46 protein-coding genes and 1 pseudogene are annotated in these 55,438 nt (G+C 68.5%); 32 read left to right on the top strand and 15 right to left on the bottom strand.

What is annotated here, in order from left to right; all coding sequences use genetic code 11:
- Positions 1–225 precede the first annotated feature (225 nt).
- The 7 genes from E3O44_RS00320 (at position 226) to E3O44_RS00290 (ending at position 9,797) form a co-directional block, all read left to right on the top strand.
- Entirely contained in the window at positions 226–2,400 is a 2,175-nt protein-coding gene (locus tag E3O44_RS00320; protein ID WP_134531693.1) for a hypothetical protein, read from the top strand.
- Positions 2,397–3,527, top strand: a complete 1,131-nt coding sequence (locus tag E3O44_RS00315; protein ID WP_198415852.1) for a DegT/DnrJ/EryC1/StrS family aminotransferase — start codon at positions 2,397–2,399, stop codon at positions 3,525–3,527. Before E3O44_RS00320 ends, E3O44_RS00315 begins: the two co-directional genes overlap by 4 nt.
- Before the next feature lie 2 nt (positions 3,528–3,529).
- Positions 3,530–4,516, top strand: a complete 987-nt coding sequence (locus E3O44_RS00310; RefSeq protein ID WP_241975928.1) for a glycosyltransferase family 2 protein — start codon at positions 3,530–3,532, stop codon at positions 4,514–4,516.
- Positions 4,513–4,920 (top strand): GtrA family protein, encoded by a 408-nt coding sequence (locus tag E3O44_RS00305; protein ID WP_134531692.1) that lies wholly within the window; start codon positions 4,513–4,515, stop codon positions 4,918–4,920. Before E3O44_RS00310 ends, E3O44_RS00305 begins: the two co-directional genes overlap by 4 nt.
- Positions 4,921–4,926: 6 nt before the next feature.
- Entirely contained in the window at positions 4,927–5,874 is a 948-nt protein-coding gene (locus E3O44_RS19830; protein ID WP_134531691.1) for a WxcM-like domain-containing protein, read from the top strand.
- Positions 5,875–5,989: 115 nt separating this feature from the next.
- The gene (locus E3O44_RS00295) at positions 5,990–7,246 is read left to right on the top strand and encodes a hypothetical protein (RefSeq protein WP_134531690.1); all 1,257 of its coding nucleotides are present in this window, start codon (positions 5,990–5,992) and stop codon (positions 7,244–7,246) included.
- A 61-nt stretch (positions 7,247–7,307) separates the two neighbouring features.
- Positions 7,308–9,797, top strand: a complete 2,490-nt coding sequence (locus tag E3O44_RS00290) for a glycosyltransferase (RefSeq protein ID WP_134531689.1) — start codon at positions 7,308–7,310, stop codon at positions 9,795–9,797.
- Positions 9,798–9,834: 37 nt separating this feature from the next.
- Here the strand turns inward: E3O44_RS00290 and E3O44_RS00285 are convergent, their stop codons facing one another.
- Positions 9,835–11,349, bottom strand: coding sequence for a DUF2142 domain-containing protein (locus tag E3O44_RS00285; protein WP_134531688.1), 1,515 nt, complete (start codon positions 11,347–11,349; stop codon positions 9,835–9,837).
- 461 nt (positions 11,350–11,810) lie between these two features.
- Positions 11,811–12,581: pseudogene (locus tag E3O44_RS19920) on the bottom strand (oligosaccharide flippase family protein); the annotation flags it as partial.
- A 98-nt stretch (positions 12,582–12,679) separates the two neighbouring features.
- Between E3O44_RS19920 and E3O44_RS00275 the strand changes: the two are divergent.
- The 5 genes from E3O44_RS00275 (at position 12,680) to E3O44_RS00255 (ending at position 17,972) form a co-directional block, all read left to right on the top strand.
- Positions 12,680–13,840 carry a glycosyltransferase family 4 protein gene (locus tag E3O44_RS00275; protein ID WP_134531686.1) on the top strand — a complete coding sequence of 387 codons (1,161 nt, stop codon included), beginning with the start codon at positions 12,680–12,682 and terminating at the stop codon, positions 13,838–13,840.
- Positions 13,841–13,895: 55 nt separating this feature from the next.
- On the top strand, positions 13,896–14,600 hold the full coding sequence (locus tag E3O44_RS00270) for a glycosyltransferase family 2 protein (protein ID WP_174775011.1): 705 nt from the start codon (positions 13,896–13,898) through the stop codon (positions 14,598–14,600).
- On the top strand, positions 14,597–14,989 hold the full coding sequence (locus E3O44_RS00265; RefSeq protein ID WP_134531684.1) for a DUF2304 domain-containing protein: 393 nt from the start codon (positions 14,597–14,599) through the stop codon (positions 14,987–14,989). Before E3O44_RS00270 ends, E3O44_RS00265 begins: the two co-directional genes overlap by 4 nt.
- Positions 14,990–15,205: 216 nt before the next feature.
- A complete protein-coding gene (locus E3O44_RS00260) occupies positions 15,206–16,798 on the top strand; it encodes a DUF2142 domain-containing protein (RefSeq protein ID WP_166792500.1) in 1,593 nt (530 codons plus the stop codon).
- Entirely contained in the window at positions 16,791–17,972 is a 1,182-nt protein-coding gene (locus E3O44_RS00255; RefSeq protein ID WP_166792499.1) for a glycosyltransferase family 4 protein, read from the top strand. Before E3O44_RS00260 ends, E3O44_RS00255 begins: the two co-directional genes overlap by 8 nt.
- On the opposite strand, the gene E3O44_RS00250 is transcribed toward E3O44_RS00255, so the two are convergent.
- Genes E3O44_RS00250 through E3O44_RS00240 form a run of 3 tightly spaced genes read right to left on the bottom strand, consistent with a single transcriptional unit; the run spans position 17,948 to position 21,047 of the window.
- Positions 17,948–19,099, bottom strand: coding sequence for a glycosyltransferase family 4 protein (locus E3O44_RS00250; RefSeq protein WP_134531681.1), 1,152 nt, complete (start codon positions 19,097–19,099; stop codon positions 17,948–17,950). The two genes, E3O44_RS00255 and E3O44_RS00250, sit on opposite strands and share 25 nt — an antisense overlap.
- A complete protein-coding gene (locus tag E3O44_RS00245; protein ID WP_134531680.1) occupies positions 19,096–20,253 on the bottom strand; it encodes a hypothetical protein in 1,158 nt (385 codons plus the stop codon). The genes E3O44_RS00250 and E3O44_RS00245 overlap by 4 nt, the downstream gene beginning before the upstream one ends.
- Positions 20,250–21,047, bottom strand: coding sequence for a glycosyltransferase family 2 protein (locus tag E3O44_RS00240; protein WP_134531679.1), 798 nt, complete (start codon positions 21,045–21,047; stop codon positions 20,250–20,252). The genes E3O44_RS00245 and E3O44_RS00240 overlap by 4 nt, the downstream gene beginning before the upstream one ends.
- A gap of 136 nt (positions 21,048–21,183) precedes the next feature.
- Between E3O44_RS00240 and E3O44_RS00235 the strand changes: the two genes are divergently transcribed.
- Both E3O44_RS00235 and E3O44_RS00230 read left to right on the top strand, forming a co-directional pair.
- The gene (locus E3O44_RS00235; RefSeq protein ID WP_241975927.1) at positions 21,184–22,353 is read left to right on the top strand and encodes a glycosyltransferase family 2 protein; all 1,170 of its coding nucleotides are present in this window, start codon (positions 21,184–21,186) and stop codon (positions 22,351–22,353) included.
- 2 nt (positions 22,354–22,355) lie between these two features.
- Positions 22,356–23,348, top strand: coding sequence for a glycosyltransferase family 2 protein (locus tag E3O44_RS00230; protein ID WP_134531677.1), 993 nt, complete (start codon positions 22,356–22,358; stop codon positions 23,346–23,348).
- 15 nt (positions 23,349–23,363) lie between these two features.
- Here E3O44_RS00230 and E3O44_RS00225 read toward each other — a convergent pair whose 3' ends face one another.
- Together E3O44_RS00225 and E3O44_RS00220 are read right to left on the bottom strand one after the other, a co-directional pair.
- Entirely contained in the window at positions 23,364–24,689 is a 1,326-nt protein-coding gene (locus E3O44_RS00225; protein WP_134531676.1) for an O-antigen ligase family protein, read from the bottom strand.
- Positions 24,690–24,759: 70 nt separating this feature from the next.
- Positions 24,760–26,064: an O-antigen ligase family protein gene (locus tag E3O44_RS00220; protein WP_134531675.1), complete on the bottom strand. Its 1,305-nt coding sequence runs from the start codon at positions 26,062–26,064 to the stop codon at positions 24,760–24,762.
- 92 nt (positions 26,065–26,156) lie between these two features.
- Here E3O44_RS00220 and E3O44_RS00215 point away from each other — a divergent pair, with 92 nt between their 5' ends.
- From E3O44_RS00215 to E3O44_RS00205, 3 genes are read left to right on the top strand one after another with little or no spacing between them, the layout of a single operon-like run.
- Positions 26,157–27,941 carry an FAD-dependent oxidoreductase gene (locus E3O44_RS00215; protein WP_134531674.1) on the top strand — a complete coding sequence of 595 codons (1,785 nt, stop codon included), beginning with the start codon at positions 26,157–26,159 and terminating at the stop codon, positions 27,939–27,941.
- The gene (locus tag E3O44_RS00210; RefSeq protein ID WP_134531673.1) at positions 27,938–28,240 is read left to right on the top strand and encodes a rhodanese-like domain-containing protein; all 303 of its coding nucleotides are present in this window, start codon (positions 27,938–27,940) and stop codon (positions 28,238–28,240) included. Before E3O44_RS00215 ends, E3O44_RS00210 begins: the two co-directional genes overlap by 4 nt.
- A gap of 1 nt (position 28,241) precedes the next feature.
- The gene (locus tag E3O44_RS00205) at positions 28,242–28,562 is read left to right on the top strand and encodes a metal-sensitive transcriptional regulator (protein WP_134531672.1); all 321 of its coding nucleotides are present in this window, start codon (positions 28,242–28,244) and stop codon (positions 28,560–28,562) included.
- A 46-nt stretch (positions 28,563–28,608) separates the two neighbouring features.
- Here E3O44_RS00205 and E3O44_RS00200 read toward each other — a convergent pair whose 3' ends face one another.
- Positions 28,609–30,765: a hypothetical protein gene (locus E3O44_RS00200; RefSeq protein ID WP_134531671.1), complete on the bottom strand. Its 2,157-nt coding sequence runs from the start codon at positions 30,763–30,765 to the stop codon at positions 28,609–28,611.
- Between the two features lie 150 nt (positions 30,766–30,915).
- Between E3O44_RS00200 and manA the strand changes: the two genes are divergently transcribed.
- Positions 30,916–32,247: a mannose-6-phosphate isomerase, class I gene (gene manA, locus E3O44_RS00195; RefSeq protein WP_134531670.1), complete on the top strand. Its 1,332-nt coding sequence runs from the start codon at positions 30,916–30,918 to the stop codon at positions 32,245–32,247.
- Positions 32,248–32,301: 54 nt separating this feature from the next.
- Here the strand turns inward: manA and E3O44_RS00190 are convergent, their stop codons facing one another.
- Positions 32,302–33,339 carry a GlxA family transcriptional regulator gene (locus tag E3O44_RS00190; protein ID WP_255454307.1) on the bottom strand — a complete coding sequence of 346 codons (1,038 nt, stop codon included), beginning with the start codon at positions 33,337–33,339 and terminating at the stop codon, positions 32,302–32,304.
- 36 nt (positions 33,340–33,375) lie between these two features.
- On the opposite strand from E3O44_RS00190, the gene E3O44_RS19090 reads away from it, so the two are divergent.
- The 8 genes from E3O44_RS19090 to E3O44_RS00155 all read left to right on the top strand — a co-directional run bounded on the left by E3O44_RS19090 (position 33,376) and on the right by E3O44_RS00155 (position 43,297).
- Positions 33,376–33,516, top strand: coding sequence for a hypothetical protein (locus tag E3O44_RS19090; RefSeq protein ID WP_166792498.1), 141 nt, complete (start codon positions 33,376–33,378; stop codon positions 33,514–33,516).
- 142 nt (positions 33,517–33,658) lie between these two features.
- Positions 33,659–34,627, top strand: a complete 969-nt coding sequence (galE, locus tag E3O44_RS00185) for a UDP-glucose 4-epimerase GalE (RefSeq protein WP_134531669.1) — start codon at positions 33,659–33,661, stop codon at positions 34,625–34,627.
- Positions 34,628–34,807: 180 nt separating this feature from the next.
- Entirely contained in the window at positions 34,808–35,146 is a 339-nt protein-coding gene (locus E3O44_RS00180; RefSeq protein WP_134531668.1) for a WhiB family transcriptional regulator, read from the top strand.
- A 105-nt stretch (positions 35,147–35,251) separates the two neighbouring features.
- On the top strand, positions 35,252–38,560 hold the full coding sequence (locus E3O44_RS00175; RefSeq protein WP_134531667.1) for a glycosyltransferase: 3,309 nt from the start codon (positions 35,252–35,254) through the stop codon (positions 38,558–38,560).
- Entirely contained in the window at positions 38,550–40,031 is a 1,482-nt protein-coding gene (locus tag E3O44_RS00170; RefSeq protein ID WP_134531666.1) for a DUF5719 family protein, read from the top strand. The genes E3O44_RS00175 and E3O44_RS00170 overlap by 11 nt, the downstream gene beginning before the upstream one ends.
- 199 nt (positions 40,032–40,230) lie before the next feature.
- A complete protein-coding gene (locus E3O44_RS00165; protein ID WP_241975926.1) occupies positions 40,231–41,307 on the top strand; it encodes an MTAP family purine nucleoside phosphorylase in 1,077 nt (358 codons plus the stop codon).
- Complete coding sequence (locus E3O44_RS00160; protein ID WP_134531664.1) at positions 41,304–42,368, top strand: NAD-dependent epimerase/dehydratase family protein; 1,065 nt, start codon at positions 41,304–41,306, stop codon at positions 42,366–42,368. The genes E3O44_RS00165 and E3O44_RS00160 overlap by 4 nt, the downstream gene beginning before the upstream one ends.
- Before the next feature lie 89 nt (positions 42,369–42,457).
- Positions 42,458–43,297 (top strand): class I SAM-dependent methyltransferase, encoded by an 840-nt coding sequence (locus E3O44_RS00155; protein ID WP_134531663.1) that lies wholly within the window; start codon positions 42,458–42,460, stop codon positions 43,295–43,297.
- A 55-nt stretch (positions 43,298–43,352) separates the two neighbouring features.
- On the opposite strand, the gene E3O44_RS00150 is transcribed toward E3O44_RS00155, so the two are convergent.
- Both E3O44_RS00150 and E3O44_RS00145 read right to left on the bottom strand, forming a co-directional pair.
- Positions 43,353–44,492: a sensor histidine kinase gene (locus tag E3O44_RS00150; protein ID WP_134531662.1), complete on the bottom strand. Its 1,140-nt coding sequence runs from the start codon at positions 44,490–44,492 to the stop codon at positions 43,353–43,355.
- The gene (locus tag E3O44_RS00145) at positions 44,489–45,337 is read right to left on the bottom strand and encodes a response regulator transcription factor (protein ID WP_134531695.1); all 849 of its coding nucleotides are present in this window, start codon (positions 45,335–45,337) and stop codon (positions 44,489–44,491) included. The genes E3O44_RS00150 and E3O44_RS00145 overlap by 4 nt, the downstream gene beginning before the upstream one ends.
- Before the next feature lie 168 nt (positions 45,338–45,505).
- Here E3O44_RS00145 and E3O44_RS00140 point away from each other — a divergent pair, with 168 nt between their 5' ends.
- Genes E3O44_RS00140 through E3O44_RS00130 form a run of 3 tightly spaced genes read left to right on the top strand, consistent with a single transcriptional unit; the run spans position 45,506 to position 47,639 of the window.
- Positions 45,506–46,174, top strand: a complete 669-nt coding sequence (locus E3O44_RS00140) for a glycosyltransferase family 2 protein (protein WP_134531661.1) — start codon at positions 45,506–45,508, stop codon at positions 46,172–46,174.
- Complete coding sequence (locus tag E3O44_RS00135) at positions 46,171–46,884, top strand: TIGR04282 family arsenosugar biosynthesis glycosyltransferase (RefSeq protein WP_134531660.1); 714 nt, start codon at positions 46,171–46,173, stop codon at positions 46,882–46,884. Before E3O44_RS00140 ends, E3O44_RS00135 begins: the two co-directional genes overlap by 4 nt.
- Positions 46,881–47,639, top strand: coding sequence for a class I SAM-dependent methyltransferase (locus tag E3O44_RS00130; RefSeq protein ID WP_134531659.1), 759 nt, complete (start codon positions 46,881–46,883; stop codon positions 47,637–47,639). Before E3O44_RS00135 ends, E3O44_RS00130 begins: the two co-directional genes overlap by 4 nt.
- 353 nt (positions 47,640–47,992) lie before the next feature.
- Here E3O44_RS00130 and E3O44_RS00125 read toward each other — a convergent pair whose 3' ends face one another.
- Positions 47,993–48,514 carry a hypothetical protein gene (locus E3O44_RS00125; protein ID WP_134531658.1) on the bottom strand — a complete coding sequence of 174 codons (522 nt, stop codon included), beginning with the start codon at positions 48,512–48,514 and terminating at the stop codon, positions 47,993–47,995.
- Positions 48,511–49,917: a molybdopterin-dependent oxidoreductase gene (locus E3O44_RS00120; RefSeq protein WP_241975929.1), complete on the bottom strand. Its 1,407-nt coding sequence runs from the start codon at positions 49,915–49,917 to the stop codon at positions 48,511–48,513. The genes E3O44_RS00125 and E3O44_RS00120 overlap by 4 nt, the downstream gene beginning before the upstream one ends.
- Before the next feature lie 144 nt (positions 49,918–50,061).
- On the opposite strand from E3O44_RS00120, the gene E3O44_RS00115 reads away from it, so the two are divergent.
- Positions 50,062–51,462 (top strand): glycosyltransferase family 87 protein, encoded by a 1,401-nt coding sequence (locus E3O44_RS00115; protein ID WP_134531657.1) that lies wholly within the window; start codon positions 50,062–50,064, stop codon positions 51,460–51,462.
- Between the two features lie 153 nt (positions 51,463–51,615).
- Here E3O44_RS00115 and E3O44_RS00110 read toward each other — a convergent pair whose 3' ends face one another.
- Positions 51,616–52,290 (bottom strand): hypothetical protein, encoded by a 675-nt coding sequence (locus tag E3O44_RS00110; RefSeq protein WP_134531656.1) that lies wholly within the window; start codon positions 52,288–52,290, stop codon positions 51,616–51,618.
- 148 nt (positions 52,291–52,438) lie between these two features.
- The gene (locus E3O44_RS00105) at positions 52,439–52,891 is read right to left on the bottom strand and encodes a metallopeptidase family protein (RefSeq protein WP_134531655.1); all 453 of its coding nucleotides are present in this window, start codon (positions 52,889–52,891) and stop codon (positions 52,439–52,441) included.
- A 45-nt stretch (positions 52,892–52,936) separates the two neighbouring features.
- Here E3O44_RS00105 and E3O44_RS00100 point away from each other — a divergent pair, with 45 nt between their 5' ends.
- The gene (locus tag E3O44_RS00100) at positions 52,937–53,188 is read left to right on the top strand and encodes a DUF3499 family protein (protein ID WP_134531654.1); all 252 of its coding nucleotides are present in this window, start codon (positions 52,937–52,939) and stop codon (positions 53,186–53,188) included.
- Between the two features lie 79 nt (positions 53,189–53,267).
- A complete protein-coding gene (gene ahcY, locus E3O44_RS00095) occupies positions 53,268–54,767 on the top strand; it encodes an adenosylhomocysteinase (RefSeq protein ID WP_134531653.1) in 1,500 nt (499 codons plus the stop codon).
- Positions 54,768–55,438: the final 671 nt, after the last annotated feature.

Genomic DNA, 55,438 nt, shown 5'->3' with positions numbered 1-55,438 from the left:
GGGTGGTCGGCCGTTGTCCCTGCTGCGCCGGGTAGCCATCGGATCTGTTTCTATGCGGTGAACCTGAACCAGGGTGCCGATGTCGGTTTGATGTGCCAGGACGTGACTGTGCCGTGATCGGTGGGCCACGGTGACGCCGGGGGTGGAATAACCCTCGTGTCATGGGGCCATCTGCGGGCTCGTGAGCCCGGGAGTAGACCAGCACATCAATACTGAGGAACCATAGTGAACACGATGACTGAGCCGGAGATAGCTGGCGCCCCGAAGACACCCGGTGTCGAGTCAGGGCCACGGCCGCGTAGTGCCCTCGGCCGGACTCGAGTCCTGCACGCGTTCATGCTGGTCGGAATCCTGATCGCGCTGGAAGCGCTCGTATTCCGACCGTATTTCGACGGGGAGAGCATTCCTCCGTGGGACTTCCTGGGCAGCTACAACACCGACGCGTATTCCTGGTGGACTCAGGGATCGTTCTTCTCTCCACCCGAATGGATTTCGAGTGTGTGGGGTGGCTACCCCGCGGCACTTGTTCTGCAGAACAGCGGCTGGTACCTCCCGGTCGGAATGGTGTCCTTCTTCGTCCCGTTCAGCCTTCACGCTTCGGCCGCCTTGTCCGCGCTCCACGTCGCCTTCGGGTTCCTGGGGGCCTATGCGCTCGCGCGAGGCTTGAAACTCCGGTTCCTTCCGGCGACACTCGTTGCTGTCGCGTGGTTCTTCGCGGTCGGGTACTACAGCAATGCCGAGCATGTGGACATTGTGCGGGGGTATTCATGGATTCCGTGGGTGCTCCTGGTCCTATCACCGAAGTGGCCCTGGAGGCGATGGTGGTCCATCCCGATCGCTGTCCTGGTGCTCTGGCAGGCGATCACAGGGACATACCCCGGTATGGTCATCGCGATGGCCTATGTGGGCATTGTGTGCGTGGTGGCATGGCAGCTATCTTCACGGGTGCACTGGCGCGAGTACCTTCTTCCCCTGGCCGTTTCAATCGCGAGTGCGGCGCTCTTGTGCGCGCCACGCTTGCTGCCGTATCTGTCGTTTCCAGCGGATGCGGCTTCGGGACTTGCCGAGTCGTCGGTCTTCAGTCCCGACCTGATAGGCACCCTCCTCTTCGGGTACGGAGCGCCTTCCCTGCCCAACGACATTTCGATGCGGTCCTTCTTCGTGCCGGCTGCCGCATTGGCGCTGGCGTTCTTCGCGAGATGGCGTGACCCGGCAACGAAGCTCGCCGCCGCAATCGGTGTCCCCGCTCTCGTCCTGGGGATGCCGTTCTTCCCGTGGGCGACGCTGGCGCAATCGCTTCCCGGGCTGGGTCTGAGTCGATTTGGAATGAGCGATTTCAAGCCCTTTCTCATTCTCTCTGTGGTGTTGCTGGCTGCGAGCGGCTTGTCGATGCTCACTTCCCGGACGCGGGACCGATTCTGGTCGGCGCGAATCCTCTGGCCGCTTGCAGCTGCGTTGGTTTTTCTCATCCTGATGGTTCTCATCGCGAGGAGCGGTCCGTACGTCCGGGCTGACTATGTGCCCCAGCTCATCATGTTGACCGTAGGACTTGGCTTGGTTTCGGTCCTGCTGGTGGTGCCACGTGTCAAGCTTGTCGCAGCCGCGATCGCCGTCGGACTGATAGCGCTGACGGCTGTGTCGGGAGTGGCGTGGGCAAATGACAACTCCGCGACGTGGAGGGCTCCCCGGCTCCCAACGGAACAGGCCACTTACGGGTCGACCGTCCATGCGCTCATCGACTCGCGCGTCGTGCAGAAAGAACACGTTCAACGCCCGGCCAGGATGCCGCTGAGGCAGGGATTCACTGTCGACGATCTCTTCACCGTGTCCTGGAACCGCGTGTACTACACCGGGGAACTCGCCATCGGGGGCTATATCAACCTCAAGGGCTCTCGCACCCAGCACCTGCTGACAGATGCACTTCTCGACAAGTCCACCGGTACTGACTTCGCCTCCTTCCTGACCATGCCGGGGACCATCCTGACGGTGCCGCGCACAGAGGACCCGACGGCGGAAGACCTCCATGCTTGTGTCTCAGGGGAAACGTGCGGGGCAGGAAACATCCACCCGATCTCGTATCAGTCGGGTGAATTGGTATACCGGGTCGAGACGGCCGTCGATGTCCGTGCTGAATTCAATGAGGCATTCTTCACCGGGTGGCAGGCGTCAGTGTGTTTGGAGGATGGATCCTGCAGGTCTATCGAAACGAGATCCAGCAACACGGGGCTCGTGGAAGCCGACCTTCCAAGCGGCAGCTACACTGTGAAGTTGGCCTACCACTCACCTCAAGGCACCACTGCATGGGGAGCCTTCTGGCTCGGATGTGCATTGTGCGTGGGCGGTATGACCTGGGTTCTCTTCCGACGGAAACCAGAAATGGGAAAGGTATCAAAAGAGTGACTACGCCACACACTGAGAAGCCACACACTGAGCATGAGATTCCATTCAACGATCTCGGCCGGGGGACCAGGGCCCTCAGGCCACTGATCGACGATGCTATCGCCCGAGTGCTGGACAGTGGTTGGTTCGTGCTCGGCCCTGAGCACAATTCGCTTGAATCAGAAATCGCCGAGTATCTCGGGGTGGGCGACGCTGTTCTCGTCGGCAACGGCACCGACGCCTTGCAACTCGCTCTCATCGCGATCGGCGTTCGTGCTGACGATACCGTCCTGACGGTGGCGAACGCAGGCGGGTACACCTCAACGGCCGTTCGTTCGCTCGGGGCGACCCCGGTGTTCGCCGACGTCGACCCGAGCACCCTTCTCGTGAGCGTGAGCACTCTCAGTGAAGCTCTGGATCGGCTCGAGACGCTCCCGAGCGCACTCGTGGTGACTCATTTGTTCGGCGCGTCAGCCGACATGACGAGTATCATGCGCTGGGCTGACGCTGTCGGCATACCCGTGATCGAGGATTGCGCTCAGTCGATGGGCGCCGTCCATGCCGGGAAGAAAGCTGGCTCGTTCGGTCGATTGGCGACGACGAGCTTCTACCCCACCAAGAACCTGGGCGCACTGGGCGACGGTGGGTGCGTATTCACGTCTGACCCTGCTCTCGCCACTCGACTCCGGCAGTTGCGCCAATACGGCTGGACATCCAAGTACGTCACCGCATTGTCCGGCGGGCGCAATTCTCGGATGGATGAACTCCAGGCCGCGATCGTTCGGGTCAAGTTGCCGTTCCTGGATGCCTGGAACGACCGTCGACGCGAAATCCACCAGAGATACGAGGCAGCGGTGCCTGCCGGGGTGCGAATGGTCAATCACGCCCAGGACGGCTATGTCGGTCATCTGGCTGTCATCGAGACGGCCGACCGAGAGAAGACCAGGACACTGCTCACGGAAGCCGGCATTCATACCGACGTGCACTACCCCATCCCGGATCACAAGCAACCGATCCTGGCCGGGACGATCCAGCCTTCGCTGCCGGTGACCGAGGCCGCAGCAGAGCGGATCCTTTCCCTGCCGCTCTTCCCTGAGCTTGAAGACTCCGAGGTCGATCGGATCACTGACGTCTTGAAGCGAATCTAGTCGTGACTGGAGAAGACGCCGGCGCAGTTCTTCCACTGGGAGATCCGGGCACACCGATGCTGTACTCCGTCGTGGTCCCGGTTTACAAGAACGCGGCGAGCATCCCCGACGTTCTCAAGGCTCTCGAATGGCTGCAAGACAACCTCAGCGGTGACGTCGAAGCCGTGTTCGTCGTCGATGGATCGCCGGACGAGTCCGCAGCGATTCTGCGTCGGTTGCTTCCAGATGCCCCCTTCTCCGCCCAGCTCCTGTGCCATTCTCGTAATTTCGGGTCTTTTGCCGCGATTCGAACCGGATTCCTCGCCGCACGCGGCCAGTTTGTCGCCGCGATGGCAGCCGATCTCCAGGAGCCCATCAGCCTCATCCAGGAATTCTTTGCCAAGCTCGAGACCGGCAATTGGGATGTTGCAGTGGGTACTCGGGTCTCACGGGACGACCCGACTGTGTCCAAGGTATTCTCCGGTGCGTATTGGGGTCTCTACCGTCGGTTCGTGCAGCCTGATATGCCGTTGGGCGGCGTCGACGTATTCGCGTGCACTCGCCAGGTCGCCGAGAAATTCGGTCACTTGGGTGAATCCCACTCGAGCCTGATCGGACTCCTCTTTTGGCTCGGTTACCGCCGGGTCGACGTGCCATACGGGCGTGTCCAGCGCGAACACGGGAAGAGCGCGTGGTCGTTCAAGAAGAAATTCAGCTATTTGCTGGACAGCGTCTTCTCCTTCACGAGTCTTCCGATCAGCATCATCCTCACGGTCGGCTTGGTCGGAATGGTGGTGTCGCTCCTGGCTGCGCTTGTCGTTCTCATCGCCTGGCTGGCTGGATCGATCACGGTGCCCGGTTATACAGCCCTCATGTTCGTGCTTCTGCTGTCGACGGGCAGCCTGCTTTTCGCCCTCGGGATCGTGGGTACCTACGTCTGGCGGGCATACGAGAATTCAAAGAATCGTCCCTCGTCGGTCGTCATGGATCAGATGGATTTCGGCAGATGAATCGAAACGGCCTTCGAAGCCAGGCCTTTCGGTACCTCTTGGTCGGTGGGACGAATACCCTTCTCACCTACGCGATCTACATTGGATTGGGACTTCTGATCCCCGCCGGTATCGCCTTCACGATTGCATATGTCATTGGCCTCGTCTGGGTCGTTTTCGGTTCATCCAGACTGGTGTTTCAGGCTGACCACTCACCGAAGCGGCTGGCGGTCTTTGCCGGCTGGTATCTCCTTGTCTATGCCGTAGGCCAGATCACGGTGCAACTCATTTCGCCCAAAGGCGTGGAGGCACTGCTCTGGAGCAGCATTGCTGTGATCGCGATCACCACTCCACTCACGTTCTTCGGCGGTCGCATGATCTTCGCGCCGAAGGTGCCAGACACAACCGACAACACAAGGGAATAGCACGTTATGGGCGCATTCATCCACTCGCACGCACTCTGCGAATCGGACAACGTTGGCGATGGAACTCGAATTTGGGCATTCGCCCACGTCCTGCCTGGCGCACGGATCGGGGAAGACTGCAACGTCTGTGATTCGGTGTTCATCGAAAATGACGTTGTGATCGGCGACCGCGTGACTCTCAAGTGCGGCGTACAGGTCTGGGACGGCATCACACTGGAGGACGACGTTTTCGTCGGTCCGAACGTGACCTTCACCAACGATCCGTTCCCCCGCAGCCGGCAGCAGCCAGAATCGTTCTCGCGCACCGTTGTCCAGCGAGGAGCGTCTATCGGGGGAAATGCGACGATCCTGCCGGGAATCACCATCGGCACGGAGGCCATGGTCGGAGCCGGAAGTGTGGTCACTCGGGACGTACCCGCGTACGCGATTGTGGTCGGGAACCCTGCGCGCATCAAGGGCTATTCGAACACCGTGCAGATGGGTGGAGACCTCGCGGTGACGAGCCCGGTGAGCAGCCCTCAGCTGCGAGAAGCTGAGTCGGCGAGCGGGGTCAAGCTCGTCAACCTGAACAAGGCGATAGATATGCGTGGTTCTCTGGTCGCGGGGGACATCGAATCGCAAATCCCCTTTACCCCTGAAAGATTCTTCGTCGTCTATGACGTTCCTTCCACGGAACTTCGGGGCGCTCACGCTCACCGCCAGTGCGAGCAGTTTCTGGTGTGTTTGAGTGGATCCGTGAACGCGATCGTCGATGACGGCGTGAACCGTGCGGAGTACGTGCTCGACAGGCCGGATCTCGGACTCTACATGCCGTCAATGACGTGGGGAACTCAGTACCGCTATTCAGAGAATGCCGTGCTTCTCGTTCTCGCGTCGCATCTCTATGACGGCTCCGACTACATTCGCGAATACGGAGAGTTTGTCGAACTCGCGCTCAACCGTGCGCGCGCATAGCTCGCGGGAGTCAATCCGCGAGAGGCGAGCCGGTACCACCGCAGTCATCTGTGCGGTGGCGTTTCTGATCGCACTCACCAGTGGGCCGGCGCCATCCTTCGTGTATGACGCTGCGATGTACTGGAACGGCGCCCATGCCCTTCTCACTGGAGGGGGTATCACTGAGAGCGGCGGGCTCGCCCTCCGTGGAATCTTCAGCGCTGTCATCTATGTCCCGGCTGCCTTCGTCGCTCTCGTGGCGGGCGAAGGCAGTGCCGGATGGGCGGTTCTCGTACAGAATGCCGCGTTGATCAGCGTTATCGGTGGAATCATCGTCCCCAGACTCGCGGGACGCGGGGTTCAGCCGCGCTCGTGGCAGGTGTGGGTTTCGGCGATCGGCACGAGTCTTCTCCTGAGGGGGTTTGCGCCTTTCACGCTGCTGGACCTCTGGGCTGTCGCATTCGTGCTTGTTGCGGTCCTTCTCCTGAGCACGTCGACACGCGCACTCATGTTCGTACTCGGAGGATGCGCACTTGCCGTCGGAGTGAATCTGCGACCCGTCTACATCGTGCCGGTCGCACTCCTCTTCGTGATTTGGTGCGTGCCCCGGTGGAAGCGCGCCGTGTTTGCGCTTGTCGGTATCTGCGCCGGGTTCTCGGTCCAGGCCTTTTACAACGGCCACGCGTTCCTGAGCTGGCTGCCGTGGCCCGTTGACACCTTCAGGATCGGCCAGATTCAGACCCAGTACGCCAGCTTCATCGTGAGATATGACACCCTGGCCTATGACGGATCCGGGGATCCCCGTCAGTTCTCCTGTAGCCCGTCGATGGCGGACCTCGTTTCGGGTCGGCCCCCCGGCAGTGTCGGCGAACTGATCCAGCTGTTCGTGGCACACCCGATTCAGTCGACTGGTTTTGCGGTGGAGAAAGTGGCCTCGTCACTGAATTGGTCTGCGGCTACGCCGTATTCCGGAGTCATGCCCGGGAGGCTGACTCTGTTCGGCGTCGTGGTCGTATTCATCGCAATCGCCGGCCTGCTCGTATTCCTGCGCCAGCCGCGCGTTCCTGGCGGGCTTGCGGCTAACCTCAGCACGCCTCTTCTGCTGACCTTGTCGGCGGCGACGGCGGGTACGATCGTCTTTTCCGCTCCGGAGGCGCGCTTCGCCCTGCCCATTGTTCTCGTGGGAATGGTGGGACTGGTTCGTGGCCTAGGTGGGGTGAGTCAGTTCATGAATGCGACGGCTCGTGGCTGGATCTGGCGGGCCGTTGGAGTGCTCCTCATCGCCGGCTTCATCGTGCTCGGACAGATGGGCCTTGCTCATCCAGCACCCCGGGGCGACGTGACTTCGTCACAGTGTGTCGAACCGCCGTCTGCCTCCGGCGCGGGGCATTAAGCGCCTTGAACAATGGCGTTAAGTAGTATCAGTATGCACACACGCAACCAGGAAGGCAGTCATGCCTAAGAAGCAGACGGGCGTAGTGTCCGTGGTCCTCGTGAATTTCCGGGGAACGGACGACACCATAGAGGCGATCAGGCAGCTGGGGCAACTCGATTGGCCCTCGAGCCGCCTGGAAATCGTCGTCGTCGAAAACGCGTCCGGTGACGACAGCGCGCAGAGAATCCGGGCCGCAGCCCCGCATGTCGTCCTCATCGAATCGAAGGAGAACCTCGGATTCGCCGGCGGCTGCAACCTTGGTGTCAAATCGGCGTCAGGTGAGTTCCTGGCTTTCTTGAACAACGACGCGAAGCCGGATGCATCCTGGGTGAGAGCCGCCGTGAATCGTTTCGAGAAGGACCCGATGATTGGTGCGGTCGCCAGCCGTGTGCTCGATTGGGACGGGAAGCTGGTCGACTACATCGGGTCTGCGATGACCTGGTTCGGCCAGGGTTATAAGCCCCTCACGGCGCAGCCGATACCGAGCGAGCCAGACGTGGCACGAGACGTCCTCTTCGGCACTGGCTCGGCGATGTTCGTGCGCACGTCCGTGTATGAGGCTCTGGGCGGGTTCGACGAGAGATTCTTCATGTTCTTCGAGGACGTCGACTTCGGTTGGCGACTCAACCTGCTGGGATGGCGTTTTTCCTACGAGCCCGCTTCGCTGGCATACCACAAGCATCACGCGTCAATGACCTCATTCGGTGCCTTCAAGGAGACCTATCTTCTCGAACGCAACGCCCTGTTTGCGCAGTACAAGAATTTGGGGGATGCTGCGCTCGCGAAGATCTTTCCCGCCACGCTGGCGTTGACGGTCCGTCGCGCTGTCGCGCGCGGCAACCTGGACTCGACGTCTTTGGACCTCCGCAAGGGCGGTGACAACGGGCCTAGCGAGGAAGTGGCGCGGCAGACTCTCGCGGGAGTGTACGCAATAGACCAGTTCGTGGAGAACCTCCCGTCCCTGACGACGTCGCGCGAAGGAATCCAGGCGACGCGGGTCGTTGCGGACAACAGCCTGTGGCGATTCTTCGGTGAGACGGATGCGCCGTCGTACCATTCGGAGCACTACCTCGAGGGGTACGAGAAGATCGTGACGGCGTTCGGGGTCACTGACTCGCCGATCCTGACCCATGTGCTCGTCATCACAGGAGACCCCATCGGGGCGAAGATGGCCGGACCGGCGATTCGGGCGTGGAACATGGCTGAAGCCCTCGCACGGGACAACGAGGTCACTCTCGTGTCCTTGGCCGGTGTCGAGCCCGTTTCCGCGCCGTTCAACGTGGTCTACATCAAGCCCGGCGATGATCGTGGCATGGGCAAGCTCGAACAACAGGCCGACGTGATCGTCTTCCAGGGACTCGCCATGGCCTTGTTCGATTCGCTCCGCAACTCGAACAAGATCATCGTTGCGGACGTCTACGATCCCATGCACCTCGAGCAGCTGGAGCAGGGCCGTGAACAAGGACCTGAACAGTGGAACCGTCAGGTGTCCGATGCGACGAACGTGCTCAACGAGCAGCTCACCAGGGGAGATTTCTTCCTGTGCGCCTCTGAGCGGCAGCGGCACTTCTACCTCGGACAGCTTGCGGCGCTCGGGCGGATCAACCCGGCCAACTATGCATCCGATCCAGATCTCAGCCACCTGATCGACGTCGTGCCGTTCGGTCTCAACGAAGTCTTCCCGCCGGCAACGAAACCGGTCCTGAAGGGTGTCCTTCCGGGAATCGGGGCGGACGATAAGTTGCTCCTGTGGAGCGGCGGCCTCTACAACTGGTTTGATCCCGAAACGCTCATCCGCGCGGTCGCTCGGTTGTCGGAGACCCATGACAATGTTCGGCTTTACTTTCAAGGCACGAAGCATCCTCATCCCGGCGTTCCCGAGATGGGAATCGTCGCCGAATCGCGCGCGCTGGCGGCCGAGCTTGGCGTTCTCGACACGGCCGTGTTCTTCAATACCTCGTGGGTGGATTATGCGGAGCGTCACAACTATCTGAGTGAAGCAGACGCCGGTGTCAGTACTCACTTCGAACATGTCGAGACCACCTTCTCGTTCCGCACCCGAATTCTGGACTATCTCTGGGCGGGCCTTCCCATGGTCGTCACCCACGGAGACCATTTCGCATCGCTGGTGGAAGAGGAAAACCTCGGTCTGGTCGTGCCGCCCAAGGACGTCGACGCTCTTGCTGACGCATTGCAGAAGGTTCTCTTCGATGCGGACTTCGCTGCTGTAGCGCGTGCGAACATCGACCGGGTGCGTGCGGAATACGGGTGGAAGACTGTGCTTGCTCCCCTTGTGAATTTTGTCGCCGACGCCAGGCACGCCCCGGACCTGATCCTCAGCGGCGTGGTGAGCTCCGGCGGTTCCAGGAAGGTGCCCCGCCGAGCCCCCGCTCGCCGCAAGATGCACGGGTTCCGCCATGACGTCGGGCTGTTCGTGCATTATCTGCGTGCGGGTGGCCCGCGCGCCGTCGCCAAGAAAATCAGAAGTCGCCTCGGTCACATGCGCTGACCCTGGTCCGTCGTCTGGCTACAAACGGCTGGGACTATCAGGCGAGGGCAGAGGCGGCGGTTTCTCCGGCAGTCGCGTCCTGCGCGCGGGGCCAGAGCAGTATGGCGAGCAGAGCGACAGCTCCGGCGAAGCTGACCGAACCGATGGACCACAACGTCATCGGGGACGGAGCGAAGCCCCACCACCACCCTGCCGCAGTATCCAGATTCCAACTCGTGATATCGGTTCCCGTCACGTATCGGCGGATGTCGGCGTGAAGTGCCAGCGCATTTGCCAGGCTGAGGGCCGCGACGATGACTGTGATCTGGGTTCGGGACAGGCTGAGCGACTGAGTACGACGTTGCAGGAGCGTCAATCCGGCGAGAATGATGATGAGCGGCAGGATGTACCGAGGCTGGACCTGTTCCCCGACAGGGACGCGCGAGCGAACGAGCACGTACGTCGGGATTGCCCACAGGGCGGCGAAGACGAGGATGACCGCCACGGACTTGCGCCGGAAAGTGTGGTGGATTCCGGTGAACGCAATCGAGCAGCACACTGCGATACTGCACAGCCAGACAACGGCCGGCATCGGCGTGTCGAGCCAGCCCAGACCGGACAGGCCAAGGGCGCCCGCCCAGAGCGAGGGGACCTCCATGACATCGGCCACGAAGAAGTGCATCCAGCCTCCTGCCTGACCGGATGGAGACGGCAATCCCGCGCCGGAGACAGCGGACTGCCCGGACGAGAGATAGAAGTAGCTTGATATCAGTACAAGAGCGACAGGCAGAACAAGCGATACAACGAATTTTCGTTCGCGACGAGCGGTGAGAAGCACGACGACGCCGATTGCGATAACCGCATAGACGGCCGCGTCCGCTCGTGCTGCGGCTCCAATGACGGTGGACAGGGCCGCGAGGGTCCCCAGGGCGGCCTTGCGCCATCCGGCGGACTCGAAGTATCCCAGGAGCGCACCCCACAGAGTTCCCGCTGAAATGATCGCCCAGCTGGAAGGATTCGTTGACGGCACCAGGAACATGCCCAGGGGGACAAGGGTGATCGCATAGCCCCAGACGAGTGCCGTGCGACGGTGCCGGGGCAACAGGAGGAAGATCGTCGTGGTCAGGGCAACGAACAGGGCCGCGTTGAATGCTCGCATCAGCATGACGGAGACTGAGAGGTCCGTCCCCGCAAACACTCCCATCACTGAATAGAACAGCGGCGGGTAATCGCCTCTCCAGTTGCCGCGCGGTGTGGCGACCATGGAGTAGGAGTCCGACGAGAGGCCGACCGCCGTCTGGCAGCTCGCGCCCTGGCGCGAGTTGAAGGCAAAGCACGCCGAAGCCCCGAGTGGCCCCGGCACGAGCCGCTTGTCCGGCGTCGCGGCTGGTTCGCAAAGACCGTCCCGGAAGCCATCGCCACACCAAATGCTATTGAGATGAAAATCGTCGTCAGGGCTTGCCCCAACCGGCGATGCCAGCCCCCAGCTCACGAGGGCCAGGAAGACGAACACCGGAGCCAGAATCGTGGCCAGACGTCGCGCATGCACCCTGGGACTCCGAATCTGGATCATTTCGAGAGCTTACCGGGCGAGTTCCTGCCGAGTCCCCCGGCGTGCCGTATCGGCCTGCCCAGCCCCATGGCCACGATGGCAGATGCGCTGAGCAGCGTACCGATGTCATAGGCGGCCACGGCAGCCCAGGCTCCATAGGTCGAGCCGAGGGAGATCGCGATGACGGCGGTGGCGAGGAAACCGAGCGCCGCTGCCGCGGCGTACCGGCGGTCCCGCCCTCTGGCGATCAGGGACGCAGCGGGGACCATCGACACCGAATAGGCAGCGACGCCCAGGAGCAACCACTGCATGTACGGGGTTGCCCCCGCAAACCGTGGCCCGTAGAACAGTCCAATGAGAACGGGAGACAACGCGGCAAGCAGCGTGAACAGGACGGCGAACCCTGCGATTCCCCAGAGAGTGATCCGGCGGTTCGATCGATGGTGCAGCTCCGGGCTGGCGATGATCTGACGCGAATAGTGCGGGATGAGGACCTGATTGACCGACAGGGCGAGCATCGACGCGGGGGTGGCCAACGAAAATGCGGCGGCGAACAGTCCGGAATTCGTCGGGGTGTCGTAAATCCGCGCAATGATCATGACCAGTTGCAGAGAGCCGCCGGCGGCGAGCTGGGCCAGGGAATTGAAGAAGATGAACCTGGTGATTTCCCGGTCCGGAGTTCGGGAGGGTCGGCCGCCGCGGGGCCAGCACAGCATCGCAAAGATTGCGTATCCCGTGGTAAGTGGAAGCAGGAGAAGCCAGGAAACCTGTGACAGGACCACGGCCAGCAACAGTGCGATCGTCAGGATTGACGTCACGGTATCGACGATCGCAACTCGCAGAAAACGAGATTGCCCGAGTGCGGCGCCGCGGCTGAAGGCATAGGACGAGAACGAGACCATGAGGGCCACCGTCGTGATCGCGACGGCGGCGTCGGGAACGATCATCCAGGCGGCGAAAAACGTGCCGATAGCCAGGAACGGAAGCGACACGAGGAATTCGCGCACAAGAATCGGAACGGCCGACTGGGCCGAGCCGTCGGGCCCGGCCAGGAAACGCGATGCGGCTACGCCTGTGGCCGTCGGCCAGAACAGGGACACAAAGACAGACAGGGCAATGAGGCCACTCACCTGGCCCAGAGTCTCCGCGCCGAGCAGACGGCCGACCAGAATCGTGTATCCGAAACGGGCGAGACCCTGCACGAGTGTGCCCGTCGTCGCGAGACCCGTACTCTTGATCAGTGTCGAGGCCACGTGAGAATGCTAGCCGACCGCAGCTTGCCGTCCGCATCTCGACTGCAGCACCGTCTGCGACGCCACGGTGACCGGCGGCACCATTTGGGGGGAGAGACGTGAAGACTGAGGCAGTGACGCCGGCATCTGGAATCCATGTTGCCATCGTCGTCAACAGTTATCCGCCTCGTCTCGGCGGTCTGGAAAGCCACGTCTTCCAACTGGCTACCGCGTTGGCGGTCGCCGGAACCCACGTCACCGTCGTGACGCTCGCACCCCGGGAGTCGGACACGCATGAAGATGGAATCCGAGTGATCCGTCTGCGGATGCATTGGCCCATTGCCTCCGTCATCTCGTTTCCGGGCTGGGGCTCCGGTCGTCGATTGGCGCGGATGCTTGCCGACGAAGGCGTCACCGTCGTTTCCACGCATACGCGTTTCTTCCCCATGTCCTGGGTCGGACTCCGCATCGCTCGACGAAACCACATCCCCGTGATCCACACCGAGCACGGCGCCGGATACGTCCGGTCGCCGTCACGGCTGATTCAGATCGCATCTCGGAGCATCGACTGGACGTTCGGCCGGGCAGTGCTCCGCGGTGCGACGCGCGTTCTCGCCGTTTCCGAGCCGGTCGGTACCTTCGTTTCGACGCTCGCGGGCGTGCCGTCCAGCGTCTTCTACAACGCTCTGAGGCTCGAGGACTGGCCTCGAGGCGAAACGGGCGGGCGCCCTGCTGGTATCGCGTTCCTGGGCAGGCTCGTCGGCGGCAAGGGCTGGGAAATCTTCATCGACGTCGCGGCCGAACTGATTCTGAACCGAGGTTTCGAAGACCTTGCCGTGCACATTCTCGGGGATGGCCCTGACCAGGACGCGGTGCGGGCGCGGATACTCTCCCGGGGCATCGAGCGGTCCGTTCGTCTCCACGGTCATGCCGGCGTGGAAACAATCAGGACGGTCCTCAGCGATTCCGTGCTCGTGAATCCCAGCCAGTTGGCTGAGGGGTTTCAGATCACGCTGCTCGAGGCCGCGGCTGCGGGGGCACAGATTGTGTCGTATCCTGTGCCGTCCACTCTTCCCCTACTTGCGGATGGCGCCCCGGTGCGGGTCGTGACGGCGACATCCCTGGAATCCTTGACCGATGCGGTTGTCGACGCCTTACAGAACCCTCTTCCGGGCATGAAACGCGGGGTGCTCGAGGCGCACTGGTCGTGGCGTGCGCGGGCCGCGGAGTACCTCGAGGTAATCGACTCCCTGGAGACCCGCCCTCGCTCCTCCCCATGAACCCGCGCCTAGACTGGCGCTCGTGGTAGTCAATCTGAAGCACACGCTGATCGTGATGCCCGCCTTCAACGAAGAGGAGTCGGTGGGAGACGTTGTTCGCGAGGTGCTCACCGAACTTCCGGGAGCGGGGTGCCTCGTGGTCGACGACGGCTCCAACGACAGGACTGCGCAGAACGCGCGAAACGCCGGGGCAATTGTCGCCGTCCTGCCGATCAACCTGGGAGTCGGAGGGGCGATGCGTCTGGGGTTCCGATATGCCCTCGAGAACGGATTTACGAACGTCGTGCAAATCGACGCCGACGGGCAGCACGATCCGGCAAGTGTCCAGGCAATGCTCGCGAGACTGGATGGCGCAGACGTCGTGATCGGGGCGCGTTTCGCGGGAAGCGGTTCCTACGAAGTGCGGGGCCTCCGCCGCTGGGCGATGATCGCGCTGTCCTGGGTGATCAGCCGAATTGCCCACACGCCTCTCACCGACACCACATCGGGGCTGAGGGCGAGCGGCCCGCGTGCTGTGCTGCTCTTCGCGAACCAATATCCCGCTGAATATCTCGGGGACACGATCGAGTCTCTCGTGATCGCGGTTCGATCCGGATGCCGGATCGAACAGGTGCCCGTGGCGATGCGGGCGCGATCAGGCGGGGTGCCGTCGCACAATGCCGTGCGATCCGCGGCCTACCTGGCTCGTGCCCTGATCGCGCTCGTGTTCGCGCTGCTCAGACCGGCTGACCCGGCCAACCGACAGGTGCGCACATCATGAACACGACGAGTTACGTCCTCGGTGTGGCTGCGGCCATCTTGATTCTCGTTGTCGTGATCGAACTCCTCCGGAAACGACGGCTCCGGGAACGGCACGCCGTCTGGTGGCTCGCGGCCGGTTTACTGGCCCTCCTGGTCAGCATCTTCCCGGTCAGTCTCGAATGGGCGGCGGGCGTCGTCGGAATTCAGGTGCCGACGAACCTGGTTTTCTTCGTCGGCATCGCGATCCTCGTCCTGGTGTGCCTTCAGCACAGCGCCGAACTCACCAGGGCGGAAGAAAAAGTTCGCTCACTCGCCGAATCGCTCGCACTTGTCGAGCTGCGACTGCGACAAGTCGAAACGCAGCTGTCCAGAGAGACGACTCCACCAGATCCAGACGCCGACGCCTGATGGCACCATCAGCCGAAGCGATCGGCGACCGGCCGTTCGGCCTCCGCTTCGAACTTCATGCCATAGAGTGTGTCGAAGCCTGACGAGACACTCGCGAGCGGTGACGGGCCAATCAGCAGGCGGCGGGCTCGACGCCCATGACGGAAATGGACCCAGACCCCAGTGACCTCCCAACGTGCGGATGACACGCGAGGGGCGGGTGACTCGCGTCCGGCTGTGCTGGAACGCGCACGATTCGCATCCGGCTCGTGGTCTGTCTTCGCCATCGCCTTCGCCATCCTCTTCGCGCTGTCGTCCCTGTGGGCGCTCGCGAGCCCGATCTTCTCCGTGCCCGATGAGAGCGCGCACTCGGTGAAGGCCATCGCGCAAGTGCGTGGAGAGCTGACCGGCCACCCGGTGGAGGGCGTCCGGCATCCGGTCGTCGACCTGCCCGCCGGCTATGCCTACAGCCCGCAGATCCTCTGCTTCGCGTTCTACCCCGACCAGTCCGCGAGCTGCGGGGCAGAGCTGGGCGATGCCACGGGCACTCCCTGGGCGTCCACCTGGGTCGGCACGTACAACCCGATCTACTACTACGCGATCGGTTGGCCGAGCCTGCTGTTCACGGGCAGCGCCGGCGTCTATGCCATGCGACTGATGAGCGCCCTGCTCGCCTCGCTGTTCATCGCAGCGGCATTCCAGATCTCGGTCTCCGTGCGGCGCTCCCGGTGGATGCCCCTGGCCGTCGCATTCATCGCCGCCCCGATGAACCTGTACCTGATGGGTGCGGTCAACCCGAACGGCATCGAGATAGCCTCCGCGCTGACCCTGTGGGTGGCGCTGCTGAGGCTTCTGCAGTCCTATGACCCCGCACGGCCCTGGCAGTCCTCCGTGCCGCGCTGGTACCTCTGGGGGGCTGTCACGGTGTCCTCCGTCGTGCTGGCGAACGCACGCGCCCTCGGGCCGCTCTGGCTGGTGCTCGTGGTCGCCTTCTGCCTGGTCGTGAGCGGGTGGCGGCCGGCCAAGGCACTGTTCGTTTCGGTCCGGAGCTACTGGTGGCTGGGCGCGATCGCGGTCGGCGGCCTGTTCTCGTTGTGGTGGACGCTCAAGGGCGGGAGCCTTTCCGGCCAAGCGAGCGCTACCGACGCCCCCTACGTCGGCGGAACCTTCCTGCAGGGATTCGCCTACGTGATCCGGACGACCCCGGACTTCCTGCAGCAGGCGATCGGATACTTCGGCTGGCTGGACACGCCCTTGCCGGTCTGGTCGTACTGGCCCGCCATCGCCGCGGTCGGGGTGCTGCTCGTGATCGCGTTCACGGCGATGGGCCGGCGTAGCGTGTTGCTGCTGGCTCTTGTGACGGCTGCCGCCTTCCTCGTCCCGGCGCTCGTGCAGGGTTACAGCGTCGCCCAGACGGGCATCATCTGGCAGGGCCGCTACGGGCTGTTCCTCTACCTGGGCGTCCTGGTCGTCGCCGGCTGGCTGCTCTCGGAACGGGATGGCCGTCCGGTGGCCTACCTGTCGTCCCGGATCACCTGGATCGGTGCGGCACTGATCGCCGCCTTCGGCGTGTTGGCGTTCTTCTTCGTGCTGCAGCGCTACGTGATCGGCGGGGCCCTGCCGATCAGCACGATGTGGAAGAACCCGACCTGGCAGCCGCCGCTCGGCTGGATCGTGCTGTTCGGTCTCTACTGTCTCGTCTCCCTCGGCTTCGTCGTGTTCGTCGGCCGGCTCGGCGCGGCGGCGGCCCGGCGAGACCCCCTCGCCGAGGTTCTGGACGGTGAACCGGACTCCAGCGACGCCCTGCCCGACCTGGCCGTCCGTGCCTGAACCGAGAGTCGCGATCGCCTACGACTGCATCTTCCCGCTGAACACCGGCGGCGGCGAGCGGGTCTACCGGCGCATCGCCGAGCTGCTGCAGGACCGGGGCTCCTCCGTCGAGTACGTGACCCGTGGCCAGTGGGCGGAGGGAGAGGCGCCGCAGGCGCCCTTCCCGATCACCTCGGTGTGGCGCGGCGACATCTACGACGCTGCGGGCACCCGCACGCCGGCGAGTGCCGTGGCCTTCGCCCGTGGCCTCTTCACGCACTTCCGGCGGCACCGGCGCGACTATGACCTCGTCATCGTGAGTGCCCTGCCGGTGCTCAACGTGTTCGCGGTGCGGCTCGCGCTCCTCGGCACCCGCAGTTACCTCGTCACCGACTGGCTCGAAGTGTGGAGCTGGCGGAAATGGCGACGCTACTCCGGCCCGCTCGTCGGCACCGTGGCATCCGCCCTGCAATTCGTGGCGCTGCGTCTCGGCGAACTGCACACCGTCAACAGCCGGTTCACCCGCGCCAAGGTCCGGGCGTACCGCTCCGCGGCCGACCCCGTCGTGCTCGGCCTGGTCGACCTCGTCGACGTCGCCGACCGTGCCGAGCCGGGGGCGGATGCCGCCGGCCCGGTCGAGCGCCCAGCCACCGTGCTCTTCGTCGGCCGCCACATTGCCGACAAGCGCCTGACGGACTTGCCCGCGGCGCTCGTCGTCGCGCGGCGCACCGTGCCGGGAGTGCGCGCGACCATCGTCGGAACCGGCCCGGAGACGCCCAACGTGCGGCGCAGCGTCACCGAACTCGGCCTCGACCACGCCGTCGACTTCCTCGGCCGGGTGAGCGAGACGGAGCTGAACGCGCACTTCGCCGCGGCGAGCGTGCTTGTGAACCCCTCCGCCAGGGAAGGGTTCGGCCTCGTCATCGCCGAGGCCGCCGCGAGCGGCACCCCGAGCGTGGTGGTCGCGGGCGAGGACAACGCCGCCGCCGAGCTCGTGCACGACGGGGTCAACGGCTTCGTGGCCGAAAACGTGGGGGCAGAAGCCCTCGGTGCCGCGATCGTGCGGGCGATCGAGGGCGGGGAACCGCTGCGACGCTCCACCCTCGCGTGGTTTCAGGCCGAACGGGTCCGGAGCGGCCTGAGCGCTTCCGTCGGGGAGATCCTCGAACGCTACCGCGCGGCCAGGGCCCGCTGAATCGAGGCTTCGGTCTGCCGGGCGGTGCGCTCCCAGGAAAACGTGGCGGCGCGGGCCAGTCCCAGCGCCGACCGGCGGCGCAGTTCGGCAGGATCACCCAGAAGCGTCGTGATCGACGCCGCGAGTGTCGGAGCATCGAGGGGAGAAACGTAGACCGCGGAATCGCCGGCGACCTCGTGCAGCACCGGGATACTCGAACAGACGACCGGGCAGCCCCGCGACATCGCCTCGAGCACGGGCAGCCCGAAGCCTTCGAAGAGCGTGGGGAACACGACCATCGTCGATTCGGCGTAGAGACGGTCGAGCTCGTCCGCTCCCAGCCAGCCGCGCAGCGACACCCAGGAGTCGAGGCCGAGCCGGGCGACGACCGGGGCGAGGGGGTCGTCGCCGTGGCTGCCGGTGACGACCAGTCGCGGCCGGGCATCGGCGGGGACGAGCGCGAGCGCCTCCAGCAACAACGGAAAGTTCTTGTGCGGCATCCGGTTGCCGACGGCGAGCAGCTGCCGCGGCAGCCGGGCGACCTCGGCGACAGCCGTCTGGTCCTCAGCCGATTCGCGTGCCGCGGGTTGGGATGCGACGGGTTCGGCTGGGCGGGGCAGGAACGGCTTGCCGGCGAGCGGAACCACGTCGATCCGGGCTTCCGGAACGTGCAGGTAGCTCACGATGTCAGCGCGGGAGGCCGTGCTGACCGTCAGCACGCGGCGGGCACCGCGGGCGGCGACCCGGATCATGGTGCGGAGCACGACCGAATACGCACCGGGCACGTACTCGGGGTGGCGGAACGGCAACAGGTCATGCACCGTGAGCAGCACCGGGATGCGCGAGTACACCGGGCCCAGGTTCGCCGGGCAGTGGATCAGGTCGGCGCCGAGGCGGCGGGCGAAGCGGGCGACGCTGAACAGTTCGCCGCGGGCCCAGGCGACCCGGTCCTCACCGCTGATGCCGGAGTCGACGACCTCCCCGGGAAACCAGGAGGTGTCCGTGGCGGCGAGTTCCGTCGAGGCGAGAGCGACGAAGGTCAGGTTCAGATCGGTCGGCCGCAGCCGCGAGTAGAGCTCGCGCACGTAGGACTCCATACCGCCCTTCTTCCCGGTGAAGAAGAGCAGGTCGACGAGGACCAGGCTCACTGGGCAGCCACCGCGAGCCGTTCGGCCACGCGCACCCGATGCCGCCGGGCGAGCTCGTAGACCACGGCGGAAATCAGCTCGGCGACGAGCAGGCCGAGGAACACCGCCGAGAGGTCGTGCAGGGCCAGCCCGATCGCGGCGAGGGCGAAGGCCATCAGGGAGACGGCTGCGCGCAGCCCGGTGAGCAGGCGCGCTTCGCCCATCCGGCGGAGGGTGGCGAAGGGGATGGTGGTCGCGAGCGAGGCCGCGCGCCAGCCGCAGGCGAGCACGAGGGGGAGCAGCACCGCGGAGTTCGTCCAGACGCCGCCGAAGATGAGGCCGAGTGCTCCTGTGCGTTCGAGGACGACGAGGACGACGACGGCGGCGAGCACGGCGCCGCCCGAGACGGCGATGTCGAGCCGGGAATGGGCCTTCAACAGTCGGAGGCGCATGAAGTTGAGCGGGATCGCCAGGAGCCCGGAGACCGTGGCGATCGCGGTGAACAGCACTGCGTCGCCGGGGCCGAGCAGGGCCAGGATCATCGTGTTCAAGAGCGGGTAGATCACGCCGGTGATCGCCGTGTCGGCCACGACCCAGCCCATCACCGCCGGATCGGGGCGGCTCGCCCGGTGGGAGACCGGCAGGCACCGCACGATCGTGGCCCCGGCGATGCCGGCCACGAGCGGGATGAGCGCCCACTGCTGGCCCGCGAATGCTGCGGCGACGCCGCCGAGGGCGCCGAGGCCGACGGCAACGGATGCCCAGATCTCGCGCACATCGAGGCGCTCGGCGACCGAGACCCCGCGACCGACCTCGAGGGCGGCGATCAGGAGCGGAAGTCCGACGCACAGTACGACGGGGTTGGTCGGATTGACCGCGATCACGAGCGCGGCGAGGAGCGCGAGACCGGCGAGCCAGAGGGGGAAGACGACCCGGCGTTCGGTTGCTGCCGAGCTGAGCCGGGACTCGAGCACGACCGCGAAGGTGAGCTGGCCGGCGAAGGTTGCGACCATGACCGCAACGGCGATGATGCCCTGTTCCGGCCGGCTGAACAGCCGCGAGGAGATCGACACCGTCGCTGCGGGGATGACGGCCAGGGACACGCCGCCGAGCAGGGTGATCAGGCTCATCGTGGCCTGGCGCAGTCGCACGGGGGAGGGCAGGTCCGCGGTCATCGGGTCACCGCCGTGAACGTGCGGTTGCGGTCGAGGGTATGCCCGAGCATGCCTTCCAGGCGGCCGAGGAAGACCCACCACCCGTCGGCGGGTTTGTTCGTGCTGTGATTGCGCAACCCGAAGAACAAGCCTCCGCCGAGGAAGGCGAAGCGCCACCACAGCGGGTACCGCCACCGGGTGACGAGCCGGCCCAGGCCGCGTCCGTAGCCGCGCAGTTTGCGGCGGCGTTCGGCGCTCGTCAGTCCGCTCGGGTCGGCGATCCCGCCAACGAAGAGGGTGCCCGGCTGCCAGGCGAAGTCGATGTCTGGTTCGGCGCGCAGGAGTGTGAGCAGCAGGTCGGTGGCCTCGCCCGCCTGCCAGGGCGTTGGCGCCCCCGTGCCGATCTCGGGATCGAATCCGCCCAGCGCATCGAACACGTCACGGCGGATCAGGATGCCCATCTCGATGACCGTCCACACGGTGCGCTGGTCGAGCGCGGTGCCGGGAGCGGGCAGCACGAATTTCGGGCCGTTCTCGTCGACGACGGTGAGGGCGCCGGCCCGGAGCCCGTTCGGCAGGCTGCGGAGCCGGTCGAGCGTGGCCGGCGGAAACCACGTGGTGTCATTGGGGAAGTTGAGGAGCCGGCCCGGGTCGTCCGGCAGGGCGGCGACGCCCGCGTTGCGGCCACGAGAGGCGCCAGGGGGCGACGTGGTGACCGAAATGCGGAAGGTCGATGAGCCGAACTCCGCCGCCAGGGCCTGCACCTCCGGGAGGTTGCGCTGGGCGACGACGACAAGGGCGTCATCTGTTTTCATCTGGTCAGCAAGGGAATCGAAGAGTCGTCGCAGGCTCTCGACACGGCCAAGCGTTGACACAACGAGTCCAAGGTTCACAAAGCACAGTCTGTACGATAAAGGAGCCTTACCAACAATGACGGGACCTGTTTCACGCATGCCACTCACCGAGACCCTCGAACTTTCGATCCTGATGCCGTGCCTCAACGAAGCCGAAACCCTCGCGGTGTGCATCGACAAAGCACAGGCCTATCTGGAACGAAGCGGGATCTCCGGTGAGGTGCTCATCGCCGACAACGGCAGCACCGACGGGTCGCAGGAGATCGCCGCAGCCCACGGCGCACGCGTCGTCGCCGTCGCGGACAAGGGGTACGGCAGCGCGCTGATCGGCGGAATCGCCGCCGCCCAGGGCACGTACGTGATCATGGGCGACGCGGACGACAGCTACGACTTCAGCAACCTCGACGGGTTCATGGACCGGCTCCGGGCCGGCGACGAACTCGTGATGGGCAACCGCTTCCTCGGCGGGATCGAACCGGGCGCGATGCCCCCGCTGCACAAGTACCTCGGCAACCCGGTGCTGTCCTGGATCGGACGGGTGCTCTTCCGCTCGCCGATCAAGGACTTCCACTGCGGCCTGCGCGGCTTCAACCGCCGCTCGATGCTCGCGCTGCACCTGCAGACGACCGGCATGGAGTTCGCCAGCGAGATGGTCGTGAAGTCGACCCTCGGCGGCTCCCGGGTCAGCGAAGTGCCCACGACCCTCAGCAAGGACGGGCGCAGCCGCCCGCCGCACCTCCGCAGCTGGCACGACGGCTGGCGCCACCTCCGGTTCCTGCTGATCTTCAGCCCGCGCTGGTTGTTCCTGATCCCCGGGACCCTCGGGTTCGGAATCGGCATGATCGGGTCGGTGCTCCTCAGCGCCGGGCCCATCGTCGTCGGGCCCGTCGGGTTCTACGCCTCGAGTCAGGTCTACCTCGCGGCGCTCTCGGTCGTCGGCTACCAGGCCGTACTGTTCGCCATCCTGACCAAGATCTACGCCCAGCACGAGGGCTTCCAGATTCCCCGAAGCCGCAACTTCGACCGCCTGCAGAAGAGAATCAGCCTCGAGAGCAGCGCCATCGTCGGTGCGCTCGTGTTCATCCTCGGCCTCGGCATCGCGATCGCCCAGCTCGCCGGCTGGGCCGCGAGCGGCTACGGCGCACTCGAGGCGGATGCGGCGATCCGTGGCGCCGTCCTCGCTGCGCTCCTGATGATGCTCGGCGCGCAGACGGTGATGGCCGGGCTGTTCCTCGGTGTGCTGTCGGTCGGCCTGAAGCGCGTCTAGCCGTGCCCCTTTCGGTCTCCGTGGCGCTCTGCACCCACAACGGTGCTGCTTTCGTCACCGAGCAACTGCTCAGCATCCTGAACCAGTCGCGGCCGCCCGCCGAGATCGTGGTCTCCGACGACAACTCCACGGACGACACCCTCGCCGTCATTGACCGGGTCTGGTCGGCCTGGCGGGCCGAGCACCCGGCCGTCACCCTCGCGGTGCGGATTCTGCGGAACCCGGTCGCCCTCGGCGTGACCGCCAACTTCGAGCAGGCGATCGCGGCCTGCACGGGCGACCTGATCGCGCTGAGCGACCAGGACGACGTCTGGCACGCCGACCGGCTCGCGAAGATCGCCGCGGTATTCGAGCGCAGGCCCCAGCTGGCGCTGCTGCACACGGATGCCCGACTCGTGGACTCGGACGGGCATCCGCTGGGCGTCACCCTGCTCAACACCCTCAGGGTCTCGTCGGCGGACCGGTACGCCGTGCATTCCGGGTCCGCCATCGACGCGCTGCTGCGCCGGAACATCGTGACCGGGGCGACCCTCGTGCTGCGCCGCGACCTGGCGGCCCGGGCGCGGCCGTTCCCGGCGGAGTGGGTGCACGACGAGTGGCTCGCGATCGTCGCCGCGGCGACGGGCACGGTCGACCTGCTCGAGGAGCCCCTCGTGGACTACCGCCAGCACGACGGCAACCAGATCGGGGCGTCCTCGCTGGACGCCGCGGGCCGGCTCGGCCGCCTGACCGCGCCCCGGACCGCCCGCAACGCCCGGCTGCTCGCCCGTGCCCGGGCTCTGCAGGAGCGCTCGGTGGCCCTCCGCCCGCGGCCGTCCGCGGACGTGCTGGGACGGATCAACGCGAAGCTCGCCCACGAGCGGATGCGCAGCGGGCTGCCGGCCTCGCGGCTGCGCCGCCTGCCCCCGGTGTTTCGGGCCTGGAGCGCCGGCGACTACTCCCGCTTCGGCCTCGGCCTGCCCGACGTGCTCCGGGACCTCACCCAGCCCGTCTAGTTGCGCGTCGACGGCTCACGCGGGGTAGTCGACCTCGTCGTCGGTCTCGGGTGGGCGGGGCTTGGGCTGCAGGGAGCTCCGCCAGCTCTTGCCCTGCGCGGCCACGAGGGCGCAGATCAGGAACAGCAGCCACCCGGCCTCTGCGAGCACGGTGCTCTCCGCGAGGCTCGTGACGATCAGCACCACGAGGATGAGCGGCGCCCACGCGTAGACGAGGGTGCGCTTGTTGGAGGCGAGCACCCAGGATCGCCAGAAGGCGAGCACGACGAGGATCAGGAAGCTCAGGAAGCCGATCAGGCCGACCTGGAAGTACACGTCGAGGAAGGCGTTGAGCCCGGTCTCGTAGTGGCGGTGGGTGCTGAAGTCGAGCCAGCCGTACGGGGTCGCCGTGCCCGGCCAGAGGCCGGACCAGCCCCAGCCCTCGAGCGGGTGCAGGCCCACGAGGCGCCACATCTCCCGCCACAGGGTGGCGCGCACGCCGAATTCGCTGCGCGCGTTGAGCCCTTCGACGATCGCCCCGCGGGTGAGGAAGGCGACGACCCCGGCGGCGACCGTCAGTCCCAGCAGGGCGAACTGCAGCAGCCTGCGACGCGGCTGCGGCGTGTTGCGCAGCCAGGTCAGGGCGAGTCCGGCGAGGCCGACGAAGACCGCGACGACGAAGATGACCGGTGACCCGGTGAGCAGGAGGCAGGCGGTCGCCCCGATCAGCGAGGCGATCCCCACTCCGCGCCGCACCGACCGGGTCCGTAGCTCGATGACGAACGTGACACCCGCAACGAGAGCCGCGAAGCCGAGCGCGTTGCGGGAGCCGAAGATGCCCTGGATCGGGCCGAGTTCGTCGAGGTGCCCCTGGATGTCGAGGAACCGGATCGGTGCGTCGAGCAGCAGGCCGGCGACGATTTCGAGGGCGAGGGAGGTCGCGAGCAGCACCCGGAGCACGTCCCCGGTCGCCCGCACGATCTGGATCATGGTGCGCGCGAGCACGATGTAGAGCGCGAGGAACGCGAAGGCGAGCTGGTAGATCAGTCCGATCGCCGTCGCGAACGGGTACCCGGTCCAGAGCAGGGACAGCGCGCACCAACCGAGGAACACCAGGATCGAGATCGGCAGCAGCCCGTGCCACTCGATCTGTCTCCTCCGGGCGACGAGGGAGAACCCGGCAAGGACGACGAGCCCGCCGAGCACGCCGATCAGGCCCGGCCAGCCGACCAGTCCGCGCAGGAACACCGCACCGAACGCCGTCGCGATCGTCGCCTGGGTCAGCGCCGCGGCGAAGTGCGGTCCGCGGAAGAGCCGCATGAGTGCCCTCGGCAGTTCGGGGGAGTGCGCGCGGGAGTTCATGGGCTTCCTAGGGTACCCGCCGGCATCCGTTCGGCCGGGTCCCGTCGGTCGTCGACGGCCAAGCGGATGTCTACGGCATCGGCCGGTTGAGGACCTGCTGCCGCTTCGTCGTGACGCTGACGAGCACGAGGAGCACCCACCCGTATTCGATGAGCAGCCGGCTCTCGGCGACGCTCTGCGCGATGAGCGCGGCCATCAGGAGCAGCGGGAGCAGGGCGGAGACGGTGTAGGGGGCGGTGTCGGCGACGCTCGTGCGCGGGCGGTCGACGGCGAGGAACCAGGACCGCCAGAGGGCCCCTGCGACGATGGCGAGAAAGGCGAGGAGGCCGATCACCCCGACCTGGAGCCAGACGTCGAGCCAGGCGTTGTGCGCCTGGAGGTAGACGACGCCCTTGCGGCTCGCGAGGCCGGCGAACGGTTCGGCCCACGGTACCCAATAGCTGACCCACCCCCAGCCGAATGCGGGGCGCTGCACGGCGAGGTCGGTGACGCTCGCCCAGATGTCGAGGCGGCCGGTGAGGTCCTCGCTCTTTCCGAAGAGGCCGAGCAGCCACGGCGACAGGGTCGCCACGGCGACACCGCACGCTACGACGAGGCCGGCGGCGGCGAGATAGACCGGCCGGCGGCGCTGCGGGCCGCGGCGGCGGGTCCAGAGTGCGAAAAGCAGCACGATCGCGACGAAACCGGCGGCGAGGGTGACCGTGGCCGAGCGGGTGAGCACCAGCGCGACCGCGGCGGCGGCGAGCCAGGCGATGCCCCAGCCGCGCCGAACAGAGCGGGCCGCGAGCTGCACGGCGAAGACGATGACCGCGAGGAGCGCGACGAAACCGAGCAGGTTGCGGTTTGCGACGATGCCCTCGATCGGGCCGCCGTGGAAGAGCAGTCCGCGGGACCAGTAGAACGCGTCCGGGATCTTCTCGCCGGGGTAGGACACCCAGAGCGGGAGCACGGGCTGCCGCACGAAGGCGCCGACGATCACCTCGAAGAGCAGCGAGAGGGCGATGACCCAGCGGAGCGCAGCGGCCAGGGTGCGGAGCAGTTCGGCCCAGCTGAGCACGAGGGCCAGGAAGAGCGCCGCGATCGTCGTGGCCCAGAGCACGGCGACGCCGATGGCCGAGGCGCCCGGGTAGAACGACCAGGCGATGGACAGCGTCGTGATCACGAGGAAGACGCCGATCGAGCGCGGGAACTTGGCCCACACCCAGTCCGGCTTCAGGCGGGCGAGCAACACGACGCTGCCGACGAAGACGACGAGCGCGATGGCGCCGAAGCCCCACCAGCCGAGCAGGTTGCGCCAGAATTGACCGGCGAGGGCCGTGAAGAACACGAGCGTCGCAAAGGACCGGACGACGAGACGGCTCTGCACGGCGGGCATGAGTCCTAGAGTACTGCCGGGGTTCCCTCGCGGTTGCTGCCGGGTGTCGGGCCACCCAGACAAATTTATACCCATGGGGGTATAGTTCTGCCATGAAGATTCTTATTGTGGGCGGAGTGGCCGGCGGCATGTCGGCCGCGACGCGGATGCGCAGGCTCGATGAAGCGGCAGAAATCATCGTATTCGAGCGGGGGCACTACGTGTCCTTCGCGAACTGCGGGCTGCCCTACTATGTGGGCGGACTGATCGAAGACCGGTCGGCGCTGCTGCTGCAGACGCCGGAGTCGCTCGCGAGTCGCTTCCGGCTCGACGTGCGAATCGACCACGAGGTCACCGGCATCGACCGCGCGGCCCGGACGGTCAGCGTGCGCGACACGGTCACGGGGCGGATCAGCACCGAAGGCTACGACCGGCTGGTTCTCGCGGCCGGGGCGACCACGCGCAGTGTGCTTCCTGCCGGGTCCGACGTGCCGCTGTACACCCTGCGCACGGTCGACGACGTCGACCGGATCACCGCGCTGCTCACGGAGGCGGCCGGGCCGGGCGGTGCGGTCGAGGTCTCCGCCGTCGTGATCGGCGCCGGCTTCATCGGCCTCGAAGCCGTGGAGAACCTCGTCCGGCGCGGCGTGCACGTCACGGCCGTCGAATTCGCCGGCCAGGTGCTCGGGCCGCTCGACCCCGAGATGGCGGCCCCGGTCGCCGCGGTGCTGAAGGCGCACGGCGTTGACGTGCGGGTGGACACCTCGGTGCGGAGCGCATCCGCCGGTCGCGTGACGCTCAGCGACGGAACGGATGTCGCGGCGGACCTGATCATCGAGGCGACCGGAGTGCTCCCAGACACCTCTCTCGCCGCCGCGGCCGGTCTGCGGATCGGCGAGAGCGGCGCGATCTGGGTGGACGACACCCAGCGGACGAGCGACCCGCTGATCTACGCCGTCGGCGACGGCGCCGAGAAGATCGACGCGATCAGTGGTGGGCCGACCCGGATCGCGATGGCCGGGCTCGCGAACCGGCACGGCCGCGCCGCCGCGGACAGCATCGCCGACAGCGCCGGCGACAGCCTTGCCGGCGCGCCCGGGGTCGCCGTCGCCGCGGAGCCCGCCTTCGGCGTCGCGATCGTCGGCGTCTTCGGGACGACCGTGGCCATGGTCGGCTGGAGCGAACGCCGCCTGCTGGCCACCGGCCGGGCGCACCGGGTCGTGCACACCCACCCGAGCGACCACGCCGGCTACTACCCGGGGGCCGAGCCGATGTCGGTCAAGCTGCTCGTCGATGCCGCGACGGACGCGATCCTCGGCGCCCAAATCGTGGGCGGTCACGGGGTCGACAAGCGGATCGACGTGATCGCGACGGCGATGGCCGGCGGCCTGACGGCATCCGCTCTCAGTCGGCTCGAGCTCGCCTATGCGCCGCAGTACGGTTCGGCGAAGGACCCGATCAACCAGCTCGGGTACGTCGCGGACAACCTCGTGGCCGGCACCACGCGCAGCCTGCAGTGGCACGAACTGCCGGCGGCGCTCGCCGCGGGCGAGACCCTGGTCGACGTGCGCACGGCGGGGGAGTTCGCCGCCGGGAGCATCCCCGGGGCCGTCAACGTGCCGCTCGACGAGCTGCGCGACCGGTTCGGCGAGCTGCCGGCCGGGTCTCTCGTGGTGCACTGCCAGGTCGGGCAGCGCGGTCACACCGCGGCGCGGTTGCTCAGCCAGCTCGGCCGTGAGGTGCGTAACCTCGACGGAGGCTACAAAACCTGGGCAGCGGGGGCCGCAGCGCTCGCCGCATCGCCGCGCGCCGCGGTTGCTTCGGCTCCTTCGGCCGCTTCTGTTCTCCCCGTTTCTCCCTCTGCTCCTGCTCTCCCCACCGAAAGGATCGTCGCATGAAGGAAATCACCGTCACGGAACTCGCCGCGCTCGACCACCCCGCCGTCGTCGACGTGCGCGAACAGGCCGAGTACGACTCCGTCCACGCCGAGGGAGTGCAGTTGATCCCGCTCGGCGAGCTCGTGCAGCGCCTCGACGAGGTGCCACGCACGGGACCCGTCTACGTGGTCTGCCACCTCGGCGGGCGCAGCGCCCAGGCGACCGGCTTCCTCGCGGCGCAGGGCATCGACGCGATCAACGTCGTCGGCGGCATGGACGCGTGGCAGCGCGCCGGGCTGCCCGTTTCCGGAAAGGCTTGAAATGACCACTGAAACTGTCGCCGTAGCGGATGCCGCTGTATCGGCTGGCGCTGCGCAGGGGGCCGCGCACGCCGCGAACCAGAAGAAGATCCTGAACCGGCTGCGCCGGGCCCAGGGCCAGCTCGGCGCGGTGATCGCCGCGGTCGAGTCCGGCGGCAGCTGCAAGGACGTCGTGACCCAGCTCGCCGCGGTGTCGAGCGCCCTCGACAAGGCGGGCTTCGTGATCGTGTCGACCGCGATGCGCGACTGCATCGACAACCCGGACACTCCCAACGCGCTCACGGTCGACGAGCTCGAAAAGCTCTTCCTCACCCTCGCCTGACCCCTCGCGCCCGCCCCGGACCACCGGTCAGGGGCGGGGCGGGGCGTCAGCGGCGGGTGAGGTGGGTGACCGTGAAGCCTCCGGGGGCGACCGTGACGGATGCCCGCGCCGGGTTCCCGCGCTCATCCGCGTGGACGACGGGCCGGCCCGCGGCATCGTACGCGGCCTGCTCCAGTCGGAACCCGCGCGGCACGAGCACGGGCCGCACGATGGACTCCCGCGCGGCGCTCACGTACAGCGTCGAATCGCCGGCCGCTCCGGTCACCGTGACCGTCGACACGAGCGGCTGCAGCAGCAACGCGTCGATCGCCGCCGCCCCGCTCGCAGTGCCCGTGACCGCGGTGGCCCCGGCCGGTAGCGTGCGGGACAGTGAGAGCGGAATCAGGCGGCCGGGGGCATCCGTGATTCCCTGCGCCCCCGCGCCACCGTTCGCCGTGCTGCCGAGCGTTGCCCGGGCGGATGCCCAGCTCGTGTTCCCTGAGCGGGCTTCGGTCTGGTTCACGATCGGGTAGACGTTGCGGGCCTGGTCGCTCGCCGGGACCGGGACGCTGAGCGACCCGCCCTTCGTGAGGCTCACGAATGCACCGCCGGAGAGGTTGGCCTCGCCGGTCCACGCCGATGCGGGCGTGACGACCGAGCCGCCGGTGATCGTGCCGGACTCGGCTTCGACGACGCTGAGTCCTGCGGTTGCGACGGTCTTCTCGATTCCGAGCGCCTTGGCCCTGAGCTCGGGGTTCGCGTCGAGGGCGAGCATGGTCAGCAGGGTGTGGATCGTGGATTCGGCGCCCGAGTTCGGGTTGACCCGGCCGTCGCGCTCGATGCCGTCGATCGCGGCGCCTGTCGCCGGATTGTAGGTCGGGAGGCCGCTGCGGTTGGCGCCGAAGAACCAGCCGGCGTAGATCGCGGCGACGTCGAGGAGACCGGGCGCGTTCGCGGCCGTCGCGGTCGCGACGAGACCCTCGACCCGGGAGTCGACGCCGTAGGCGATCTGCGCCTCGCCGGGGGTCGGGCTCCACGCGTTGTCCGCCCCGCCAGCGGCGAGGAGCTGCGGGGTGAACTGGGCGGAGTCGGCGACGGCGGCTTTCAGCAGGTCGGGCCGGCCGAGCACGGTCGAGGCCGTCGCGACGGCGGCAGGGGCCAGGCCGCCCCAGGCATGCCAGAGCGACTGTGACTTGTTCCACGGGAGAATCGCGCCGAACGGCCACTGGGTGACCGATCCGGAGGACATCGCTGCGACGCCCTCGGTCAGCCGGGTGAGCGCGGTGCGCACCACGGTGTCGCCGGGGTCGGCCGCGCTGAAGGCGGCGAGGCCGAGAGCGGCCTCTGCCGAGGCATCCGCCCCGCCGGCGATGAGCCAGGCCGGGACCTTCACGCCGTCGGCGACGTCGAAGGTGCCGTACCGGGCGAGGGACTGTCGGTTGAGCGCGTCGAGGCTGAGGTGCAGCCGGTCCTGGAGGAAGGCGGCGAAGGCGGGGTCTGCGCCGGCGCTGGTTCCCGCGAAGGCCGCGTAGCCCTCGCCGAGGGCCCAGAGGGTGCGGGCGACCCAGTACGACTCCGCCGAGTCGCTCGGGTCCGGCAGCTCCTTGGGCGTTGCGCTCGGGGTCAGCGTGCCGTCGGCCTGCTGCCAAAGCACGACGTTGCCGGCGTTCGGACCGGTCGCGGTCTGCAGATAGGTCAGGGCGCGCAGGGTCTGCACGGCGTGGTCCCGGCTCGCCGCGTCGCCGGTGAGCTTCCAGTGCCGCAGGTAGACGACGGCGGTGCGGGCGATGTCGTCGGCGTTGTATGCGCCCTGGGTCCAGTGGCCGGTGGCGGCATCGAGGGAGCCGCCGCCGATGCGGGTGTAGCTGCCGTCGGCGTTGCGGTTGGCGTAGGTCCAGGGGGCCAGCGCCGTCGGCTGCTCGGCGAGGCGCCAGGTCGTGTGCTCAGCGGTCTGCGCGAGTGGAACCTCGTCGAGCAGGAAGTTCAGGTGCGCGAGGTTCGTGAGCGGCTGGCCGGCGGCGGCGGGGGCGGTTGCGGTGTCTGATGCAGCGGATGCGGCGGGCCGGCCGGGCTGCGCTGCCGCGGCTCCCGCGCCCGCTCCCCACAGGAGCAGGGCGACCGCGCTCGCCAGGGCGACGGAGCCCAGGGTGGATGCGCCCAGCGCCGATCGGCGTCGGGCGGATCGAAGCGGGGTGGGACGGAAACGAACGGCATTGTGCGTCATGGGTGACTCTCCTTCGAGTACTGAACCGGTTCAGCACTCCCCACTAAACCGGTTAAGGTCGGGACTGTCAAGGACGGCCGTCGCCGGGCATCCGTGGTGGCCTTGATAGTTTGGACTCAACCGAGTCGTACGAGACGTACAGGAGCAGTCATGTTTGTGGGCATCAGCAATACACCGCGCGACTATGCGTGGGGCTCGACGACCGCGATCGCGGGACTGCTCGGCACGACTCCCTCCGGCAAGCCTGAGGCCGAACTCTGGCTCGGGGCGCACCCGGGGTCGCCCTCCGTGATCACCGACCCCTCGCGCACGGGCGGGGCGGGAAACCTCGTCGACTGGATCCTCGCGGACCCCGCCCGGGCGCTCGGCTCAGCGCTCGTGGCGGAGGAGAGCGACGCGGGGTCGGTGCCGCCTCGGTTGCCGTTCCTGCTCAAGGTCCTCGCCGCAGCGAGCCCGCTCTCGCTGCAGGCGCACCCGACGAGTGAGCGCGCGCGCACCGGCTTCGCCCTGGAGAACGCCGCGGGCATCCCCCTCGACGCTTTCGACCGCAACTACCGCGATCAGTTCCACAAGCCCGAGATCATCTTCGCGCTGAGCGAGACCTTCGAAGCGCTCTGCGGCTTCCGCGAGCTCGGAGAGGTGCGTCGCATCGTGGGGGAGCTCCGCGCCCTCGACGCCGCATCGGAGAACCCGCAGCCCGGTGCCCTCGACGCACTCGAGAGCCGGTTGCTCGGCGACAGCGGCCTCCGCGACACCGTCGACTGGCTGCTGCGCGACGGCCGCGGCGGCGACACCGGGGAAGTGGCCTGGCTCGTCGAGCGCGTGGTCGGCCTCGCGCAGGACGCCGTCTACCTCGCGGAGGGCGGCGCCGCGATCCGGTTCCCGCTCGAACTCGCGACCGTGCGCGACCTCGCCCTGGCCTACCCGGGCGACCCCGGCATCGTGATCTCCCTGCTGACCAACCGGGTGTCGCTCAAGCGCGGCGAGGTGCTCTACCTGCCGGCGGGCAACATCCACGCCTACCTGCTCGGGCTCGGCATCGAGCTGATGGCGGCCTCGGACAACGTGCTCCGCGGCGGCCTCACCCCCAAGCACATCGACGTCGACGAGCTGCTCGACGTGCTCGAGTTCTCCCCGGTCCCGGTGCCCTACCTGGCCCCGATCGTGCACACGCCCGGCGTCTCCGAGTACCGGCCCGATGTCGCCGACTTCGCGCTCGTGCACATCGAGGCCTCTGCGGCGGATACTGCCGCTCCCGCTCCCGCCGCCGGTGCCGCCGCGGTCACCGCCGCCGGTGTCCCGATGCGCCAGTTCACGCTCACCGGACCGGGAATCGCGCTCTGCACGGCCGGAGGCTTCCTCGTGGCCGGTGCGACGGCATCCGTCACCCTGAAGCGCGGCGAATCGGTCTACATCACCCCGGACGAGGGCACTCTCACCTTCGCGGGCGCCGGAGACGTCTTCCTCGCCACCACTCCCTAGTCCCTGGACCCCCTGACCTTCTGGTCGACCTGGTCGACGCGAGGTGCCGCTCGGTCAGCCGGCGCGGCGGGCCCCGAAGGTGCGCCGGTACGCGGTCGGGGTGGTTTGCAGCACCTTCAGGAAATGGTGCCGCATCACGGCGGCACCGCCGAACCCGGTGTCGCCGGCGATCTCCTCGAGGCTGCGCGAACTCTCCTCGAGCAGCTGCTGCGCCCGAAGCAGGCGCTGCCGGTTGAGCCAGGCCGTCGGCGTCGTGCCGAGTTCGGCGCGGAAGCGCCGGGCGAAGGTGCGCGGCGACATCAGCGAGCGCCGGGCGAGCTCCTCGACGGGCAGTTCGCGGTCGAGGTTCTCGAGCATCCACGCGGTCACGCTCGCGAACGAGTCGCTGTCGAGGTCGACGACCGGCGCCTCGATGAACTGACACTGGCCGCCGTCGCGCTGGGGCGGCACGACCATCCGCCTCGCGATGTTGTTGGCGACGGATGCCCCGAGCACCTTCCGCACGATGTGCAGGCACGCGTCGATGCCGGCCGCAGTCCCTGCTCCCGTCACCACCCGGCGGTCCTCGACGAAGAGCACGTCGGGGTCGACGCGGGTCTCCGGGAATGCCCGCGCGAGCGCATCCGTGTACATCCAGTGGGTCGTGCTGCGGCGGCCGTCGAGGATGCCCGCCTCGCCGAGCACAAACGCACCGCTGCAGACGCTCAACACCCAGGCGCCCCTGGCCTCGGCGTCGCGCACGGCCTGGAGTATGGCGGGATGCACCGGCGTTCCCTTGTCGTATGCCGGAATCGCGACCAGGTCGGCGTCCGCCGCCGCGGAGAGATCCTCGGTGACGATGATGTCGAAGCCGAGCTTGGTGCGGATCGGCCCCGGCTCGGCGGCCGTGACGTGGAAGTCGAAGACGGGACCGCCGGTGTCGCTCCTGTCGATGCCGAAGACCTCGCAGATCACGCCGAACTCGAACGGCGCCATGTCGGGCAGGGCGATGCAGACGACCTTGTTGAGCGCGGCGGGGGCTGGCGCGGCGAGCATGAAAACCTCCGGAAACAGCGTTGGCAGGAAATAGTCGAACACTGGCAAGACTGCCACTCGCGGCAGGATATCGCAATGCCTAGAGTTCCTGCCATGATGACATTCCTGGTGGTTCTTCTCGCTCTTCTCACGCTCTGGAGCACCGTCGCGACGTTCAGCACGGTGACCCGCGACGGCTACGGCGACCCGCAGATCGCCCGGCGCACCCACGGCCCCGACGACGACTGGCCCTGACCTGCGCGCCCTTTCCGCCGCTTCGCGCCTGGCACGCCTGGCGCGAAGCGGCGCACCGGGCGCGCAGCGCCGGAAACGGCCCGAACGCTAGGCTTGCAGCACCGGCATCGCTTGGTTGCCGAGTGATCTTGCGAGGGTACACATGGCGTGGCTTGTCACCGGCGGAGCCGGCTATATCGGATCCCACATCGTCCGCGCATTCCTCGCCGAGGGCATCGACGTCGTCGTGATCGACGACCTCTCGAGCGGCCACGCCGAATTCGTCCCCGAGTCCGTGCCCTTCGTGCACGGCGACCTGCTCGACGGCCCCCTGCTCGCCCGCACCTTCGCCGAGTACCCGATCACGGGCGTCGTGCACGTCGCGGGCTTCAAGTACGCCGGCGTCTCGGTGCAGCGCCCGCTGCACACCTACGAGCAGAACGTCACGGCCATGGCCACCCTGCTCGCGGCGATGCAGGATGCGGGCGTGTCGCGGATGGTGTTCTCCTCGAGTGCGGCCGTCTACGGCACCCCGACGACCTCTCTCGTCACCGAGGAGACCCCGAAGAACCCGGAGTCCCCGTACGGCGAGACCAAGCTCATCGGCGAGTGGCTGCTCCGCGACCAGGCGGTCGCCGCCGGACTGGGCTTCACCGCGCTCCGTTATTTCAACGTCGTCGGCTCCGGCGCCCGGGAACTCCGCGACACGAGCCCGCACAACCTGTTCCCGATCATCTTCGACGCCCTCCTCGACGGCCGCACCCCGCGGATCAACGGCAACGACTACGCGACCCCCGACGGCACCTGCGTGCGCGACTACATCCACGTCGCCGACCTCGCAGTCTCGCACGTCGCGGCCGCGCGCCTCCTTGACGCCGGCACGGCGATCGAACCCGTCTACAACCTCGGCAGCGGCGACGGCGTCTCCGTCGGCGAGATCATGGCGACGGTCGCCCGGGTGACCGGCATCGACTTCACGCCCGACATCGGTCCGCGCCGGGCCGGCGACCCCGACCGTATCGTCACGAGCGGCGCGCTTGCAGCCAGGGACCTGGACTGGAAAATGCGGCACAGCCTCGAAGAGATGGTGCGCAGCGCCTGGGAGTCGCGGCAGGCGGCATCCGTTTCGTAGGCCCAGTGGGGCGGTTTCGTCAAGACCCCGGCAAGGTCACATTTTCTGACTTTGGGCGAGTCGAAACTCTCGAGCCGACATTGAGGGTTTATTATCGGCGACTTGACGTGGGGGAATTACACGGCTGTAATTAGTGCGGACGAGTTATTTGGGCACGTATTGCAAGGGGTGGGAGACGATATGCCGCAAGCCGAGTATCGTTCCGGAGTTCCCGAGGACTGGTTCGTCGATCCCGTTCGCTTGGGCATTCCCGGAATTCGCAAAGACAGCACCGGACACACCCTTCCTGACGAAGGCGACGCCCTCGCCTGGCAGGCGGATTCCCTGTGCGCCCAGACCGACCCCGAGGCCTTCTTCCCCGAAAAGGGCGGCTCCACCCGGGATGCGAAGAAGATCTGCACCTCGTGCGAGGTGCGCACCCAGTGCCTGCAGTACGCGCTCGCCAACGATGAGCGCTTCGGCATCTGGGGCGGTCTCTCCGAGCGCGAGCGGCGCAAACTGCGCAAGCGCGCCAGCTGACCGTCGTTCCGACGCAGATCGCACTCGTGAATCGGGGCGTGCATATCGGGCACGCCCATCCAGGGGCCCCCGCTCCGGGGCGATGCAACCTAGGCTTGGCTTGATATGCATGCACGAGTCACAGCCATCCTTGTCGCCCGTAACGGCGCGAAACACCTTGAGCGCACTCTTGAGGCTCTGAGTCGGCAAACCCGCCAACCGGATGTCGTCATCACCGTCGACTGCGGATCCAGCGATGCGACGGCCCAGCTCCTCGCCGCGTACGGTCCGACGCACTTCATCTCCGCCGACTCCGACCTGACCTTCGGGCAGGCCATCGCGGCCGCCGTGCGGGTGATGGCGCCGCCGGAATCCGACAGCGAGATGCTCTGGCTGCTCGCCCAGGACAGCGCCCCCGAACCCGGTGCGCTCGAAGCGCTGCTCGGCGAACTCGAGATCGCGCCCTCCGTCGCCGTCGCCGGACCCAAGATCATGGACTGGCGCGCCCACGACTACATCCACGACGTCGGCCTGTCGATGACGCCGGGCGGGGCGACCGTCACCCTCGTCGAGAGCGAACTCGACCAGGGCCAGCACGACGGCATGAGCGACGTGCTCGCCGTCGACGCCGGCGGGATGCTCGTGCGCCACACCGTCTGGAACCAGCTCGGCGGCTTCGACCCCGGCCTGCCGTCCGCGGACGACGCCCTCGATTTCTGCGTGCGCGTGCGCCTCTCCGGCCGCCGGGTCTCCGTCGTCGCCGCGGCGCGCGCCGCCTCGGCAGGCGACGGCGTCGCCGGGCTCAGCGGGTCATCCCGCGGCCGGGCCCGCCGCAAGCGGCTCCGCGTGGCCAGGGCCGCGCAGCTGCACCGGCGCCTCGTCTACTCAGCCGGGTGGCTGATCCCGCTGCACTGGATCGCGCTCGTGCCCTTCGCGTTCTTCCGCTCCATCGGAGCGCTGCTGCAGAAGGAGCCCGGCTCGATCCCCGGCGAGTTCTCCGCCGCCTTCCGCACCGCGTTCAGCGGTTCCCGGGTGCGCAACGCCCGCCGTCAACTCGCCGAGACCCGCACGCTCGGCTGGGGGTCGATCGCGTCGCTGCGCCTGACCACGGCCGAGGTGCGCCGCAGGCACGCGCTCAAGCGCGAGGCCGTCCTCGTCGGCATCGGCGCTGACCGGCCGGAGATCCGCTTCTTCGCGAGCGGCGGGGCCTGGACGGTGCTCGCTGCGGCGCTCGTCGGAATAATCATGTTCGCCGCCCTCCTCGGCGCGCAGAACCTCGGCGGCGGGGCACTGCTGCCCCTGTCGAGCACCCCGGCCGGGCTCTGGGCGAGCGTCGGCTACGGATGGCGCGACCTCGGCCTCGGCTTCGTCGGCGCCGCCGATCCCTTCGCCGCCGTGCTCGCCGTGCTCGGCTCACTCACGTTCTGGGCCCCCTCATACTCACTCGTGCTGCTCTACTTCGTCGCCATGCCGCTCGCCGCGCTCGGCGCCTGGCTCGCGGCGACCCGCCTGACCGACCGCGGGTACCTCCGCTTCACCGCCGCGGCCCTCTGGGTGCTCGCCCCGACCTTCCTCACCGCGTTCTCCGCCGGCCGCCCGGCCGCGATCCTCGCGCACCTGCTGCTGCCCTGGTTGTTCTTCGCCGGCTACTCCGCCGGCCGGTCGTGGTCCGCGTCCGCGACGGCATCCCTGTTGTTCGCGGCCGTGCTGTTCTGCGCCCCGTCGCTCACTCCGGCGCTGCTCATCCTCTGGCTGCTCTGCTCCGTCGCGAGCGGACGCGGCATCGCCCGGCTCATCGGCATCCCGCTGCCTGCCCTCGCCATCGCGCTCCCGTTGATCCTGAATCAGGGCCTCAGCGGGTCCTGGCTCGCGCTCCTCGCCGACCCGGGGGTACCGGTGCCGAGCACTCCCGCCCCCGACTGGCAGCTGCTGCTCGGCTTCCCGACCGGCGACTTCGGCGGCTGGAGCACGCTGCTGGGCCAGGCCCCCGCGCTGCAGGGCCTGCCGCTGTCCTGGATCATCCCCTTCCTGTTCGCCCCGCTCGCCATCCTCGCCGCGCTCTCGCTGTTCCTGCCCGGAATCCGGAGCGCGAGTGTCGCAGTCCTGACCGCCCTGCTGGGAGCCGGAACGGCGATCGCCGCGACGCAGCTGAGCCTCGCGACGACGGGCGCCGCGAGCGTCACCATCTGGCCGGGCGCAGGCCTGAGCCTGTACTGGCTCGGCCTCGTCGGCGCCGTCATCTTCGCCCTCCGCGAGCTGCGTCGCTTCGCCGTCGCCCCTGCCGTCGCCGCAACGCTCCTCCTCGCCATCGCCGTCGTCCCGCTCGCCGCCGCGCTCCCGCTCGGCCTGAGCGCCGTCCGCGAGGGCAGCGACCGCACCCAGCCCGCCTTCGTGACCGCAGAGGCCCAGACGGATGCCCGGGTCGGTACCCTCGAAATCATCCCGCAGTCCAATGGCGGCATCCTCGCGACCATCGTGCGCGGAGCGGGAACCACGCTCAACGAGCAGAGCACCCTCGTCAACACCACGACCGCGCTCTCGGCGGCAGACAAGGAACTCGCCACGCTCGCGGGAAACCTGGCCTCGCGGAGTGGACTCGACGCCTCGGCCGGACTGGCCGACCTCGGCATCCGCTTCGTGCTGCTGCGGCCCGCCGCACTCACCGGCACCGGCGGCGGAACCGCGACGGCAAGCGCCGCGGCCACGGAGACCCTGGCCAGGGCGAGGACCGCGCTCGACGGCGAGGCCGCACTCGTGCCCGTCGGCGACACCGCGTACGGACGGCTCTGGCGCCACGACGGGCCGGCCTCCGCCGCGGGGGTCACGGCGAGCGAGGTCCCGGCCAATGCCGGCGGCGTCCTGTCCCTCGCCGCACTGCTCATCGCCGCGATCACGGTCGGCTCGGCCCTGCTGCTGTCGATCCCGACCGGGGCAGGACCCGAAGCCGTGCGCCAGGCGAACCGCGACGCCATGCGCCGCTCGGCACGCTCGGACACCCAGGACCGCAAGGCCGAGGCGCGAGACCTCCACCGCGAAGAACGCAGCGTGAAGTCCGAGGCTCGGACAGCCCGCGCCGAGGCTCGTGCCGCGCTTCGGCGGAGCGTGAAGGCCGGCGCGATCGTGCCGGCCGAGGGGACGCCGGCCGCCCAGGCGATCGAGTCTGCGGAAGCCGCTGAGGCCGCAGAGGCCGCGGCGGTCGGAGAGCTCGCCGCCTCCGTCGAACTCGCGCACGGTGCGGAACCGGAGAGCTCCTCGGAGCTCGCGCACACCTCCGACGAGGTTCACGAGGCCAGTGGCGAAACCTCAGCCGAGGTCGCGCCCGACCCTGCGCCGCCAGCCCTGCCTGCTGAGGCACCCGACCAGGATCAGGCGACGAACCGCGTCGATCCTGCCGGCCCCCCGAGTGGACAGGAGAACCCGAACAATGCCAGGTAAGCGCGCCATCGCCCGGACCGGTGCCCGGTTCCTCATCGCCTTCGGTGTGCTCGGCGTCGCCGGTGTGCTCGGAGCGGCGGCCATCGTCGTACCCTGGCCGGCCTTCGGCGCAGCGCCGGCCTACCTGGCCGTCTCGCCGGTTCCGAGCGAGCAGGTCCGGGTCTGCCCGGGTCCACTGCTCACCCTGGCAGAGGACTCCACCCAGGCGAAGACCGCGAGCTCGCTCGGGCGCGCCGCGACCGCAGCCGGCGCCTGGGCTCCCGCCAAGACCGCATCGAAGACCGCGGTTCCCGCCGGTGCGTGGAGCGCACCAGTGGCGAGCCTGCTCAGCGCCGTCGACAACGGCAAGACCACAGACGGTGCCGCCGTCAAACTCAACATTCCGGTCGCGAACGGAGCCTCCACGGCGCCGCTCGTGGCCGGCAGCCAGTCCCAGTCCGTCGCAGCGGAGGCCGTCCTCGGCGGACTCGCCGTCGCTGCCTGCGGCGAGGCCAGCGGCGAATCCTGGCTCGTCGGCGGGTCGACGGATGTCGGCCGCACGACGCTCGTGCTGCTCAGCAACCCGACAACAGTCGTCGCAACCGTCGACCTCGACGTCTTCGGCGAATCCGGCCGGGTCACCGCGCCGGGCTCCACCGGGATCCTCGTCCAGCCCGGCGCCCAGCGCGTCGTCTCCCTCGCCGGCCTCGCGCCGAACCTCCGCTCTCCCGTCGTGCACGTGACGACGCAGGGCGGCCAGGTGGTGGCCACCCTCCAGCAGAGCATCGTGCGCGGCCTCTCGACCGGCGGGGTCGACCTGCTCGGGACATCCGTCGCCCCCGGCCTCGAACAGAGCATCCCCGGCCTGCGCATCGAGAACCTTCCGGCCGACGACGCCGGAAGCGACGCGGGCGGGGTCGCGAGCGACACACCCTCCGTACGGTTGCTCGCCCCCGGCGACACGGCCGCGACCGTGCAGATCGGCGTGATGAGCGAGGGAGGGCAGGCCGCGGGCACCTCCGTCGAGGTCACGCTCCAGCCCGGCCTCGCGACCGATGTGCCGCTCTCCGGACTCGCGGTCGGCAGCTATTCGCTCACCGTGTCGAGCAACCAGCCCGTCGTCGCCTCCGCGCTCGGCTCGGCCACCGGAACCAACGGCCGCGACTTCGCCTGGTTCGCGTCCTCGGCCGCACTCACCGGCGACTTCGCCGTCGTCACGGCCCCCGGACCCTCCCCCCTGCTCAGCGTGCTGAACCAGGGCACCAAGGACGCGACCTACACGGCGACCGCCGAGAACGGCGTATCCGCGAGCGTGACGGTCGCGGCCGGTGCGGCCGGAGCGCTGCCGCTGTTCGCGTCGACGCGGTATCTCGTGTCGGGCGGCGCCGCGACGGTGTCGTCGGTCGGCTACGCGGATGCCGGCATGCTCGCCTCCTTCCCGGTGCGCCCACCGGGCCCGCTCGCCGAGGCGATCCGCGTCTACACCCACTGACCGTCACCTTTCCGGTCCCTGGCTTTCCGCCGAGTGGCTCAAAGTCGGAGTTTTTCGCGACACGCCGTCTTCGCGGCCAGTGGATGCCGCGTGTCGCGATTTTCTCCGACATAACGAAATAGCGTGCCTGCTTTCGCCGCGCGGTGCGACGCGGGGGATGCAAGACTGGACACCCCGCCCGCCGAACGAGGAGCACCGAGTGACCGAGCAGACTCCCGCGCCACCGCTCGCGCATGCCCCGGTGGAGATCGCCGTGATCGGGGGATCCGGCCTGTACCGGCTCTTCGACGCCGGCATCGTAACCGAGATCATCGTCGACACCCCGTACGGGCAGACGTCCGCGCCGATCACGATCGGCGAACGCGCCGGCCGCCGGGTGGCCTTCCTGCCCCGGCATGGCGCAGGACACACCGAGGCCCCGCACCGGATCAACTACCGCGCCAACGTCTGGGCGCTCGCCTCCCTCGGCGTCCGCGCGATCATCTCCTCCTCGGCCGTCGGCGGCGTCAGCCCCGACTACCCGCCGGGGCTCCTCGTCGTCACCGACCAGTTCATCGACCGCACGAGCGGCCGCGCCGACACCTTCTTCGACGAGGGCGTCGTCGCGCACCTCGCCGCTGCCGACCCCTTCGACCCGGTGCTCCGCCGCACCGCGATCGCCGCCCTGAGCGCACTCGGTGAGCTGTTCGCTCCCACCGGCACGGTCGTCGTGATCCAGGGGCCGCGGTTCTCCACCCGGGCGGAGTCGCTCTGGTTCCGCGCCGCCGGCGCCCACATCGTGAACATGACCCAGTACCCCGAGGTCGTGCTCGCGTCCGAACTCGGCATCGGAACGGTGAACCTCTCCTTCGTCACCGATGCCGACGCCGGACTGGCCCCCGCCGAACCCGGCGCGGACGCGGCGGCATCCGCTCTCGAGGCGCGCCCGCATGAGACGGCCTCGACCGAGACGGCCGTGCCTGAGACTGCAGAGACGGATGCCGTCACGGCCGAGCTCGTGTTCGCCCGGCTGGCCGCGGCGCAGCCCCGGATCCTCGCGGCCATCGACGGAATCCTCCGTGGCATCCCCGCCGGCTACGCCCCGCGGCCCCTGATCGATCCCGCGCTGATCCGCGCCGTGCTCGACCGGCCTGTGCGGACGGCGCAGACGGCGCAGACGGCGCGGACCGTGCTGCCCGTGCAGTCGCCGAGGTTCGCGACTGCGACTGGCAATCCTCCCGTTCCGCATCCCGTTCCCGTTCCGGCGCCGACGACCGAACCCGGGCCCGCCCGATGAGCCCCCGGCTGCTCGTGACGGGCGGCGCCGGGTTCATCGGCGGCGTCATCCTGAGCCAGGCGCTCGCTCGAGGCTGGGACGTGCGGGTGCTCGACTCCCTGCGCCCCGACGTGCACGGCGGGCTGCCCGCGATCGACGCGCGGGTCGACCTGCTCGTGGGAGACGTGACGGACCCGGCGACGGTCGACCTCGCCCTCTCCGGAGTCGACGCGGTCTGCCACCAGGCCGCGAAGGTCGGCCTCGGCGTCGCCTTCTCCGATGCGCCGGACTATGTCCGCAGCAACGAGGTCGGCACGGCCGTGCTGCTCGCGGGCATGACCGTCGCCGGCATCGACCGGCTCGTGCTCGCCTCCTCGATGGTCGTCTACGGTGAGGGCAGCTACCGCGGCCCGCACGGCTTCGCCCGGCCCGGCCCGCGCCGGGAAGCCGACCTCGCCGCCAGCCGGTTCGACCCGCTCGACCCGGAGACCGGCGAACCGCTCGAGCCGCTCCTCGTCACCGAGGACGACCCGCTCGACCCGCGCAACGTCTACGCCTCGAGCAAGCTCGGCCAGGAGTACCTCGCGAGCAGCTGGGCCCGCTCGACGGGCGGGCGCGCGATCGCCCTCCGCTACCACAACGTCTACGGGCCGGGGATGCCGCAGAACACGCCGTACGCGGGCGTCGCGTCCCTGTTCCGGTCGGCCCTCGAACGCGGCGAGGCACCGCGGGTCTTCGAGGACGGCAGGCAACGGCGCGACTTCGTGCACGTCGCCGACGTCGCATCCGCCAACCTCGCCGCACTCGAGCACACCATAGGCGCCCCCGCCGCGCTGTTCCGGGCCTTCAACGTCGGGTCGGGGGTCGTGCACACGATCGGGGACATGGCCGCGGCGCTCAGCCGCGCGGCCGGCGGCCCCGACCCCGTCACGACGGGGGAGTACCGGCTCGGGGATGTGCGGCACATCACCGCGTCCTCCGAGCGGCTGCGCACCGAGCTCGGCTGGTCGCCCGCAGTCACCTTCGAGGACGGCATGCTCGCCTTCGCGACCGCTCCGCTCCGGGCCGCCGTCCGCCGCTGACCGACCGCTGATCAACCGCCGCGGATGCCCAGGCGACGTGATGCCATACTCTGGAAGGCTCGCGTGAATCGGGCAGGATGAGGTCGATCATGGAAGATTTCCTGGCAGCCAATCGCGCCAACTGGGACGACCGCGCCACGGGTCACGCCACGCGCACCGGTCTCGGCTACGGGGTCCAGCGCTATCTGGAGGACGCAGGGCGCCTGTCCGATGTCGTGCGATTCGACCGGGAGCGGCTGGGCGACATCCGTGGGCTGCGCACCGTGCACCTCCAGTGCCACATCGGCACGGACACGCTGTCCCTCGCCCGGCTCGGCGCCCGGGTCACGGGGCTGGACTTCTCCCCGGTGGCGCTCGCGGAAGCGCGCGCCCTGGTCGCGGAGAGCGGCGACGCCGTCGATTTCGTCGAGTCCGACGTCTCCTCCGCGCTGTCCGTGCTCGAACCGGCGAGCTTCGACCTGGTCTACACGGGCATCGGTGCCCTGTGCTGGTTGCCGAGCATCCGTCGGTGGGCGGATGTCGTGGCCGGCCTCCTGGCGCCGGGCGGGCGTCTCTTCCTCCGGGAGGGCCACCCGGTGCTGTGGACGCTCGATGAGCGGATCGCCGACGACCTGCACCCGCGGTTTCCTTACTTCGAGCGCGCCGAGCCCCTGCAGTGGGACTCGGATTCCAGCTATGTCGCGACCGACCGGCCGATGACCGCAACGACGACCTACGAGTGGAATCACGGTCTCGGCGAAATCGTCACCGCGTTGCTCGAGGCCGGCCTCACGCTCACGGCTCTCGTCGAGCACGACAGCGTTCCGTGGGAGGCGCTCCCCGGGCAGATGACCGAGCGCGCGGGCGGCGAGTTCGCACTCGACGCGCGCGCGGGCGTGCTGCCCCTCAGCTATACGATCCAGGCGGTGAAGCCGGCCGCGGCGTCCTGACCGACCGGCGGCCGTCGGTGCGCGGGTGCGTGCGCGCGCGTGCGCGAGCGGATGCCTAGACGGCGACCGCGCGCCGCGGCAGGAGCACGTCGAAGCGGCATCCGTTCGGCACGTTCTGCACGACCACTTCGCCCTGGTGCGCGGCAACGATGCCCTGCACGATCGCGAGGCCGAGCCCGGCGCCTCCGGGGGAGCGCGGCTCGCTCGCCCGCCAGCCGGCCTCGAACACCCGCGCGATGTCCTGCTCCGGGATGCCGCCCGCCGCGTCCTCGACGGAGATCACGGCCCCGCCGTCCCCCCGTTCGCTCACCGACACCGTGATCGGGCTCCCGGACGGCGAGTGCTGGATCGCGTTCATCACGAGGTTCCCGACCACGCGGGACAGTTCGCGCGGATCGGCGAGGACGGTCAGCCCCGTCTCGCCCGCGAACCGCAGGTCGAGGGACTTCGCCTGCGCGACCGGTCCGAAGCCCGCGACGGTGTCGCTGATCAGGTCGTAGAGCGCGACGGGCTCGAGCGCGAGACGCAGCGTCCCCGAGTGGATCCGCGACAGCTCGAAGAGGTCGTCGACCATCCCGCTCAGCCGGTCGACCTGATCGCGCATTCTTGGGTAGTACCGGGCGGGGTCCTCGACCATCCCGTCCTCGAGTGCCTCCGCCATGGCACGGATGCCGGCGAGCGGCGTCCGCAGGTCGTGCGAGATCCACGCGATCAGTTCGCGCCGGGATTCCTCCACCCGTCGTTCGCGGGCCCGCGACTCGGCGAGGCGGGCGCCCGTCGCCGCGAGTTCCCCGGCGAGGTCGCTGAACTCGGTAGTGCTGTGCCGCGGGGCGGCAGGCTCGTCGGCGGTCGCAACCGCTTCGCCGCGGCCGAGGCGCTCGGCCGCGCTGCGCAGGTGCCTGCTGTCGCGCACGAGGGTGCGCCCGAGGATCGCGGCCATCACGAGCGACACGAGCCCGGCGACCGCGGCGACCGAGTAGAAGACGCCGAGGTCGTGCGGCGAAACGTACATCTGGGTGGCGACCGCGGACATCCCCCCGACGACGGAGACGATCGCCGCGAGGGCGACGAGCATGAGCTGCACCACGAACGACGACCGCTTCATCATGCGCAGCGCGAGCAGCCCGAGCGCGCCCGTGACGACCGCGCACGCGAGGGCGTTCAGCGCGACGATGACGAGCACCTCGGTGGTCACGGGGCCGTCCCGTCTGCCGCGGCGGCGGCATCCGCTGCACCGCGGGTGCCCGAGGAGCCGAGCGGGACGGGGTCGAACCGGTAGCCGACGCCCCACACCGTCTGCAACAGCAGCGGATGCGCCGGGTCGGCCTCGATCTTTTCCCGCAGCCTCCGCACGTGCACCGTCACGGTCGAGAGGTCGCCGAACTCCCAGCCCCACACGGAGCGGAGCAGGTCATCCCGGCCGAGGACCGTGTGCGGGTGCCGGATCAGATAGGAGAGCAGGTCGAATTCGCGCACCGTGAGCACGAGCGGCGTGCCGCGCAGACGCAGCTCGTGCGCGGCGGTGTCGAGGGTGAAGTCGCCGACCGCGAGCGGCGCGGACGGCTGGCCCGATGCCTCGTTCGCACCCTGCCCGGCCGAGTGCGCGGCCGCCTGGGCCGCGGCCTGGCCGGTGCGCCGCAGCACGGCCTGCACCCGCAGCACGAGTTCGCGCGGGGAGAACGGCTTGGCGAGGTAGTCGTCCGCGCCGGCCTCGAGGCCGTCGATGCGGTCGTCCTCCTGGTTGAGGGCGGTGAGCATGATCACGGGGATGGCCCAGGTGCTGCGCACTCGGCGGCACACCTCGATTCCGTCCAGGAGGGGAAGCATCCGGTCGAGCACCACGAGGTCCGGCCGCTTCTCCTCGGCGAGGCTGAGGGCGCTCAACCCGTCCGGGGCCTCGTCGACCACGAAGCCGGCGGCGCGCAGGTAGCGGCAGACGATCTCGAGCACGGTCGGGTCGTCGTCGACCACGAGGATGCGGCGCTGCCCCGCGTCGGCGGCGGGGTCGGCCGGCGTGGGCCCGGCCGCGGGGACGGACACGGGAACGGCATCGGGTCCGGGGACACCGGGTGTGCGAGGGGCTGTCACGGTCTCAGGATACGGTGGCTCCGGCCCGCCGGGAACGCCGCGATGACCGTCACGGTCTTCTTCCTCACTCCGTAATGTTCTCGGCCCGGTTCGGGGCCGGTCCCCCTTTAGGGTCGGAAGATGACTCCGATCCAGGTCGACCTCGTGCTCCCGTGCCTCAACGAGGCCGGTGCCCTGCCCTGGGTGCTGTCGCGCCTGCCGGAGGGCTACCGGGCGATCGTCGTCGACAACGGGTCGACCGACGGGTCAGCCGAGGTCGCCGCAGCGGCCGGCGCCCTCGTCGTGCATGAAGAACGCCGAGGATTCGGGGCCGCCGCCCACGCGGGGCTCCTCGCCGCGACCGCCCCGATCGTCGCGTTCTGCGACGCCGACGCCTCGATGGACCCGGCCGAACTGCCGCGCATCGTCGGCCCGATCCTCGCCGGCGACGCCGACCTCGTGCTCGGTCGCCGCCGTCCGACGACCCGCGGATCCTGGCCGCTGCACGCGCGGGTGGCCAATTCCAGTCTTTCCTGGCGCCTGCGCCGAATAACCGGTGTGAACATACATGACCTCGGCCCCATGCGGGCCGCGCGGCGTCCGGCGCTGCTGTCCCTCGACCTCCAGGACCGACGCAGCGGCTACCCGCTCGAGATGTTCCTGCGCGCGGCCGACGCGGGCTGGAACATCCGCGAGGTCGACACGGCCTATGCGCCGCGGGTCGGGCGCAGCAAGGTGACCGGAACGATCCGCGGCACCGTGACTGCGATCGGCGACATGTCCGCCCTGCTGCGCGAGGCCCGGAAATGACGGCCCTCGTCGTGATCGCCAAGGAGTGCCTGCCCGGCCGGGTCAAGACCCGCCTGCACCCGGCGCTCTCCTTCGAGCAGGCGGCAGAGCTCGCCGCCGCGAGCCTCGACGACACCCTGACCGCCGCGCTCGCCCTCCCGGCCTCGCGCCGCATCCTCGCCTTCGACGGGGTGACCCCGCCGCGCCTGGCCGCGGAGTTCGAGATCCTGCCCCAGGTCGCCGGTGGCCTCGACGAGCGCCTCGCTGCCATCTTCGACGGGCTCGACGAGCCCACCGTGCTGATCGGCATGGACACCCCGCAGGTGACCTGCGACCTGCTCGCGCCGGTCTTCACCGACTGGTCGGACGACACGGATGCCTGGCTCGGCCTCGCGGACGACGGCGGCTTCTGGGCGCTCGCGCTCGCGGCCCCGCGCCCGGGATCGCGGCACGGACGGCCCCGGCGCGGGGACCTGATTCGCGGCGTCCCGATGTCGATGGACGACACCGGAGCCCGTCAGCTCGATCGACTCCAGGAGGCCGGCCTCCGCGTGCGGCACCTGCCCGTGCTCACCGATGTCGACACGATCGCCGACGCGCACTCCGTCGCCGCCACGGTCCCGGACGGTCGCTTCGCGCGCACCCTCGCCGCGATGGCCCCCGGGACTGCGGCCGACCGCACGATGACCGGGCCCGGCGCTCCCCGAGCCGGAATGGCGGTGCGCGCATGAACGCGCAGGTTGCCCACGTCCTCGAAGGGGACATCCTCGAACGGGATCGCCTCGACAACCTCCCCGGCGAGCGGGCGTCCGCCCTCGGCCTCGCCCCCGCGACCTTCGGCGCCGGTGGAGCGGAACCGTACGCGGCCGCACTGCGCAACGCCGACAACGTGCTCTACCTGCGGCGCTCCCGGGACGGCGGCCTCACCGCCGCCGCGACCATGGACGCCGGCCGCTGGAGCGCCGACGCCGACGACACCGACCAGCGCCTGCTCGACGGGCTCACCGGTCCGGTGCTCGACATCGGTTGCGGCCCCGGCCGGATGGTGCGCGCCGCGATGGATCGCGGCCTGTCCGCGCTCGGGATCGACGTTTCCCCGACCGCCGTGCGGATCGCCGTCGACGCCGGCCTCAGTGTGCTCAAGCGCAGCGTCTTCGACCCGATGCCGCTCGAAGGCGGCTGGGCGGGCGCCCTCCTCGTCGATGGGAACATCGGCATCGGCGGCGACGTGACCGCGCTCCTGACCCGCTGCGCCGAGCTTCTCGCACCCCGGGGCGCGCTCCTCGTCGAGGTCAGTCACGACCCGTCCCGCAACGAACGCTACGACGGTCGGCTCGAGGATGCGTCCGGACTCCTCAGCGACGTCTTCCCCTGGGCGGAGGTCGGCGTCGACGCCCTCGCCGGCCACGCCGCGGACGCCGGACTCCGGATCGACCACGACTGGCGCCTCGACGGCCGCTGGTTCGCCCGCCTCCTGCACGCCTGAGACCCTGCCGAGACTCGCTCGCCCCCGCGCCCGCAACCGGGCATTCGCCCCTCGTCTCGATCNCCCCGCGCCCGCAACCGGGCATTCGCCCCTCGTCTCGATCGACCTAAAGTCGGAGCTTTTCGCGACACGCCGGCACTTCCGGCAGCGGATGCGGTGTGTCGCGAATTTCTCCGACCTTACGGTTCGCGCGCGCGACTCGAGGACGCAAGGCCGCGCCGCAGCCGCGTCGAGCCGCGAGACCGGGCCGCCTTCGTAAAGTCGGAGCTTTTCGCGACACGCCGGCACTTCCGGCAGCGGATGCGGTGTGCCGCGAATTTCTCCGACCTTACGGTTCGCGCGCGCGACTCGGGTCAGCGCAGCCGCTTCCGGCCTCGCGCGTAGAGGCCGAACGACGCGGCCGCGGTGATCACGGCGAGCACGCCCCAGAACACCGCGAAGTTCACGCCATAGTCGAGCGGCAGCACCGTCGGGTTGCCGGTTCCGCGCGACTGGGCGATCAGCAACGGCACCACGATCAGGGTCATGATCGAGCCGACCACGAGCGCTCCCTGCACGACGAGGATGACCGTGCCGCTGGTCCGGTCGCCGGCCCGGCGCAAGAGGATCCCGCAGAAGAACACGAGCGGCGAGATCACCGCGTCGTGCAGCACGATCGCGGCGCCCATCCACAGGGCGATCCCGGGGATCCGCGCCGGCTTCACGGTGTCCAGCAGCACGTACGCGCCCCACGCGAGGCCCGCGAGTCCGAGGGCGATCAGAACGACCCGAGTCACGCGGAGCGCCGGAGTCAGCGCCGGATTCTCTCGCGGGGTCTCGAGCGGGTTCGGCTGCGGCGCCGTCCCGGTCTGCGGGGTTACACTCGCGGTACTCATACGTCCATCGCCTCGATCCGGCTCAGCCATTTGGTTTGCAGCACCCCGGGCCGCCCGGGGGCGATCATCCGGGCCGGGTAGCCGTGCTCGAGGTCGAGGGTCTCCCCGTTGAGCTCGAGCGCCACGAGCGTGAGCGGGTCGCGCACGTACTCCGACCCCATCGTCGTCTGCCGGTACCCGCCCTTCTTCTCGAGACTCGTCAGGCGAAAGGATGCCTCGGCATCCGCGGACACCAGATCGGCCAGATCACGCAGGCGAACCCCGCGCCACCGCGCCAGCTGGCTCCAGCCCTCGACGCAGGCGATCGGCAGTTCCACCTCGGTCTGCGGCAGGGCGAGCAGCTCGGCCCGGCTGAAGCTGCGTTCCACTCCGGCGTGCGCCACCGTGAGAACCCAGCCGGCCGCGAGGGCATCCGCGGCCACGTCCGCCTGCTTCGACGTGCGGTTGACCGGCACCCCCTGCTGGCCGACGCCCTTCTTCCGCGGAGCGAAGGCGTTGAGAGAATCGAGGGGGGCGACGGTCTGTCCGGCGGTCAGCACGACGACAGTGCCGACGCTCACCCCGACCGTGGTCAGGAAGCCGCGCCGGCTGAGCCGGTTGCGGGCGGCGGCGGAATTCCGAGCCGGGGCCGCGGGATCCGCGGTCGGTCCCGATGCCGGTCCGCTGCCCGTGCCCGCTGCGGTCTGCGGTGCCGCGCCCGAATCGGGGGCGTCCGGCCCGGATGCGCTCGACCGTGATCGCTCCACGCGCAGCGCCGGCGTCGCATCGATCCAGGCGAGCAGCCGGCCCGTGACCCCGGTCGGCCGGCTCGAACCGAACAGGCGAACGGCCTCCGGCGTCGCCGCGCGGTCGTGAGCCACGGCATCCGTCAGGTGGTCGTCGTCTCCGGAACCGTCGTCCGCGTTCTTCCGCCAGACCCGGGCGATGATCGGCAGCTTGATGCCGATGTGCAGGGCGAGCGAGCCGATCAGCACCCAGCCGAGCGCGAAGTGCGTCTCCCGGAACGGGAACGGCCACGGGTACCACTGGTAGGTGTTGAGCAGGCCGATCGTGATCTGCACGAGTGAGGCGCCCACGAACAGGGCGATCGACGCGCGCTCGAGGAAATTGAGGAACGATTTCACCGGCGGCTGCTGGAACAGGTCGGGGAAGACGATGTACAGCTTCGCAAGCAGCAGCGGGAAGCAGGCGATGCCGGCGACGATGTGGGTGCCCTGGGTGAACTGGTAGAGCAGTTCCGGCCGGGTCGCGAAGTGCATGCCCGGCAGCGGCTCCTGCAGGAAATGGCTGTACAGCCCGGTGCCGAAACACAGCACGAAGGCGAGCCCGAGCAGCCGGCCGATCACGGTCGCCATCCGCGGGTTTCGCACGGGGGAGGCCAGCGCTCGCTGGGCTTCGTACATCACTTGGCGCATGATCAATTGCACCATCCAGCGGATGCCGCCGGGCCGGTCGACACCTTACGGTTCCGTGACGGGGCACGCCCGTTCGGCTCTCCGAACCGGGATTGGGCGGCGCTCGCCGCGGAACTCCGACAGGATGGCCTCGTGCGCATTACGATCATCTCCCTGCTCCTGGCCGCGAGTGCGACGCTGACCGGCTACTGCGTGCTGGTCTTCTCGCTCTTCCAGCCGACGCGGGACACCGTCCCCCTCCTGGTTTGCACGGGGGTGCTCTGGGTCCTGTTCGCCGCGGCCGTGTTCCTGCTCCGCGGGGTGTCCGGGCGGGCCGTCGTGGTGCTCGTGCTCGCCGGGTCGCTCGGGATCGGGGTCGCGGCGATGGTCGGGCCGCCGAACACGAGCACCGACTCCGCGCGGTACGCCTGGGACGGCATCGTGCAGAACGCCGGGATCTCGCCATACGCCTACGTCCCGGCCGACGACCGGCTGGACCCGCTCCGGCCTGAGTGGCTGTTCCCGGCGACGGTGCCGTCCGGTACGGTTCCGGAGACCTGCCAGGGGCAGCGCATCGTGGCGACCCACAAGACCGCGTCGGACGCCGTGCTCTGCACCGCGCTCAACCGGCCAACGGTCCCGACGATCTACCCGCCGGCCGCCGAACTCTACTTCGCGGGCATCCGCTTTCTGGTGCCGCCGACGGCGACCTACTGGCCGCTGCAACTCGGCGGGCTCGTTCTCAGCCTCGGAACGACGGGGTTGCTGCTGCTCGGAATGCGGCGCCGCGGCATCCCCCAGCGGTTCGCCGCGTACTGGGCGTGGTGCCCGCTCGTGGCCTCCGAAGCGATCACGAATTCGCACGTCGACCTGCTCGGCGTGGTGTTCACCCTCGCCGCGGCGCTCCTGGTCACCCGGGCGCGGTACTGGCGCGGCGGCATCGCCCTCGGGATCGCGATCGCGGTGAAGCTCGTGCCCGTGATCGCGGCGCCGGCGATGCTCCGCCGGCAGGGCTGGAAGGTCGGCCTCGCCGCGGTCGTCACGTTCTTCGCGCTCTACGTGCCGTACGTGCTCACGACCGGGATCGGCGTGCTCGGCTACCTGCCCGGGTATCTCAGCGAGGAGGGCTACGACAACGGCAAACGCTTCGCGCTCGTCTCTCTCATCGCCCCGGGAGGCGCCGCGGTCTTCGTCGCGGGCGGACTGCTCGTGGTCATTGCGGCGCTCGTGCTCTGGAAGACCGATCCTGACCGGCCCTGGCTCGGCCAGCTCGTGATGATCGGCAGCACCCTGCTCATCCTGAGCCCGCGGTACCCGTGGTACGCGCTGTTGCTGCTGCCCTTCGTCGCGCTCAGCGGCCGCTGGGAGTGGCTCGCCATCCCGCTCGCCCTGACGCTGCGGCAGATCCTGCCCTCGCTCGAACTCACCTGGGCGATCACGGCCGCTCTCGTTATCGTTCTCGCCGGCTCGGCCGTCCGGCTCGACCCGGCCGTGCGGGCGCGGATGCTGGCCGCGCCCCTCCGCGCCGCGCGCTTCCTGCGCCCCCCGCGCTAGGTGTCCGCCAGCGCACCCCGCCCCGGAAAAGCGCACCCCGCCCCGGGAACAGACCGGTTAACGCCGAATTGCGGACAATGGGCCTTCGTCGTGTCGACGAAGGCGCATTGTCCGCAATTCAACCGGGCCGGTCAGGCCCCGCGCCCTGCGGTGTTACTTGGTGGCGACGGTGATCTTCGCGATGCCGACGAGGAGCTGGTCCTTGACCGCGTCGGTACCGAAGGTCTTGTTGAGCAGGCCGGCGGCGACCGAGGAGATGTGCACGGTCGTGCCCTCGAGGATGGCGTTGTCGCCGTCCATCTGCAGCGGCTTCAGGGTTCCACCGTAGAGGTCGAACAGGAGGACCTGGGTCGCGGCGGAGGTGCCGTTGACCGAGACGTCACCGAAGAGCTTCGAGGTGCCGGGGTCGATCGTGAAGTTGGTCAGGTCGACGACGGTCGAGCCGGCCGTGAGCGAGAAGCCGGAACCCTCGTGCTTGATCGAACCCTGGACGAACGGGCGGTAGCTCTGTGCCGGGTCGTAGTAGTCCACGTTTCCGCCGGTGATCGGGAAGTGCAGGCTGCCGTCCGTGAGGGTGGCTGTCCCGACCGTGCCGGGGGTGAGGCCGAGGGTCGTGAGCGCCGCGGCGAAGTCGCCGTCGAGGAGGACGGCCGTGTCGACGCCCTTGAGGGACGGGATCGACGCGACGGGCGTCGGAGTGGAGGACGAGGTCGCGGAGGGAGCGGATGCGGCGGAACCGGCGGTTGCGGTGCTGGAGCAGGCGGCGAGGCCTCCGAGGAGGAGTGCTGCTGCGGCGAAGCTGATGGTTGCCTTCTGGAAAGTGCGCATGATGTGATCCTTCGTGTCTGTGGGGGAAGTGGTTGTCGTTGGTGCTGACAATGGTTCGGCCCCGACACGGAATCGGTTTGGAATTACTTTTCGGAACGCATCCGCCGGCCGCATTCAGGTGCGAAGCGGCGCTGGGAGATGTGCGCTTTTAGAAGTGGCGGAAGCGATCGGGCGCGAGGTCCCACGGATCCTTGCCGAGCAGTTCGGCGATGGCGCGGAAGACGCAGCTCTCGATCACCATGCGTCGGTGCAGGTCGTCGTTGCGGTGCAGCCGGGTCAGGCGCTGGATCGGCAGTCGGTAGAACACGATGCGCCGCTCGGCGGCGTGCACGGCCCAGCGTTCGACGCCGACGCCGGGGACCACGGAATAAGGACCGGCCGCGACCTCGAAGGCCACGTCGGCGAGCTGGTCAGGCCAGACCGACCGCAGGTAGTCGACGGTCGAGGCGACGGTCATGTCGAACAGGTCGATCCGGGTGTGCAGCGGGGGCAGGAACGGGCCCGTCGCCGAGCTGCGGATGCCGCGACCATGCCGATCGCGACGGCTTCCGCGCTGCATCGGCGCGGGCGGCGGCGCAGCAGAACGACGGGATCGGGACATGCGTCCATCCTACTTCCGGCGCCCACGCGGGTACCCTGAACGGTAATGTCATTCCGCCCCTGCTCCCGCGTCGCCTGTCCGGACGAGTCCGTCGCAACGCTCACCTTCGACTACGGCGACTCCATGGCCGTGCTCGGCCCGCTGTCCATCCAGCGCGAACCGCACGCCTTCGACCTCTGCGACCGGCATGCCCGCCTCACGAGCGTCCCGCACGGCTGGCAGCTCATCCGGCTCAGCACGATGGGCACACCGGGTACCCCTGCCGAAGCGGATGCCCCGGGCGGCCCCGACGCCTGATCCCGGGTCCAGCGCGGGCGAACCCCAGGCCGGGGAATACACCCAGCCGGGGCGGCTCAGGGAATGGCATGATGGTCGCATGACTGTCGCCCCGTCCCCGGTATCCACCGCGCCATCCCTCGCGCCCATCTTCAAGATCGCCAACCCGCAGCTCGCCGAGGCTGGCCGGCACCAGTTGCGTCTCGCCGAGAACGAGATGCCCGGCCTGATGGCCCTCCGCGCCGAGTTCGGCGAATCGAAGCCGCTCACCGGCGCGCGCATCGCGGGGTCCCTGCACATGACCGTGCAGACCGCCGTCCTCATCGAAACCCTCGTGGCCCTCGGCGCGCAGGTGCGCTGGGCGAGCTGCAACATCTTCTCCACCCAGGACGATGCCGCCGCGGCGATCGCGGTCGGCCCGACCGGAACCCCCGAGGCCCCGGCCGGCGTTCCCGTCTTCGCCTGGAAGGGTGAATCCCTCGAGGACTACTGGTGGTGCACCCAGCAGATCTTCGACTGGAGCATCGAAGCCGCCGCAGCGGGGGAGACCTGGACCGGACCGAACATGATCCTCGACGACGGTGGCGACGCCACGATGCTCGTGCACAAGGGCCGCGAATTCGAACTCGCCGGCGCCGTGCCTGAGGCGACTGCGTCCGACAGCCACGAGTACCGGGTGGTCCTGGACGTGCTCCGGCACTCGCTCGCCGAGTCCTCGAACCGCTGGACCGAGATCGCCGCCGGCCTCGCCGGTGTGACGGAGGAGACCACGACCGGCGTCCACCGCCTGTACGAACTGGCCAGCGCCCACGAACTGCTCTTCCCCGCGATCAATGTGAACGACTCGGTGACGAAGTCGAAGTTCGACAACAAGTACGGCATCCGCCACTCCCTCCCCGACGGGCTCAACCGGGCGACCGATGTGCTGATCGGCGGCAAGGTCGTCTTCGTCGCAGGGTACGGCGACGTCGGCAAGGGTGCGGCCGAGGCCCTGCGCGGCCAGGGTGCGCGCGTGATCGTCAGCGAGATCGACCCGATCAACGCGCTGCAGGCCGCGATGGACGGATTCCAGGTCGCCAGGCTCGAGTCGGTCGTCGAACAGGTCGACATCTTCGTGAGCGGCACGGGTAACTTCAACGTGATCCGCACCGAGCACATGCTGAAGATGAAGCACCTCGCGATCATCGCGAACGTCGGCCACTTCGACAACGAGATCGACATGGCCGCGCTCGAGATCCTCGAGGGTGCCGTGCGCGTCGAAATCAAGCCGCAGGTCGACGAGTGGCGCCTGCCGAGCGGGCGCAGCATCCTCGTGCTCTCCGAGGGGCGACTGATGAACCTCGGGAACGCGACGGGACACCCCTCCTTCGTGATGAGCAACTCCTTCACGAACCAGGTGCTCGCCCAGATCGAGCTGTACTGCTACCCGGAGAAGTACCCGGTCGGCGTGTACGTGCTGCCGAAGCACCTGGATGAGAAGGTCGCCCGGCTGCACCTCGACGCCCTCGGCGTCGAACTGACCGTGCTGAGCCCCGAGCAGTCCGCCTACATCGGCGTGCCGATCGACGGCCCGTACAAGGTCGACCAGTACCGCTACTGACCCGCACGCCCTGTTTCAGAGCGCCCGCGCCCACCGCTCCTGCGGCGGCCACGGGCGCTCTGTCGTATCCGCCGGTGTCCCCTCCCGCCGCCCGCCCACAGTCGGGTGGGCTTGTTTCGTGCCGCGAGAGCGTACTTTTGGCCCTTAAACCGCGGGTTTAGGGGCCAAATGTGTACTCTCGCGGATGCTCGTGGACGGGCATCGGGGGTGGTGACACGCCCGGGGTGGTCCGGGTTTTGACGGGGTGAGTGGGGGCACGTAATGTCTTCACGTACCCCAAAGGTGCGGAAAAGCCGCAGTGCTTTCCGGCCTCACGTGGGACCACAGTTTTTATCTTCTTTGCCTTGTTTGTCCCCTTTGCTGGGGTAACGGGCATTGCAGGTCTAGGCTGGTAACTCTCCTTCCTTTCGGTTGTTTGTCTGGTCGGTGATCAGTGTTTCGAGTTCGCTTTGGCGTGCTCGGAGGGCGGATTTCACCGGATTTGACAGCGACTGATCGGGTCGGTAAGTTAGACAAGTTGCCTCGGAGCGACAGCCACTAAGCCGGTTACGGTGTGGCCTGAAGCCGGGTGCGTCCGATCCTTGAGAACTCAACAGCGTGCACAATGTCAAATGCCAAAAACCTCGTGGTTTGGATCCGTTTCTAGCGGTGAAGGATCAAGAGATTCCTTT

The organism is Cryobacterium algoricola, assembly GCF_004402485.1.
Classification (GTDB): domain Bacteria; phylum Actinomycetota; class Actinomycetes; order Actinomycetales; family Microbacteriaceae; genus Cryobacterium; species Cryobacterium algoricola.
Note: the sequence above shows the minus strand (reverse complement) of the source record. Positions and strands in the feature narration are given on the sequence as shown.

Excerpts from the sequence above, each read along its gene's own strand:
- E3O44_RS00305 (WP_134531692.1), top strand. The coding sequence starts at position 4,513 with ATGAATCGAAACGGCCTTCGAAGCCAGGCCTTTCGGTACCTCTTGGTC.
- E3O44_RS19830 (WP_134531691.1), top strand. The coding sequence starts at position 4,927 with ATGGGCGCATTCATCCACTCGCACGCACTCTGCGAATCGGACAACGTT.
- E3O44_RS00295 (WP_134531690.1), top strand. The coding sequence starts at position 5,990 with ATGTACTGGAACGGCGCCCATGCCCTTCTCACTGGAGGGGGTATCACT.
- E3O44_RS00290 (WP_134531689.1), top strand. The coding sequence starts at position 7,308 with ATGCCTAAGAAGCAGACGGGCGTAGTGTCCGTGGTCCTCGTGAATTTC.
- E3O44_RS00285 (WP_134531688.1), bottom strand. The coding sequence starts at position 11,349 with ATGATCCAGATTCGGAGTCCCAGGGTGCATGCGCGACGTCTGGCCACG.
- E3O44_RS00270 (WP_174775011.1), top strand. The coding sequence starts at position 13,896 with ATGCCCGCCTTCAACGAAGAGGAGTCGGTGGGAGACGTTGTTCGCGAG.
- E3O44_RS00265 (WP_134531684.1), top strand. The coding sequence starts at position 14,597 with ATGAACACGACGAGTTACGTCCTCGGTGTGGCTGCGGCCATCTTGATT.
- E3O44_RS00245 (WP_134531680.1), bottom strand. The coding sequence starts at position 20,253 with ATGACCGCGGACCTGCCCTCCCCCGTGCGACTGCGCCAGGCCACGATG.
- E3O44_RS00240 (WP_134531679.1), bottom strand. The coding sequence starts at position 21,047 with ATGAAAACAGATGACGCCCTTGTCGTCGTCGCCCAGCGCAACCTCCCG.
- E3O44_RS00235 (WP_241975927.1), top strand. The coding sequence starts at position 21,184 with ATGCCACTCACCGAGACCCTCGAACTTTCGATCCTGATGCCGTGCCTC.
- E3O44_RS00225 (WP_134531676.1), bottom strand. The coding sequence starts at position 24,689 with ATGAACTCCCGCGCGCACTCCCCCGAACTGCCGAGGGCACTCATGCGG.
- E3O44_RS00220 (WP_134531675.1), bottom strand. The coding sequence starts at position 26,064 with ATGCCCGCCGTGCAGAGCCGTCTCGTCGTCCGGTCCTTTGCGACGCTC.
- E3O44_RS00215 (WP_134531674.1), top strand. The coding sequence starts at position 26,157 with ATGAAGATTCTTATTGTGGGCGGAGTGGCCGGCGGCATGTCGGCCGCG.
- E3O44_RS00210 (WP_134531673.1), top strand. The coding sequence starts at position 27,938 with ATGAAGGAAATCACCGTCACGGAACTCGCCGCGCTCGACCACCCCGCC.
- E3O44_RS00205 (WP_134531672.1), top strand. The coding sequence starts at position 28,242 with ATGACCACTGAAACTGTCGCCGTAGCGGATGCCGCTGTATCGGCTGGC.
- E3O44_RS00200 (WP_134531671.1), bottom strand. The coding sequence starts at position 30,765 with ATGACGCACAATGCCGTTCGTTTCCGTCCCACCCCGCTTCGATCCGCC.
- manA (WP_134531670.1), top strand. The coding sequence starts at position 30,916 with ATGTTTGTGGGCATCAGCAATACACCGCGCGACTATGCGTGGGGCTCG.
- E3O44_RS19090 (WP_166792498.1), top strand. The coding sequence starts at position 33,376 with ATGATGACATTCCTGGTGGTTCTTCTCGCTCTTCTCACGCTCTGGAGC.
- galE (WP_134531669.1), top strand. The coding sequence starts at position 33,659 with ATGGCGTGGCTTGTCACCGGCGGAGCCGGCTATATCGGATCCCACATC.
- E3O44_RS00180 (WP_134531668.1), top strand. The coding sequence starts at position 34,808 with ATGCCGCAAGCCGAGTATCGTTCCGGAGTTCCCGAGGACTGGTTCGTC.
- E3O44_RS00175 (WP_134531667.1), top strand. The coding sequence starts at position 35,252 with ATGCATGCACGAGTCACAGCCATCCTTGTCGCCCGTAACGGCGCGAAA.
- E3O44_RS00170 (WP_134531666.1), top strand. The coding sequence starts at position 38,550 with ATGCCAGGTAAGCGCGCCATCGCCCGGACCGGTGCCCGGTTCCTCATC.
- E3O44_RS00160 (WP_134531664.1), top strand. The coding sequence starts at position 41,304 with ATGAGCCCCCGGCTGCTCGTGACGGGCGGCGCCGGGTTCATCGGCGGC.
- E3O44_RS00155 (WP_134531663.1), top strand. The coding sequence starts at position 42,458 with ATGGAAGATTTCCTGGCAGCCAATCGCGCCAACTGGGACGACCGCGCC.
- E3O44_RS00140 (WP_134531661.1), top strand. The coding sequence starts at position 45,506 with ATGACTCCGATCCAGGTCGACCTCGTGCTCCCGTGCCTCAACGAGGCC.
- E3O44_RS00135 (WP_134531660.1), top strand. The coding sequence starts at position 46,171 with ATGACGGCCCTCGTCGTGATCGCCAAGGAGTGCCTGCCCGGCCGGGTC.
- E3O44_RS00130 (WP_134531659.1), top strand. The coding sequence starts at position 46,881 with ATGAACGCGCAGGTTGCCCACGTCCTCGAAGGGGACATCCTCGAACGG.
- E3O44_RS00125 (WP_134531658.1), bottom strand. The coding sequence starts at position 48,514 with ATGAGTACCGCGAGTGTAACCCCGCAGACCGGGACGGCGCCGCAGCCG.
- E3O44_RS00120 (WP_241975929.1), bottom strand. The coding sequence starts at position 49,917 with ATGTACGAAGCCCAGCGAGCGCTGGCCTCCCCCGTGCGAAACCCGCGG.
- E3O44_RS00110 (WP_134531656.1), bottom strand. The coding sequence starts at position 52,290 with ATGCGCACTTTCCAGAAGGCAACCATCAGCTTCGCCGCAGCAGCACTC.
- E3O44_RS00105 (WP_134531655.1), bottom strand. The coding sequence starts at position 52,891 with ATGTCCCGATCCCGTCGTTCTGCTGCGCCGCCGCCCGCGCCGATGCAG.
- E3O44_RS00100 (WP_134531654.1), top strand. The coding sequence starts at position 52,937 with ATGTCATTCCGCCCCTGCTCCCGCGTCGCCTGTCCGGACGAGTCCGTC.
- ahcY (WP_134531653.1), top strand. The coding sequence starts at position 53,268 with ATGACTGTCGCCCCGTCCCCGGTATCCACCGCGCCATCCCTCGCGCCC.